The organism is Pseudomonas sp. NPDC090592, from assembly GCF_044769185.1.
Classification (GTDB): Bacteria; Pseudomonadota; Gammaproteobacteria; order Pseudomonadales; family Pseudomonadaceae; genus Aquipseudomonas.
Genome location: NZ_JBIVXJ010000012.1, coordinates 1 through 57671, shown reverse-complemented (window position 1 = coordinate 57671; position 57671 = coordinate 1). Strand labels below are relative to the sequence as shown.

Sequence of the window (57671 nt, the reverse complement as noted above, 5' to 3'; positions counted from 1 at the left end):
ATTTCGCGAATCGCCGAATCGTCCGTGCGCAGGTGTTCGGCGACCTGAGTCAGGCCGAAGAAGTCGAAGAACAGCGGCGTTTGCAGAATCAGCATGTCGTAGCCCGGCTGAACCTTCAGGCCCTTGTGCATGGCGGCCTGCAACAGTGGCGTGGGCTGGTTTTTCATGAGGATGTCGCAGACCTGCGTGCCAGGCTGTAGCGAGGCCACCGGCAGCGGCAGCGGGTCATCGCGTTTCAGGCCCAGCGGTGAGGCATTGATGACCAGGTCGAAGCCTGCCGGGTCGTTGCTTTGGGCGGCCACCGCCGGCACGTCGAAGTGCTCGCGGATGGCGGCGGTCACCTGCAGCGCCTTGGCCTCATCCGGGTCGAACACGGCAATCTCGGCCGAGCCGCCAGCGGCCAGCGAGGTGGCGATGGCCGAACCGGCTCCACCCGCGCCGATGATCAGCACGCGCTTGCCCGCATAGGGCATCTGGTAGCGTTCGAGCGAACTGACGAAGCCCAGGCCGTCGAACAAGGCGCCTTCCAGGCTGCCATCGGCATTACGCCGAATGGCGTTCACCGCATTGGCGGTGTTGGCGATCTTGCTGCGTTTGTCTACCAGGCCGGCGGCGTCGGTCTTGTGCGGGATCGACAGCACCATGCCGGCAGTGGTTTTGGAGCGGAACAGCGCCCGCACCGTGTCGACCAGGTCTTGCGGGGCAACCTGCAACGGCACCATGACCGCATCGACGCCGCACAAAGGCAGGACCTTGTTGAAAATTTCCGGCGTGCGGACCTGCTCGATGGGGTCGGCCACCATAAAAAAGACGCGAGTGTTCCCAGTAGTCATTGAAGACTCCTCAAAAAAGCGGAATAAGGGTGTGCCGGCCCCCAGGCAACCCATGCCTGGGGGCGCTGCGGCAGGTCAGGACGCCGGGAAGCCTTCGCCCCAGGTGTCGCTGAGCATGAAGCCACCGGCCAGCGGGTCGTGCGGGTCGACGCCGTGCTGCTCGATGCTGTAGATCCACGCCCGGCCCTGTACCCGCGGCAACACGGCAGGCTTGCCGGCCACTTCGCTGGTGCCCAGCATCTGCACCTTGAACTCGCTGCCGATGATCGAGTGGGACGTGAGCTGGCTGCCGGTTTCAACCAGCCCGCGCGCGGCCAGGGTGGCCAGGTTGGCCGAGCTGCCGGTACCGCACGGGGAGCGGTCGACGCGCCCGGGCGGCAGCGTGGTGCAGGTCTGGTAGGCGCTGTCGCCAACCCGGTTGCGGAACATCACGTAGGCCACCTTGTCGATCTGCGGATACAGCGGGTGCTGCACGGTGAACTGGCGGTTGATCTGCTCGCGCAGGGCCACGCCCAGGTCGGCCAGTTGCCGGGCATGCTGCGGCTCGATGCTCAGGCCGGTCTGCGCCACGTCCACCAGCGCGTAGTACACGCCACCGAAGGCCAGGTCGGCCTTGATCACGCCGTGCTCGGCGGTCTCGACCTGGATGTCCAGTTGCTCGACGAAGGCCGGCACCATGTCCAGCGACACGCTGAGGCAGCGGCCGTCCTTGCAGGTGGCACGGGCCGTGACCAGGCCGGCCGGAGTATCCAGCACCACGGTGGTTTCCGGCTCCTGCATCGGTACCATGCCCATCTCCAGCAGGGTGGTGACCACGCAGATCGAGTTGCTGCCCGACATGGGGTGGGCCTTGTCCGACTGCAGCACGATGAAGCCGGCATGGGCGTCCGGGTGGGTCGGGGGCAACAGCAGGTTGACCGACATCTGCAGGCAGCCGCGCGGCTCAAGGGTCACCAGCTTGCGCAAGCTGTCGTCGACTTCGTTGATGTAGTTCATCTTGTCGAGCATGGTCTTGCCCGGAACATCCACCACACCGCCGGTAATCACCTTGCCGATTTCGCCTTCGCAGTGCACACCCACGATCTGAAGCGATTTATTCCAACGCATGATGTTCTACCTCTGAAGGGTTTCGCTGAAGCGTTTGTAGTCCGGGTTACCCTGGGACGGGTCGCTGCCAAAGCGGTAGGCACTGAACGGCTTTAGGTCGAGTTGTGGTTCGCGGCCCGCGACCAGGTCGCCGATCAGGCGGCCGGTGGTCGCCCCCAGGGTCAGGCCCAGCTGGCCGTGCCCTACTGCCATGAACACGTTCGGCAGGCGCCGGCAGCGGTCGATGATCGGCTTGGTGTCGGGCAGCAACGGGCGATAGCCGACGCCGAACTCGACGTTGTCGGTGTGCATCTGCGGCAGCAGGCGCTTGGCCTTGGCGAGGATGATCTGCGCACGCTTGAAGTTGGGCTGGGTGCTGTTGCCGCCGAACTCGATGGTGCCGCCGATCTGCAGGCCGCGGGTCATCGGGGTGAAGCAGAAGCCGCCGTCGCCATAGATGACCGAGTGGTTGAACGACACCCCGGCATCGCGCACCAGCGCCTGGTAACCGGCCACGGGCTGCAGCGGCACGTTGACCCCCAGTTGCCCGAAGAACGCCCGCGCCCCGGCGCCGGCCGCGAGTACCAGCTGCCCGGCGGCAATGCGCTCGCCGCTTTCCAGGGTTACCCCGGTGGCGCGCCCGCCCGCTTCGTCCAGCTGCGCGACCTTGGCCCGCACGCGGCGGCCGCCCTGGGCCAGGAAGCGCTCGGTGAGCGCCACCATGAAGCCCTCGGTATCGCTGACGAACCGCCACTGCGGCAGCAGGATGCCGTGGGCGAACTTGCCCGCCAGCAGCGGCTCCAGGTCGCCAATCTCGGCGCCGTTGAGCACCTGGCTGTCAAAGCCCAGCGAGCGGCGGATTTCATTGTGGCCACGCTCGTGCTCCACCCCGGCCTGGCTGTCGAACACCTGCAGGATCGGGCGCTGCACCACCAGGCCGCGGGCTTCCAGGCCTTCGAGCAAGCGGCCGTAGTCGGTCAGCACATGGTGGGTCAGCGAGGCCATGGCCGTGGCGATCTCCTGGATGCGCGCATGGCGTGCGTTGCCCAGAAACCGCAGGAACCACGGCAGCAGCGCTGGCAACGCCGCCGGGCGCAGGGCCAGCGGGCCGGTCTGGTCGAGCAGCCAACCCGGGATCTTTTTCAGGATGCCAGGTTTGGACAGCGGGATGATCTCGCCCAGCGAAAGCTGCCCGCAGCTCCATTTGGCGGTGCTGTCGCCCGGTGCCGCCGGGTCGATCAGGGTCACCTGGTGGCCATCGCGCTGCAGGTACAGCGCGCAGCAGATCCCCACGATGCCACCACCCACCACCAGCGTGGCGCCCTTGTGCGGGGCGGCTCGAGCCGCATCTTGCGAAGGTATTTCAGTGTTCAACTCAAGCACTCCCATGCAACGAAACAGTTCAGTCGACGGCACGATCAGTAGGCGTAGCGGCGCAACATGCGCTGCTCGACCAGCCCGACCAGGCGCGTCAGCGGGAAAGCGATGGCGAAATAGATCAGCCCGGTGACGGTGAGGAACTCGATGGGCCGCGCCGTGCTGTTTGAGATGTTCTGGCCAACGAACATCAGGTCGGCAACCCCCACCGAGGAGATCAGGGCGCTCTCCTTGAACAGGCTGACCACGTTCGACAGCAGAGGTGGCACAGCGCGCAGCAAGGTCTGCGGGAAGATCACGTACAGCGTCTTGACCGAGCGGTTCAGGCCCAGCGCCACGCAGGCGTCATGCTGCTCGCTGGCGATCGACTTGAGTGCGCCGCGGAACGTCTCGCAGGTGATCGCCGCCATGTACAGGGTCAGCGCAATGGCCACCGAGGCGTAGGCCGGGATCGCCAGGCGGAACACCACCGGCAGGCAGAAGAAGATCCAGAACAGCTGGATGAGCAACGGCGTGCCGCGGAAGAACTCGACATACAGCGTCACCGGCCAGGTGATCCAACGTGACGGCGAGCGTTTCAGCAGGCTCAGGATAAAACCGATCAAGCTGCCCAGCAGCGCACAGCCGAAGGTGAAGGCCACCGTCAGCGCGAGGCCTTCGAGCAGCACGTTCCAGAACGGCAGTACCGCGGAAAAATTCAGCTCCATGGTCGCCCCCTTCAACGCTGCATCGCAGCGTCCTGACGACGCTCGATCATGTTGGCCAGTTTCGAAATCGGCAGGGACAGGGCGAAGTACACCAGCGCCACCACCGAATAGGTTTCCAGGGGCCGGTAGGCGTCTGTCGCCAGGCCTTTGGCCACGTACATCAGGTCGGAAATTGCCACGATCGCCACCAGCGCGCTCTGTTGCAGCGAACCGATCCCGTTGGTCAGCAGCACCGGCAACGCCGAGCGCAACGCCTGCGGCAGCACCACGTAGAAGGTTCGGTGGAACGATTTGAGGCCCAGTGCCGTGCACGCATCCAGGTGCTCGCGGGGCACCGCCTGCACTCCGGCGCGGTAGGCCTCGGCGTTGAACGCGGTGAGGTTCAGGCCCAGGGCCAGGATGCCCATGAGCATCGGGTCGATGAACACGTCCACCATCATCGGGATGCAGTAGAAGAACCAGATGATCTGCAGCAGCGCCGGGGTGCAGCGGAAAAACTCGATGAACAGTTGCGCCGGCCAGCGCAGGATCGCCCAGCGGCTCATCACTAACAGGCACAGCACAAAGCCCAGCACCAGGCCCATCAGGTTGGCGGCCAATGCCAGCTGGATGGTCACCTTCAACCCTTCGAGCAGCACGCCGACACTGTTCTGCAAAAACGCAAAATCAAATTCGTAATGCATGGCCTGTTTCACTCCAGATGAAGGACTTTCTCCAGGAATTCCCGGGTCCGTGGCTGCTTGGGCGACTTGAACATCTGTGCTGGCGGGCCCTGCTCGACCACCTTGCCGTTGGCGCAGAACACCACGCGCGTGGCGATGTCGCGGGCAAAGTGCATGTCGTGGGTGACGATGATCATCGCCATCTTCTGCTCAGCCAGCTGCAGCATCACGTTCTGCACCTCGATGACCATTTCCGGGTCCAGCGCCGAGGTCACCTCGTCGAACAGCATCAGCTTGGGCTCGAGCATCAATGCGCGGGCAATGGCCACGCGCTGCTTCTGGCCACCGGACAACTGGCTGGGGTAGGCGTGCAGCTTGCTTTCCAGCCCCAGGCGCGCCAGGTACTTGCGGGCGCGCTCGGTGGCTTCGGCCTTGGTCAGCCCGGCAACCTTCACCGGCGCCAGGATCAGGTTGCTGAGCACCGACAGGTGCGGGAACAGCGTGTAGTGCTGGAACACCATGCCGATCTGCTTCTGCAGGCGGGTGTCGATGCGCGGGCGGTCCTTGCCGGCACCGTTGATGTAGGGCTGGCCCTGGAAGCTGATCTGGCCGCGCTGGATGTCATCCAGGCCCATCATCACCCGCAGCAGCGTGCTCTTGCCGCTGCCGCTGGGGCCGATGATCACCAGGCGGTCGTCGGCGCGCATGTCCAGGTTCAGGCCATCCATGACCACCAGGCTTTCGCCGTACGATTTGTACACTTCACGGAACTGGACGAAGTCGCCAGTCGCCGTCAACGGGGTAACACCCTGGGCGGTAAGAGGTGAGGTAGCCACAGCTTTGATTTCCGTAGAGAACATGGGATTTTCCTCGCAGCGCAACGCGCCTGATGGGCCCGACCGCTTCAGCGCGCCTGCGTCAGCGATGCCTCGATGCTGGCCAGTTCGAAAATTGCCTCGACTTCCACGGCGACATTGCGCGGCAGCGAGCTGCAGCCGACCGCTGCACGTGCATGCCGGCCGCTCTCGCCGAGCACGCTGATGATCAGGTCGGAAGCGCCGTTGAGCACCTTGGGGTGATCGGCAAAACCGGGTACTGCGTTGACGAAGCCGCCGAGGCGCACACAACCGGCCACCTTGGCAAAATCGCCAGCGACGAAGCGGTCCACCTGCACCAGAATGTTCAATGCACACAGTTGTGCAGCCGCCTGGCCCTGCTCCAGCGAAAGATCGCTTCCCAGTTGCCCGACATAGCGGTCGACGCCACCGGCAACGGGCACCTGCCCGGACACATACAGCAGGTTGCCGACCTGGCGAGTCGCAGCGAAATTGGCGCCTGGCTTGGGTGCATCGGGGTACTCGTGCCCCAGCGCTGCCAGTCGTTGCTTCAATGTTTGAGCCATTTGACTACCCTTTCTTGTTGTTCTTGTTTGCGTTCAATGGGCGCGGCAGCTGCCTGCCGCGCCTTGCCCCGACACCCCGTCAGCGCGCCCGGGAGTGCGCCCGGTCGAGCTTGCCGTTGGCGAACACCACGCCGTGGTGAAGCTCGGCGTAGGCCTGGGTGATCTTGCCGTTGGCCAGGTCCTGCTCGATCAGCTCGAAGCTGCGCTTGAGCGGGTCGCCATAGCCGCCGCCACCGGCCTGTTCGTGGCGGATGATCGCGTCACGGCCAAGGTTCATGGTGAACTTGCTCGGCAGCGGCTGCAGTTCGTTGTTGACCCGCAGGTAGTTCGCCGAACAGGCGCCCGGCTTGCCCCCGAACAGCCCGTAAGGGGCATGCACGGCGCGGTCGGAGCGAATCTGCGCGACCACGTCCCTGGACAGGATGCGGTACTCGCGCACCAGGCCCAGGCCACCGCGGTACTCGCCAGCACCACCGGAATCGGTGGCGAAACCGTAGGCTTCCATCACGATGGGGTAGCGTGCCTCCAGCGTCTCGATGGGCATGTTCGACATGTTCTGCGACGGGTTGGTGACCCCTTCGATGCCGTCCTTGTTGTGCCGGCCGCCCCAGGCCCCGTTGATCATGTCGACCAGGATGTACGGCTCGATGGAGTTCTCCACATAGCCGCTCAGGGCGATCACGGTGTTGCCGCCCTCGCCTGCCGCCATCACCTTCTTCGGCGCGATCTGCGCCACCGCGCCCAGCACGCAGTCGACCACGCGGTAGCCGGTCAGGGCCCGCGCAGCCACCGGCGCCGGCATGTTCGGGTTCAGGATCGAACCTTGCGGGGCGGTGATGTCGATGCAGCGGTACACCCCGGCGTTGTTCGGCACATCGGCGTCCAGCGCGCAGCGGATGCTGAGGTAGGTGGCCGATTTGACGAACGACAGCGTCGAGTTGATCGCGCCACGCACTTGTGGCGAAGAGCCGGCAAAGTCGACCGAAAGGCGGTCGCCCTTGACGGTCACGGCGCACTTGATCGGGATCGGGGTTTCGCAGAAACCGTCGTTGTCGATGTGGTCGAGGAACTCGTAGGTGCCGTCCGGCCAGGCTTGAATGGCCTTGCGGGTCAGGCGCTCGCCGTAGTCGAGCAGCTCGTCGAAGTAGTCGCGCAGGCCCTGCTCGCCGTAGCGGTCGAACAGGCGCACCAGCTCGCGCTCACCGATGTTGCAGGTGGCCAGTTGCGCGCCGAGATCGCCCAGCACCAGGTCCGGCAGGCGCACGTTCTTCTTGATGATCTCGAACAGCGTCTCGTTTTCTTCACCGGCGGTGTACAGCTTGGTCGGCGGAATGCGCAGGCCTTCCTGGTAGATCTCGGTGGAGTCGGCAGCGTTGGAGCCCGGTACGCGCCCGCCCACGTCGCAGTGGTGGGCGATCACCACCGAGAAGCCCTGCAGGCGCCCCTTGAAGAAGATCGGCTTGAACATGAAGATGTCCGGCAGGTGCATGCCGCCTTCATAGGGGTCGTTGAGGATGATCACATCGCCCGGCGCCACATTGTCGGCGTACTTGGCGATGATCACATCGATCGCATCAGGCACCGCGCCCAGGTGCAGGGCCACGGTCTTGGCCTGGGCCAGGATGCGGCCGGAGGCGTCGCACATGGTGACCGAATAGTCGAGCACATCACGGATGATCGGCGAGCGTGCGGTGCGCATCACCGCGAAGGCCATATCGTCGACGATGGTGTCGAGGGCGTTCTTGACGACGGCGAACGTGATTGGGTCAACGTTACGTTGTGTCATGGCTATCTATTCCTCAAATATCAGGCCAGGGTGGCGATTACGCTGCCGATCGAGTCGACGGTGGCGCGCCAGCGAGGTGGAATGACGATGGTGGTGTCGGTGCTTTCGAGGATCACCGGGCCGACAACCTCGCCGGTCAACGCTGCACGCGGCAGGATGGGGGTATCGACCCAGCCGCTCTGGCGATCGAAGTAGACCTTGCGGGTACTGGCTTCGGCGGCCTGGACCGTGCCCTTGCGAGTGCGCAGGTCATTGAAGTCGAGGGTCTTGGTCGCGACGCCACGGGCCAGCAGGCGCAGGCTGGCGCACTCGATGGAATCCTTGGAGGCATAGCCGTACATCGCGGTGTAGGCGGCCAGGAAGTCGCTGCGCAGTTGTGCGCGGGCCGACTCGTCCAGCTTGGCCGGCACGCGCACCGGCAGTTCGTAGTCCTGGCCACGGAAACGCATGTCGAGGTCGAAGACGTACTCGATGCGGTCGGCGCTGTAGCCTTCGGCCGCCAGGGCATCCTGGGCCTGGGCGCGCATTTTGGCGACTTGCTGCTCGAGCGCGGCCAGGTCGAGGTTGTCGAGCTGCTGCAGCGACGGGTGCACGAAGTAGCGCTCCACCGCACCGGCCAGCATGCCCATGGCGGTGAACACACCCGGCGCGGCCGGGAACACCACGCGCTTCATGTCCAGGGCGCGGGCCAGGTCACAGGCATGCACCGGGCCCGAGCCACCGAAGGCGGTCAGGGTAAAGTCACGCGGGTCGACGCCGCGTTCGACGGTGACCGCCTTGATGGTGCGCGCCATGTTGACGTTGACCACCTCGCGAATGCCCACCGCGGCCTCCTCGACGCTGATGCCCAGCGGGCCGGCCAACAGGGTCTCGACTGCATCGCGGGCCGCACCGATGTTCAGCTGCATGGTGCCGCTGGCCAGGCTCTGCGGCAGGAAGCCGAGGATTGCGTTGGCGTCGGTCACGGTGGGTTTTTCGCCGCCGATGCCGTAGCACACCGGGCCCGGGAAGGCACCAGCAGACACCGGGCCGACGTTGAGCAGGCCACCAGCATCGAGCCAGGCGATGGAGCCTGCACCACTGCCGACCTCGGCCACGTCGATGGTCGGCACGCGCATCATATAGCCGCCAGCCTTGATGAAGCGGCTTGGGGTGGAGATGCCGGCGCGGAACTCGTACTCGTTGGTACGCGCCAGTTCGCCGTTGTGGATCAGCGACGCCGAGGCGGTGGTGCCGCCCATGTCGAAGACCACCAGGTCCTTGTCGTTACGCGCCTGGCCCAGGCGGCCGGCACCCACCACCCCAGCCGAGCGGCCCGAGGAGATGAAGAACACCGGGGTGTCCTGGGCGATGGCGGCGCTGGACAGGCCGCCATTGGAGTTGCTGACCAGCAGCGGTGCCTTAACGCCGATGCGCTTGAGGCCCGATTCCAGGCGTTGCAGGTAGGTGCGCAGGGCCGGCAGCACGTAGGCGTTGACCACGGTGGTAGAGGTGCGCTCGTACTCGCGCATCTCAGGCAGCACCGAAATCGAGGCGGTTACGCTGATGTCCGGGAAGTGCTGCTGGAAGGCTTCCAGGGCAGCGGCTTCGTTGGCCTTGTTCTTGTACGAGTTGATGAAGCAGATGGCGACCGACTCGACGCCTTCGCTCTGGAAGAAGCGACCGGCCTGCAGCACTTCGTCGACCGGGGTGGCACGCAGCACTTCGCCGGTGGCCAGCACACGCTCGTCGATCTCGTAGCGGTAGCGGCGCTCGACCAGTGGGACGGGCTTGTCCCAGGACAGGTCGAACATGGTGGGTGTACGCACCCGACCGATTTCCAGAACGTCACGGAAGCCCTTGGTGGTGATCAGGCCGCATTTGGCGCCGACCTTCTGCAACATGGTGTTGGAGCCGACCGTGGTGCCGTGCAGCACCTCGGTGACGTCGCTGGTGGCAAGCCCGGCTTGCTCCAGGATGCGTGCCACACCCGTCAGCACGGCCTCTTCGGGGGCGGCCGGGGTGGACGAGACCTTCGTGAAAGTGACCTGCCCTTCGTCATCGAGCAAAACCAGGTCGGTGAACGTGCCGCCAATATCAACGCCAATGCGTGCGCTTGCCATATGAAGTCCATCCGTTCAGTGAGTGCGCGGTATGTCGTATCGCGAAATCTCGACAGGCAGTGGGTTCGGCTGAGCCCGCACCAGCGGGCCGTTCGTGCCTGCCATGTACCGTTTCGTCTGGATCTATTTTGTCGACCTAATGCCGACATGTGTCAACCATGGCTGTCGCAAAATCACATGCGCTTTTGCGTATCTGATTGATTAAATTGAATTAAAAAAATAGAAAATTTCAAAAACGACACGCAAATCACGCCGGTCATTGACACGGAATCGGATCAGGAACAGCATTGTATCGACATTTGGTCGACCAAAATAACGACCATCATGTTCCCAACAGAGATCACCACGAGGGTTTTCAGATGCCGATAGTGAGAGTCGAATTGCTGACCGGGCGGTCGCAGGAACAGAAGAACGAGCTGGCAGCAGCCCTGACGCGGGAAACGTCGAGAATCGCTCGATGCCCTGAAGAGCATGTCCAGGTGATCATCAGCGAATATGATCGCTCGGATTGGGCGGTCGGGGGGGTGATGAACTCGGTGGCCAAGCAACACACCCAGCCGTAAAGCTCAGGATCAGGCAGCGCCGCCGCACAGGAAACAATGTCCGCAAGGGCGCCGCAAGTCCTGTGGGAGCGGCTTTAGCCGCGAAGCAGGCGGCGCGGTGGCTGGCACGGGCTTCGCCCGTGTTCGCGGGTAAACCCGCTCCCACAGTGTTCGCCTCGATTTTTAGAGCCTGTGCAAGACAGTTGCTCCCACAGAGCCCTCTGTTGAATCAGATGTGGCCCGCTACGGCTGAGCCTGCGGGTAGGTCAGGGTCATGCTGGCGGTGATGTTGCGATCCAGGAACTGCATGAACCGCCCTTTGAACTGGGCGGCGTGGCGGTGCGCCAGCTCTTCGGCCAGGTCTGCATCCCTGGCCTCGATGGCATCGACTATCTGCGTGTGGTCGCGGCCGATTTCTTCGGCGGTCATGTGCTCATCGAGGGTCTGGAATTCGAAGTGCAAATGCAGCATGCGCCTGCCCTCCTCCAGCAAACGCCGGTACAGGTCCGCGAAGTAGACGTTGTGGCCAGCCTTGGCGATGGCCATGTGGAAGTCGTAGTTCTTCTCGATCATCGCCTGGCTGGTGCCGGTCTTGACGCAGTTGGCGATAGCCTTTTCGTAGGCCTTCTGGGCGGTACGGATGTCGGCCAGCTCCAGCGGTGAACGGTGCAGGGCCGCCAGCCGGGTGGTCACCCGCTGCAACAGGTCCAGGGCGTCGAGAAACTCCGGGATGCGGCGAAAATCCATCTGCGAGACGATGGTACTGCGGTTGGGCAAGATCGACACCAGGCCATCGGCTGACAGCCGCACCAGGGCCTCGCGGATGGGCGAGCGTGACAGGTCGAAGCGCTCGGACAGGCCGATTTCATCCAGCGCCGTGCCCGGCGCAAGCTTCATCGTGAGGATTTCATCACGCAGGATGGTGTAGACGCGCGAGGCGCCGGTGGCTTTCTGGGTTTGCGGTTCTGTAACTTTGGCCATGTTCCGGGTTCCTAGGGGGCAGGCAACACGTGTAGGCCTGACTGCAAAGCGGCACTATACCTGAGGGCCCAGGCATCGACAAAGATCATGTCGACACCATGCCGACACCAGGCCCTTCAAGCTTTCATGCAGGTTACAACCCCACGCGCCGCCGTTCTACCCCGTCGGTCACGGCTGGAAGTCGTCCAGGCTGAAGCCGGTGGCATAGGGGTCCGAATCGTCGATGTAGTGTTCGCTGCGCCCGGTGATCCAGGCGCGCCCTTCGACGCTTGGGTAAACCGCCTGCAAGCCCGACACCAAGGCTGTCCTGGCTTCGGCGCGGCCGACGAAGTAGCTGCCGATGATGCTTTCGTGCCGGTAGGGCTGGCCAATCTCGAGCAGGCCGCGGGCATGGCGCTGCGCGACCCTGGCCGAGGTGCCGGTGCCACAGGGCGAGCGGTCGATGATCTGATCCCCGGAAATCACCACCCCACGCCCGTGGGCCCCTTCGGCTTGCGCCGGGCCGGTCCACATGCAATGCCTTACGCCGCGAATCAGCGGGAAATCCGGGTGCACCACATCCACGGCCAGGTTGACCTGGTCACGCACCTGGCGCCCCATGTCCAGCAATTGCGTGGCACTGAAGCATTCGGCACCGGGGAAGTTCGGTTGAACCTCGACAATGGGGTAGAAGTTGCCGCCATAGGCCACATCGACGGTCAGTTCACCCAGGGCCGGGATGCTCACCTTCAAATCCTTGTGCAGCAGGAACGAGGCAACGTTGGTGAAGCGCACGCCCGTGACGCGCTGGCCATCATATTCATAGTGGGCGGTCACCTGCCCTGCCGGCACATCGATCACCACCACGCCAGGGGTCTTGGGTTCGACCAGCCCGGCCTCGATGGCGAACGTCACCGAACCGATCGTTGCGTGGCCACACATGGGCAAGCAGCCGGTGGTTTCGATGAACAGCAAACTGAAGTCAGCGTTGGCCGACATGGGTGGATAGAACAGCGTGCCCGACATTTGCCCGTGGCCTTTGGGTTCGAGCATCAATGCCCGGCGCAGCCAGTCGTAATGTTCGACGAAAAACAGGCGGCGCGCGTTCATGTCGGCGCCCTCCAGCACCGGCGCGCCGCTGATGACCATGCGCACCGGCATGCCCCCGGTGTGGCCTTCGATACATTTATAGGTGGAGCTGATCATGGTGTCCCTCGGTGGGTGCGGGGTTCTGGGGCAACGGTGCTTGCGCACACTGCGCAAGCACCGCCGGAATCAATTGCTGGCGGCCAGCGACACATCCACCGCGTGCTTGGTCAGCTTGTCCATGTCGCCCGAGCTGATCTTCTGCTCGATGAAGGCGTCCAGCACCGCAATGTCCGATGCCGGGGTGTTCTTGTTCAGCCCCAGGTTGATGCCCTGCTCAGCCAGCTTGGGCGAAGGCGTGAAGGTCTTGGCCCAGTCCGGGTGCGCCGAGGTCAGCAAGGTGTTGGTCATGCTGTCGTCAGCCAGGAAGTCGGCGCGCTTGGACATCAACGACAAACGGGTTTCGTCGAAACCTGGCAAGCGTACGATCCTGGCTTGCTTGAGCAGCGCGGTAACGGCCTTGTCCTGAGCCGTACCAGACATCACCGCAACGCTCATGCCCGGTTTGTCGACATCCGCCACCGTGTTGACGCCCTCGGCAAGCTTGGGGTTCTTGCTGTTGTAGGCGAAGTTGACGCTGTAACCGATAGCTGGCCTGGAAAAGGTAATGGCCTTGCGTCGCTCCGGGGTGTCGTTGAGCGCCAATGAGATGTCCCACTTCGAGGACTGCAGCCCGGCGACGATGTTGTCCCAACTGGTGTCGACGAACTGCACTTTCACTTTCAACACCTCTTCGCCGAACTGCTTGCACAGGTCGGGAAACAGGCCGGAGTAAGTGCCGGTCTTCGGATCGCGCATTACGTAGGGCGGCGAAGTGGCGGCGCCACAGCGCAGCACCCCTGCATCCCTGACCGCTTTCCAGCTGTCGGACGCATCGGCCGCATTGGCCGAGCCTGCACAAAGGGCTGCCGCTGCCAACGAGACGGCTGTTAGCGTTTTGACCACATGGGTTAACTGGAACATCTCAGAGCCTCTCTATTATTCGAATTGGGAAACCACACAGTTTCAAGGCAGTGTCGTTGACGCTCTGGCTTCGGTTTCTTGCTTTCTCTCCCCGCCCGATGTGTTTGCACCGAGTGCTGGCCGCGACGCCTTAGCCCTGTCGCCGCGCCCGGGGAATCCTTCAAATTGCACGCATATGTTGTCGACCCTTTGCCGACACATGTCAACGACTTTCCGTTAACAAAAATCTAGATATTTTTTATCTAGTTGATTTTCATATATTTATTTTTTCTTTTTGCCAGCGCCTCTCAGATTTATTGACAACAGAAACGCACTGCACAACCATTATGTCGACATCTGATCGACAATTGGCAGCAACGCAAGCGAGGCGCAAATGTCCAACAAGCAATCAGTAATCGTGGTAACAGGCGGTGCGAGCGGCATCGGTGAAGCAACGGTGCGCCGTTTTGCCAGGCAGCCTGGCTGCACCGTGGTGATCGGCGATATCAACGTCGAACGGGCCGAACACCTGGCCGGCGAGTTGCGCGAGGGCGGAGCATCGGTCCATGCCTGCAAGCTCGACGTGTCATCGGAGCAAGCGGTAAAAACGTTCTGCCTTCATGTGCTCGACACCTATGGCGTGCCGGACACCTTGGTCAACTCGGGCGGTTTGCTGCAGAACGCCGTGCACCTGTTCGACCTGGACATCGAGGAATACGACCGGCTGCAGAACGTCAACGTACGCGGCACGTTACTGATCTCCAGGGAGTTGGCCCGGCCGATGTGCGAGGTGGGTAGCGGCAGCATCATCAACCTGTGTTCGCTGACCAGCTTCCGCCCGTCGGCGCAGATCGGCTATGCCGTGGGCAAGGCTGGGCTGCACATGCTGACCCAGGTGATGGCGGCGCAGTGGGGGCCGCACGGCGTGCGGGTGAATGCCGTGGCACCGGGCTACACCCTCACCCCCGCCATGCAGGCCCGCATCGACAGCGGCGAACGCGACCCGAAGGCGGTGGTGGACAAGTCCGCGCTGCGGCGCTTCGTCGACCCGGCGGAAGTGGCAGAGACGATACATTTCCTGTGCTCACCGGGCGCTTCGGCCATCACTGGCGCGATCCTGCCGGTGGACTGTGGCTGGCTGGTGACATCGGCTTATGCAGCCTACGCTTCGCAGCCGGGTTGAGCAGCACGCGGGCGTCCACTATCGACCCATTGCAACCACCGATGAAATACCACCCGCAGCTATCCACTTCTGTGGGAGCGGCTTTAGCCGCGAAGCAGGCGACGCGTTGGCTGGCACCGGCTTTGCCGGTGTTCGCGGCTAAAGCCCCACAGTGTGCGCGGCGCGCCCGCGAAATCAGTTTGTCAGCGCCGGCCTTGGGTCGACAGTTGCCGGTCACGAATGACAGTTTTCGACCCACTGCAGCCGGTGAGCTGAACAGCAATCTTTGTGGGAGCGGGCGTGCCCGCGAAGAATCCAACGCGGAGCCTGGCACCGGCTGCGCCGGTGTTCGCGGGCACGCCCGCTCCCACAAAGTCCGCTGTCAGTCGCAACGGCCGCAACGGGCCGATTGCGGCCAGTCGTAACCGTCTGCTTTCGAACCATTGCTGCCATTGATGAAATCGAGTCTGGTTTAGTCCGGGAGCGAGTAAATGTGCACAAGCCGCGCTCCGCTACGGAAACCGTTCACCGCAGTGGTAGGCAGGTATTCGTCAAGCCGAATCACGCATCCTTGGGGAAAATCGGTTTTTATCGAACGCACCCACTCCTGATGCACGAACGTTGCACCAACGCCTCTACGACGCCACCTCTTAACGATTATTTACATCTCGACATTTCCAGTAGTAGCCTTACGATGTTACATTCATGCGAATGATTCTCAGTATCCAATCTTAATAATTCTTAAGTGATGCCAAGGCCATATGACTGATAAAAATGATGCACGTCTCCAGTGAGGGAACACCGTAATGCGCGTATTGGTAGTCGAAGATGATCCGTCTGTGAGCCATTGGCTAGGCAGCAAGCTGCATGCCAGTGGTCATTCGTGCCGGACTACCGACAACGGCGAGGGCGCCTTGCAAATGATTGGCAATGAGGTATTCGACGTCGTCATCCTGGACAGGATCCTGCCCAGGATGGACGGCATCGAAGTCCTGCGCCAACTCCATGGCCAAAAGCGCCCACCGATTCTGATCCTTTCGGCGAACGATCAGACCAGCGACCGGGTAGAAGGCTTGCGCGCCGGCGCGGACGACTATCTGGGCAAACCGTTTGATTTCAACGAGCTTTTGCTACGCCTTGAATTGCTGGCACGCCGTCACACACCGCGCAACGCACAGGAAGTCGTGCGCATCCATGACCTGTGCATCGACCTGGGTACGCGCCTGGTGCGCCGTGCAGACAAACGCATCGAGCTCACCGACAAGGAATTCAAGCTGCTCCAGGTACTGGCCGAACACGCCGGCCAGGTGGTCACCCGCAGCATGCTTCTGGAAAAGGTCTGGGGTTACAACTTCGACCCGCAAACCAATCTGATCGATGTACATCTGTCCAAGCTGCGTACCAAACTGGAAAAAGGCTTTGAACACGCGCTGATCAAGACCGTCAGGGCCATCGGCTATGTCCTGGGCTGAACTACGCCCACTCCTCGCCACCAGCAGCCTGCGCCAAGCCACCACCATCGCCTTCATCTGTTTGTTGTTCTCGCTGATTTCGATCGTGCTGACCAACCAGTTGCTGGAAGTGGTGATGCGCAGCCACGTGCGCGACATGCTGCTCAACGATGTGCGTGGCCAGCAATTGCAAGGCGGCATGGACAGCGCGGAACAGCTGACCTGGGGGCTGCGTTATCGCCAGCAGCTGGATGTGCGCAAAGAGCGCCAGGCCACAGTGATCGACCATAACGGCAAGCTTCTGTTCGGAAGCCGGGAACTGCTGCCTGGCGTCACCCCACCCTCCAAGGACCGCCTGCACTGGTATCACATCAGTCTGACCAACGAACAGGGCGAGATCGCCGAGGTACTGGGCCTATCGGTAACACTCAACGATGGTGGCCAGTACTACAGCGCTTTCGACCTGCGCCCGATGCTCGAGCGCACGCGCATCATCCCCTTGGCCACTGGCGCCGGTCTGTTGCTGCTGCTGTTGTCGATCCTCATCACGGCCCTGCCTTTCGGCCTGCACAACCTGTACCGCATCAACCGCATTCGCGATGCGCTGGCACGCTATGCCAATGGCGACTACACCGCCATGGCGCCGGCGGTACAGCATGGCGACGAGTTCGATCAGTTGGGTATCGAAATCAACCACGGCCTGCTGCGCATCAACAAGCTCATGGACGAGGTCAAGCATATCACCAGCCATATCGCCCACGAGCTGCGCACGCCGCTCACCCGCCTGCAGAGCCGGCTGCTCACCGCCAGCGAACAGCTTTCCGGGCCCGCCCGCGAGGAGCTGTTGTGCGCGGTGCAGGACAGCGAGCGAATCCAGCACTTGTTCCGCGCCGTCATGCGTATCGCCGAGGTGGAAACCGGGCGCATGGCATGCCACTTCCAAATGGTCGAGGTGCGCGAGCTGCTCGAGGATGTGGCTGAGTACTACCAGCCGCTTGCCGATGAACGCGGTTGCCGCTTCGAACTGGAGATACAGCCTGGCTGCCAGCTGTTCGGTGACCGCGCACTGCTGTTTCAGGCGTTGGCCAACCTGATCGACAACGCCTTGAAATATGCTCCCGCGCAGCAGGCCATCACCCTGGCGGCGCGCGGACGCAATGGCCAGGGCACGCTGCAGGTCCGTGACCGAGGACCGGGCATCAGCCCAGCACAGAGCGAACGGGCGATGGAGCGCTTCCAGCGCCTGGAAGCCAAGGGCAGCACGCAGGGCCATGGCCTGGGATTGACATTGGTCAAGGCCATTGCCGAGCTGCATGGCGGCGAGTTGCGCCTGGGTGACCATCAGCCTGGATTGGCGGCCACCCTGAGCGTACGCAAGCGGGCGCTACCCGGGGGCTAAGGATGCTTCCTTAAGCATTCTTAATGGTTGCCGACTTGCTCGGCAATTGAGAATCAATCGTAATACAGCCGCGCCCCGCCCGGGCCGCCACTCTATTCCAAGCCCCGTTCGGAGAATTGCAATGACCCCTCGCATCCGCGCCTTCCTCAACGACGAAAGCGGCGTCACCGCCATTGAATACGGCATTCTCGCTGCGGCGATGGCGGCCGCTATCGGCATCATCTTTGGCGAAAACGGTGTGTTCATCCAGGCGTTGAAAAACCGCTTCGAAGCCATCGGCAACCAGATCAACGGCAACAAGGGTTCGGCGCAGTAAGCTGCCGTTGTCACCATGAACAGCCAACTGGCCCTCCTCGTTCTGCCTCCGGCGCTGTGCTGGGTGATCGCCTCGGACCTGCTGTATCGGCGCATCCACAACTTGCTGGTAGTAATGCTGATCCTGACCTGGCTCGCCCAGCCGCTGTTCGCCGTGTTCGGCGCAGGCCCTTGGGGCGCGTTGGCTGGCGAACAGGTGCTGCAAATGCTCGGCAGCGCCCTGCTGGGCGCGGTGCTGGTGCTGGCGGTGGGTTTCATGCTGTTCAGCATCGGCCAGGTCGGAGCCGGAGACGTCAAGTTGATGACGGTACTGTGCTTGTGGAACTGCGGCAACCAGATGGCGTTTCTCATCGTTACAGCCCTTGCCGGCGGCATCCTGGCCTTGGCGATGCCGCTACTGGCACCGCTGGAGCACGCCTGCGCGCTGTTGTGGCAGCGCCTTGCCGCACGGCTGCCGACGCTGGGCATAGGCATACCCACTGTGCTCACCGCTGAACGGCCTCAGGGCCTTCCTTATGGCTTAGCCATCGCCACTGGCAGTTTCTACACCCTGTTTGCTTCCATCCACCCCTGAAGACCTGGTTGCCCCATGAAAACCCCTTCCGTCCTTTTGTTGGCAGGCGCCTTGGTGCTTGCCGGCGGCGCTGCGCTGTTGGCCCGCGTTCTGCTGGCACCACCACCCGCGCAGGTGGCTGCCACCCCGCCCGCCGCTGCCGAGAAGGCCGCATTGGCCGTGCTGGTCGCCGCCACCGACCTGCGTCCCGGCCAGTTGATCGACCGTGGCATGCTGCGCTGGCAGGAAGTCCAGTCGCTACCCTCGGCTGAACAATACTTTCAGCGTGACCAAAATGCCCTCGACCTGGGGGCCGGTGCGGTCCTGCGCCAACCTCTGAAAAGCGGCCAGGCATTGACCGCCTCGATGCTGGTGCGCGCCGGCGAGCCAGGTTTCCTGGCTGCCGTCCTGCGGCCAGGCATGCGCGGTTTATCGCTGCCGACATCGGCGGTAGCTGTCAGCCAGGGCCTGGTCAGTGCAGGTGATAGGGTCGATGTGATCCTCTCGCTGAAGGCGAGCAAGAACGAAGACCCGGACGCCAGGCCACCGAAGCTGGCCGCGCAAACCTTGTTGCGCGATGTGCGCGTGCTGGCCATCAACCGCAGCACACGCGAGCTGACCTCGCGCCTGAACGCCGACCTGCCTGCCCCTGCAGCCAACGAAAAGGACAGCCGTTACTTCGAGACCGTTACGCTGGAAGTTACGCCCTCCCAGGCTGAGCGCCTGGCCCTGAGCAAGGAAATCGGCACCCTGCAACTGGCACTGCGCGGCAACCGCGAACCCGGTGACGGCCTGCCCCGCAGCGGCACACGCGAGGTAACTCGCCTGGCCCAGGCCACCGACGTCTTCGAAAAGCCTTCGCCGGGCACATTACCCACCGTGCTGTACCGCGGCGACAAGATCGAATACGTCAAGCCCGCGCAACCCTGAGACCTCGACCTGCCCTGCAGGGCACCGACTTGCCATTCCGGAAGTACAGACGATGAAGTTCCCCCGCTCCCCCCTTTGCCTGGCGCTCACCTGTGCCGTGGGCCTGATTTGCGCGTTACCGGTGCACGCCGAAGTCGTGGTACTCGACCCGCCACTGGACTTGCCACCCCAGTATCCCGAGGCCGAGCAGCCCGAGGACCCGCAAGCCTATGCCGAAGAACAGCAATACCCGGCCCAGCCAGAAGCGCAAATTCAGGCTCCACGCCTGCCAGCGCATCTGACCGAAGTCCGCGAAACCCGCGATGTGCATCTGCTGGTCAAGCAAGGCCGCCTGCTGCAGTTGCCCAAGATTGCCAGCCGTGTGCTCGTCGCCGACCCGAAGATTGCCAGTTTTCAGGCGCCGACCCCAGGCAGCGTGTTCGTCTACGCACAGGCTGCCGGTACCACCACGTTGTACGCCCTGGATGACCAGGAACAGGTGATAGCTGCGATCCGCCTGGTGGCCGACTACGACCTCGACGCCCTGCACAAGCAAGTGATCGCAGAAGTGCCTGGCGCCAAAGTCGAGTTCGGCCCCGCTTCGGCCAAAGGCCTGGTGGTGCGCGGTAGCGTGCGCACGCCGCAGGAGGCGCGCCTGGTAATCAGCGCGGTAGAAAACTACCTCGGCTCGCCATCCAACGGCAGCAATGGCAGCCGAGGCGGTGGCGGCGCGGGAGGTGGCGGCAACGGCGGGGCCGGCGGTAGCAGTGGCAACGATGAAGGCCCGCGAGTCATCAACCAGCTCAAGGTCGAGCTGTCTGCGCAGGTCAACCTCAGCGTGCGCATCGTCGAAGTCTCGCGCAGCCTCAGCTCGCAGCTCGGGCTGAATTGGGAAGCCACGCTCAAGGATGGCAACTACTTCTTCCGCAATGGCTCGAGCCTGTTCGACGCCACCACCGGGGCGTTCAGCGGCGGGTCGGTGACCAACGCCGTGGCAGGCGGTTTCCATCGCAATGGCTCTACCACCGTCGCAGGCTTGCTTACCGCCCTGTCCCAGGATGGCCTGGCCACGGTGCTGGCCGAACCCAACCTCACCGCCATGTCCGGGGAAACCGCAGGCTTTGCCGCCGGTGGCGAGGTACCGATCGTGATCGTGACCAATAACAACATCACCATCGAGTACAAGCAGTACGGGGTGATCATGCGCATGACACCGACGCTGCTATCGCCAAACCGGATCAGCCTGCATGTCGCGCCCGAGGTCAGTGACCTGTCTGACGAAGGCGCTGTGGAGTTGCAGGGCAACCGCATTCCGGCCTTCAAAGTGCGCCGCGCCGACACCACCGTGGAACTGGCCAGCGGCCAGAGCTTCGCCCTGGCCGGCATGCTGCGCAGCAACAGCGCCCAGCAAGTCACCGGCGTGCCAGGCCTGCGCAGCATCCCTGGCGTTGGCCGCCTGTTCGAAACCCACACCTCCAGCCAAGCCGACACCGAGCTGGTGATCATCGCCACCGCCTATGTGGTCGAGCCCACCACGCCCGGTGAGCTGCAAACCCCTGGCCGTGGCATCGCCCAACTCGACGCCCAGCTACCTGCGCAAGCCACTGCCGGCTACCTGTTCTGAGCCAAGGAGAGCGTAAAATGCCCATCGTCAAACCCGTATTCGTCGCCCTGTCGCTGGCCCTGCTGCTCAGTGGCTGCGACCATTTCGTCAATGACCAACGCATTGCCAGCTATGCACCAGGCGCTGCGCAGCCGCCGATCCAGGCCGTACCTTCGGCACTGGTGGCCCAGCTCAAGACCACCCCGGCGGGCGGCCTGGATGCAGCTTCGCTGGCCGACCTCAACACCCTGCTTGCCCGCCAAGGCCGCCTTAGCCAACAAACCCTGACCCTGCGCCCATCGACGCCGAACGGTGAACGGGTCGCCACCCGCTTGAGCGAAGTGCTGCGCCAGCTTGGCGTGCGCCAGGTGCTGGTTGCACCGACCCAATTGCAACGGGGCGGCGACACCGACCTGCAGGTGGTGTCCGAAGCCCTGGTCGCGCAGATCCCCGATTGCACCATCCGCACCCCCGGCGAAGTTGCGGTCAAGCCCTTCAGCGCTGTCGGCGACCTGGGCTGCGCCAACCGCGCCAACATCGCCCGGATGGTCGCCGACCCTCGCGACCTCAACCGCGGCCAGCTGTTGGACGGCGGCGACGGCATCGCCGCGGTCAACGCTGTTGAACGCTACCAACGTCACCAGACGGCGGAGCTGCTGGACATCAACTTCAACAAGAACTGACCAGGGAGCGCCCCGATGAACGACACGACGCGAGCCACCCACCACACCGGTGAAACCCGCCCGGCGCTGGCCCTGTACGCAGCCCAGGCAAGCGATGCACAACTGTTCGGCCAATACCTTCAACGCCTGGGCCTACCGGCCGACCTCGCCCAGTCCGGCGGTTTTGCCGCAGCACTGGCAGGCTGCGAGCTGCACAGCGCGCCCGAGGTATTGGTAGTCGACCTCGATGGCCAGGCGTCGCCCCTGCAGGCGATTGCCGAACTGAGCCAGGTCTGCCCACCCTCCACGCGCCTGGTGGCCCTGGGCAGCGCCCATGACCTGAACCTTTACCGCGCCCTGCTGCATGCGGGTGTACACGACTACCTGTGCAAACCGGTGCCACTCGACCAGTTCGCCAGTACCCTGCGCCGCGCCCGCGACCCACAGGAGCACGGCACCCCGGGCAGCCGCACCGGCCGTACCCTGGCGGTGACCGGCGTGGGCGGCGGGCGCGGCACCAGCACCGTGGTCGCCGCCCTGGGCCGGTTGCTGGCGGTCGAACGCCACAGCAGCAGCGCCGTGGTCGATTTTGACCGTGGCCGTTGCGACCAGGCCTTGCTGCTTGGCCACGAAGGCGATGCCGGGCTGGCGGCCACCCTGGCGGCCGACGAACTGGACTCGCGCCTGCTCGAACGGGCCATCACCCAGGTCGACGAACGCCTCTACCTGCTGGCGCAACAGCCGGACCTGCACGCCCCCGACAGCTTCAGCCAGGAGCACTTGCTCAACCTTGGCGCCGGCTTGTGCCAGCTGTTCAACCAAGTGATCTGGGACCTGCCCAGTGGCCGCTGCCACGGTGCCCTGGACGTGCTCGCACACGCCGACACGCGCATCCTGCTCTGCGACTTCAGTGTGCAGGACGCGCGCAATTGCCTGCGTCTGCTCGGCGAGATCGGCGATGAAAGCAACGGCCAGCGCCTGCTGCTGGTGGCCAACCCACAACGCCCGGGCCACAGCGACGTCGTCGAGCGCGAACAGTTCGAGGACTTCATCGGGCGCAAGGTCGACCTGACCCTGCCCCATGCGGGCAGCACACTGGCCGACAGCCTGCTGGCCGGCCCGCTGCAACTGCACCGCGCGCCAGCCCTGCGCCAGGCACTGCTCGACCTCGCCGACCTCGCCTGCGGGCGCACCCCGGCAGCGCCACCGCTGGCCGCCGGCAATCTGATCCTGCGGTTGCGCCAGGCCCTCGGCCGCACGCGCCGCGCGGCCTGACCCAAGGAATGCGCGCATGATCATCCGCCCAACCCGCAAAGCCCCGGAAACTGCCACCAGCAGCGCCCCCCCGGCGCCTGCCCGCGCCGCCAGCGAAACCCCGCAACGGCCGGCCAGCGCCAAGCCCGCCGACACGCTCGGAACACAGAACCGCCGTTTGATCCGCAACCAGTTGTACGAACAGATCGACCCGCTCAAGGCATCCAGCCTGGGTCGCGATGCCCTGCGCCAGCAAGTCGAAGTCGTGGTGCGGCGTATCTGCGACGACAGCCGGCTGCAGTTGTCCCGCCAGGAAGAACAGGCGGTTTGCGAAGACATGCTCAACGAGATGGTCGGCATCGGCCCCATTCAGCCACTACTGGCTGATGACTCGGTCAACGACATCCTGGTCAACGGTGCCGGCACGGTGTTCGTCGAGCGCTATGGCAAGCTCGAGCTTTCACCGATCACCTTCATCGACGAAGAGCATGTGTTCAATACCGCGCAGCGCATCGCAGCGGCGGTGGGCAGGCGCATCGACGAGGCCAACCCGATGGTCGATGCGCGACTGGCTGATGGCAGCCGGGTCAACGTCATCACCCATCCATTGGCGATCGATGGCACCACCATCTCGATCCGAAAGTTCATGCGCCGCAACATGTCGCTGGAGATTCTCGCCGAACGCAGCGCCCTGTCCGCCGAAATGGTCGAAGTACTCAAGCGCGGCATGCTGGCCAAACTCAACATCGTGGTCTCCGGCGGCACCGGCGCGGGCAAGACTACCTTGCTCAACGCCTTGTCGCAGAACATCAGTGATGCCGATCGGGTGATCACCATCGAAGACGCCGCCGAGCTGCAACTGCAGCAGCGCCATGTGGTACGCCTGGAAACCCGTCCGGTCAGCGCCGAAGGTACCGGCAAGGTCGACCAGCGCGACCTGGTGCGTAACGCCCTGCGCATGCGCCCGGACCGCATCATCCTCGGCGAGGTGCGCGGCGGCGAATGCTTCGACATGCTCCAGGCGATGAACACCGGCCACGACGGGTCGCTGTGTACGGTGCACGCCAACACCCCGCGCGACGCCATCATGCGCCTGGAGAACATGGTGATGATGGCCGGCATGCAGTTGCCGCTGGAAGCCATTCGCCGGCAGATCGCCAGTGCGGTGAACCTGATCGTGCAGGTCGAACGCATGCGCGACGGTGGCCGGCGCATCGTCTCGGTGACCGAGGTGTGCGGCATGGAAAACGACGTGATTCAGACCCAGGAGCTGTATGGTTTCAAGACCACCAGCATCGAGGCCGACGGCCGCCTGACCGGGCAATTCGTCGCCAGCGGCCAGCGCCCGCTGTTCTACACCCAGCACGCGCACCTGTTCGGAGGCCTGTGATGGAGTCGGTTCTCGACCTGTTCACCCTGCTGGTGTTTCTCTTCGTGCTGGTGGCCGTGTACGCCGCCCGCAGCCTCAGCAGCAAGCGCCAGCGCACCTTGGCCCAGGCCGAGCGCCTTAGTGCGCTGAAGGCCGCCCTCGCCCCAGGTGCCCAGACCTTGGGCGGCGACGAGGGCCTGCTACGCGACACCGACGCCCCCGGATTTGCCCGCTGGCCACTGCTGGGCCAGGCGCTGCACCGCCTGTGGACCGACCTGGAAACGCTGGGTTGGCGTAACGGCTTGCGCGCCCGCCTGGGCCTTCTGCTTTTGGCCAGCCTGACGTTCGGTGTGCTGCTGGGCAGGGAAACGCCACTGCCCTGGCTGTATGGCAGCGTGCTCACGGCGCTGGCGTTCACCACGACGGGCCTGGTGCTGTACCGCCAGGCCATGGGCAAGTACCTGCACCAGCTCAAGCTCGACCTGCCCCAGGCGATCGACGCCATCACCCGCGCCGCCCGCGCCGGGGTGCCGGTGAGCAACGCCTTCAGCCTGGTCGCGCAGAACCTCAGCGGCCCGCTGGCACACGAGTTCGTGCAGATCGACAACTGGTTGCGCCTGGGCGTGCCATTGCGCCAGGTCATGCAGGAGTCGGCGAACCGCGTGCCGCTCAACGAGTACCGCTTTTTCGCGGTGATTCTGATCATCAACATGGAAGCTGGCGGACGCCTGGGCGAAACCCTGGATCGGTTGTCGGCCACGCTGCGCGAGCGCCAGGAGTTGTTTCTCAAGATTCAGGCGAAAACGTCCGAGGCCCGCGCCTCGGCCAAGATCGTCGCGGCGCTGGTGCCCTGCGCGCTGGGCTACATGTACTTCAACTCGCCCCGTGATTTTCGCTTCCTGCTCAACGACCCCACCGGCAACAGCGTGCTGTTCTATGCCTTCGGCAGCGTCGCACTCGGACTGCTGATCACCCAACTGATGGTCCGGAGGATCGGATGACCGCACTGCTGGACGATCCCTACTTCCTCAGCGCCCTCGGGTTGCTGTGCTGCGGTCTCGGCGTCGGCCTGATCGGCCTGCAACGCCGTCAGCGGCAACCGGTACTGCGTGAGCGCCTGACCCGTTCTGCCAACGCCGCCCAGGCCCAGGCCGACATTCTCCGCGAGCAGGGCCTGCAGGTGCCTGAACGCCTGCAAGGCGCGGCGCAGGCAACCGCGCGCATTGGCGAGCAACTGGCCGGTGCCGAACGCGACCGGCGCAAGTTGCGCGAGCTGCTGGCCTTGGCCGGGCTGCGCCAGCGCGAGGCTCTGGGACTGCTGGTGGCCGGCAAGTACCTGCTGGGCCTGTGCCTGGCGGCGCTGGTGCTGCTGGCAGGGTTCGACAGTGGCCAGCGCCTGACCCTCAACGGCATGACCGCTGCGCTGATTGCGCTGTTCGTCGGCACCCTGCTGCCGGAACTCTGGCTCAAGGCACGTGCGGCGCGGCGCGGTGGGCGCCTGGAACGCAGCCTGCCCGACGCACTTGACCTGATGGTGATCTGCGCCGAAGCCGGCCTGCCACTGGGGCGCATCCTGCAGGTGGTGGCCAAGGAGCTTGCGCTGTCGGCTGCAGAGATGGCCGAGGAGTTGCGCTACACCTGCGCCGAACTGCAACTGGTCAGCGACCGCGCCAAAGCCTTGCAGAACTTTGCCGACCGCACCGGGGTCGCCGGCATCGACAGCATGGTCTCGACACTGATCCAGGCCGAGCGCTACGGCACTCCGCTTTCACATGCCCTACGGACCATTTCCGACGAAAGCCGCAAGACCCTGGTGCTCACCCTCGAAGAACGCGCCGGCAAGCTGCCCGCGCAGTTGAGCGTGCCGCTGATGACCCTGATCCTGCCGCCCATCATCGCCATGATGGGGGCTCCGGCGCTGGTGCGCATCGTGCGACTGCTGACCCAATGAATCGTTTACTTTCACAGGTATCTGCCATGCCCCGTTCCCTCATCGCCCTGTCACTTCTCGCCATGTTCGGCATCAGCGGTTGCAGCAGCTTCGGCACGGCCCTGCACGCCAGCGCCGACGCCCCAACTGGCCACGAAGCCGGCGAAGCACTCAAGCTGGCCCGTGTGCTGCGCGACAATGGCCGCCTTTCGGGGGCTATCGAGGTGTACCAGCGCCTCGACGAACGCCAACCGCTCAAGGGCGCCTACCTGGTGGAATACGCCAGCGTCGCTGCTGCTGTGCGCCCGGCCAGGGACGCTTATGCACTGTTCGACCGCGCCCGGCGTGAAGCCGGTGCCGGGCTGCACGGGCTTTCGGCCACCGAACGGCAGGCCCTGTGCGGTGGCCTGGGCCGCGCCGCGCTTGAACTGGGTAATGCTGCACGCGCCGAGAGCGACCTGCAATGTGCGCTGACGGTGCAAGGCGACGCTCACCAGCGCGCGCAACTGCTCAACATGCTCGGCGTGGCTCAGGCCCAGCAAGGCCGGCACGCAGCCTCCCGGGCATCGTTCGACCAAGCTCTGGCGCTGGACCCCGGCTACAGTGCTGCAACCAACAACCTGGCTTTGAGTTGGCTGGCCGAAGGCCAACGCGGCAAGGCCATCGGCCTGCTCAACAACGCGCGCAATGGCGGTGAGGTGAGCCTGCAACTGAACCTGGCGTTGGCCTATGTGCTCGACGGCCATGACGATACTGCCCGGCGTATCCTCGAAGAGCGCCTGGCGCCGGACTATGCCTCCGGCGTGCTGGAGCGCTTCCAGGCCACACGCCAACGTATCGAGAGCGGCGCCCCGATCGACAGCGAGCTGCTCGCTGCCAGCCAGCAGCCCCTGCAACTGGCCAACCAGGACTGACCCACGATGAAAGCAGCCCTGCAGCGCCTGCGCCGCCGCCAGGATGGCGTCACCGCGGTGGAGACCGCCTTCATTTTGCCGGTGCTGTTGTTCGGCCTGATGATGCTGTTCGAACTTGCCCACATGGCCATGGTGATCGCTGCCGGCAACCTGGCCCTGGAACATGCCATGCAGCGTTTTCGCGCCACCCCTGACTACTACCAGCTCAGCCCGGCGGCGCTGGAGGCGCAGGTGGTGCAGCGCATGACCGAGCGCAGCTTCAACCTGTTCGAACCCAGCGAGCTGAAGGTCGACGTGCTGCCGTTCGAGAGCCTGCGCACCTTCGGCGTGTCGCGCTATGGCCCGAGCGAGGATGACGACGCCACTGACGACAGCGCCGCCAGCCAGGAGAAGCAAGCCGCCGACCTGGTGAGTTCACCGCCGATCCTGAGTGTCACGGTAGACCTCAAGCAAAGCTACATGACCACCTTCCCGGCACTGTTCGGCCTGGGTGATGGCTACCAGTACCAATACCGCCACCTGCTTGGCAACCTGCCCAACCCGCTCGTAAGCGAGGACAGCCAATGACCTTTGCGCGCAGTCAACGCGGCAGTGCTGCAGTGGAAACTGCCCTGATCCTGCCGATCATCATCGGTATCGGCCTGTTGGGCGCGGACCTCTATACCCTCCATCAGGCGCGCAGTTACCTGGAGCAGTCGGCACATACCATCGCTGCCACCCTGGCCGTGCAGAGCAAGCTCGACGTCAACGGCCTGCAAGCCTTGGTCGACGATGCCACCCGCATGACCGCGCGCGGCAACACCAGCCTCGACCCAGTGCCTTACGAACTGATCATCAGCAAGGTCGAAGAGAACCGCAGCCTGATCTGGCGGCCACTGCACCGCGGTACCGCCAGCGGCGTCTGTACCCCCAATAGCACAGGCGCGGTGTTCACCGGGGAGCTGCCGCAAGTTCCTCGTGCCGCAGAGGACGATGGCGATACCAGCGCCAGCGACAGCGCAGCGGTGGTGGTGCAGCTATGCGCCCACGTCGACCGGTTGATGTTGACCACCCTGGCCCTGGCCGACCGTACGCTTCAGGTACAGGCCGTCAGCCGCCTGCAGCAAGGCACGCCGACCCTGGACAAGGCGCTGACCCAAGAGCTGGTGCCGCAAGGGCAGGACAACTGAACACCTGGGTTAAGCAATCTTAATGGTGCGGCGATTGCCGATAACAAGAAGCATTCTTATCTTTGCAGCGCTGTGCGAGTCGGCTCCCCAGCGCTGGGCCGCGCACCAGCAATCACCCGCAACACCAGGAAACCGAGCCTTATGTTTGCAACCCTGCACCTGCGTCACAGGCTGCGCCAGTTCGCCAGGCAGCAGCACGGCGCCGTCGCCCCGTTCGCGATCCTGCTGATCGGTGGCGCACTGCTGACCACCGCCTTTGTCATCGAACAGAGCCGCGCGCTGGAAAACACCGCACAACTCAAGCGCGCCACTGACGCTGCGGCCATGGCCGTGGGCAACCAGCGGCTGCTCGACGACCGGCTGACCGATGCACAGATGCAGAGCCTGGCGGCGCAGTTTGTGCGCGCCAACCTGGGCACCGACCGCGAGCTGATCGACCAGGTCGACGCTGGCGCAGTGAGTGTCCAGCAACAGCGCGGCCAGGACGGGAAGCTTGATATTACCGTGGCGGCCAGCTTCCTCGCCCAAGCCCGGATGCTTGGCGCCAAGAGCCAGCAGTTGCGGGTAAGTTCGACGGCCGAGGTGGTCAACCGCCCGGTTGAGATCGCCTTCGTCGTGCCCAACACCGACACCGAAGGCACTGCCGACCTTGGCGCCCTGCGACGCATGACCAAGAACTTCGCCACACAAGTGATTGGCACCCGCCCGGATGCCAAGACCTGGATCTCGCTGGTGCCGTACAGCCAGATCGTCAATGTGTACGATGCGAATGACAGCAATCGCCTGCGCCGCTGGGCTACCCCGGAAGCACTCACGCCGATCGAGCTGCGCTCACTGTTTCGCACCGGCTACAGCGGCCTGGCCGACCAGCGCATGCCCGACCGCAGGGCCAAGCTGCTGTGCCTGTACCGTGGCCTGGGCCAAGGGCAGAACTATTTCTGGGACCAGACGCCAAGTGGTCAATTCAAGATTTACTACCGTCACGATCTGGCGGAGAACGGCAGCCCGGGCGCCTCGCCCATTTCCTGGGTCGGCCCCAATCCTGACTTCGGCCAGCCCACGGGCGCCAACGACACCCGCTGGCTAGTCGCCGACAAAGGCTGCCCGGCCGCCCCGGTACTGCCGCTGACCCGTGACATCAACGCCATCGAGAGCCGCGCCGAGCAGTACGCCACCCGCTTCAACGTCAACTACGCCATTGCCATGGGTTGGGCCGCCATGACCCTGTCGCCGCGCATGCGCGGCAGCAATGGGTGGGGTAACAACGAGCTACCCCTGGACTTCAACGCCGATGGCCAAGGCGACAACACCAAGATCATCGTCATGCTGGGCAACACCAAAGGTGACTGGTTCGACACCGACGCGCGCAATGCCGAAGTCGGCAAACCCATCGACGGCGACGGCGCAACCGGCACCTCGGGCGCGGTACGGCTGGCGGCGGAGCGCTTCGTGCTGTTGTGCCAGAGCTTTAGAGCCCGTGGCCTGAAGTTCCACTTCATTGGCGTACGTCCGGGCGACCCCGACGATTTTGGCCGCGGCCTGTTCGGTCGGGTCGCCGTCCCTGGCCTGCAACTGTGCGCCGCCAATGGCAGCCTGACCTTCGCCAATGCCGAAAACTTCGCCGACGGCGAGGCGCAGATCCAGGCCCTGCTGGACAAGATCGCGCAACGCATCAAACACGAGCGCTTCGTGCGCCTGATCGACTGACAAGGACCCGCCATGAGTGCTCCTCGCCCCCGCAATCGCAAGCCCCTCAACAGCCTGGCCCTGGCGCTCGAACCGCGCATGATGTTCGATGCCGCGGCAGTGACTACCGCCGTGCAGGCCGCCGAGCAGGCCGACGCCCAGCAAACCGCCAGCGGCGACCATGCCCCGAGCCTCAGTGCCGAACCTGCCCAGGCCAGCCACAGCGTGACCGAGCAAGCCAACACCAGCGCGCCGCTGTTCGCCAATGCCCAGGCCGACAGCAACGATGCGGGCCAGGGCTTCGGCACCCTGCGTATCACCATCGACAGCACTGGCAGCCACGAGGCGCTGGTGGTAGATGGCACGCAGATCCTGCTGCAGCCAGCCTCGGGCGTGGAAACCGCTGGCAACCATTTCAGCTATGTCGTCACTACCCAAGGCGGTAGCACCAGCATCGACATCGCCTTGGCATCGACCGACCGCACCAGCGCCGCTGACCTCAAGACCCTGGTCGAAGGCATCCAGTACCGCACCCTCGATGGCACCCTGGACAACGGCGTACGCACCGTGACCTTGGCGCAAATCAGTGATCAGGGCGAAACCAACAACACCAGCGAACCTGCCATCAGCGCAACGCTGACACTGGTCAGCGCGGTCAACCGCGCGCCGCAACTGCAATCCGATGCGCCCCTCGACCTCGCCCAAGGTATCGCCGGTGCGCAGCAGCAGGCGCTGTACAGCAGCGATGGCCACTACCTGTACAGCGCCGCCAGCGACGGCCGCCTGCAGGTCTATCAGGCCGACGAACAAGGCAACCTGCGCGCACTGCAAAGCGTCGACGCCCCGCAAGGGCTTGGCACCCTGAACGCCCTGGTGATGAGCGGCGACGGCAAATTCATGTACACCGCTGGCAGCGATAACCAGATCCGCACCTACCACGTCGCCGACGACGGCACGTTGAGCCTGATCCAGTCGGTGCAGTTGGGCAGCGTCACTGGCATGGCGATGTCTACCGACGGTACGCGGATGTACGTCACCACCCAGTGGAACGGCCTTGAGGTGTACCAGCGCGACCCCGTGCTGGGTGCGGTCGGCAGCACCCGCTTGCAGATGCTCGACCAGAACAACTTCAACAACGCCCCCCCTGACCGCCTCTTCGTCAAGGGTGATTACGTCTATGTCACCGCCGATGCACAATATATAGGTCGCGACAGCCTGACCGTGCTCAAGCGTGACAGCGACGGGTCATTGGCAGTGGTCGACCTGGGGTCTGGCTTTCTCACCGAGGGTCAGTTCACCGGTCTGACCCTGCACAGCCTGGCGATCAGCGATAGTGGTCTGATTTATGTGGGTGACCGCAAGGATGGCGTGATTCAGGTATTCCAGTTGAGCGACAACGGCCTGGTCAAAGTCAGCAGTGTGGCCCTGGCCAATGTCAACGCCCTGGCCATCAGCCGCGACGGTCAGCGCCTGTACGCAAGCACCGACGCCGGCCAGGTCACCCAGTACCAGATGGGTAGCGGCGGCACCCTGACGGCCACCGGCAGCCTCGACGCCGCGGGTGCGCAAAGCCTGGTGGTCAGCCCGGATGGCCAGTCCCTGGTGGTATTGGGCACCAGCATCAACCGCTTCAGCGCAGTGCGCAGTTACATGAGTGGTAGTGACCTGGCCATCGGCCAGGGACTCACACTCAGCGACAGCAACGCCGATGCCCTGGCCGCAGGGCTTGGCGACTACACCGGCATCAGCGTGAGTATCGCCCGGGTAGGCGGCGCCGCTGCCAATGACCAGTTCGCCTTCGCCGCCGGCAACGGGTTCAGCGTGGACGGCGAGCGCCTGCTCTACAACGGCGCCGACGTCGGCCGCTTTGTCCAGGATGGCGGTAAGCTGTCCTTGAGTTTCAGCGCTGCGCTGACCAGCGACCAGGCCAACAGCGTGCTGCACCAGGTGATCTACCGCAATGCCAGCGACACTGGCGCCGTGCAGTTGCAAGTGATGGCCAACGATGGCCAACTCGACAGCAAGGCCCAGGTAGTGGCGCTGTTGATCGGCATCAACAGCGCGCCGACGCTGGCGACAACGCCTGTCGTCAACCCGCTTTACGACACCCCCGGCACCCAGGTGTCGCTATTCACCGCCACCCAGGTCAACACTGGCGAGGCAGGCCAGAGCATCACAGGTTTGCGCCTGGAGCTGGCAGGCTTCGACCAGGCCAGCGACGAATACTTGCTGCTGGGCGGAACGCGCATTGCCCTGGAACAGGCGTCCAGTGGCGACCTGGCCAATGGCATGCACTACACCTACAGCCGCGATGGCGCCACGGCCACGCTGGTGCTGACCAGCGCTACCGGTATCAGTAGCGCGGCGTTGCAGACGCTGGTCGACGGCATTGCCTACCGCAACGAGCACGCCAGCGCAGTCAGCGGTGAGCGCAGCATCACCCTGGCCAGCGTTACCGACAGCGGCGGCACCGGCGGCGGCGGGGTCGACACCACAGCGCTGGCGATCACCGCGCAACTCACGCTGCAGACCGGTAGCGCCCCGCAACTGAGTGACAGTTTCACCCCCGATGGCACCTTGGTCTACCTCGATGGCAAGCTCGAAGGCTACGACGATTACGTGGTCAGCCTGCGCTTGAGCGACGACGGCAAGACGCTGGTAGTGGCCGGCAACAGCGGCAGCAACGCCAGCGGCAGCGGCTATGTGCGGGTGTTCGCCCGCGACCCCGGCAACGGCAGCCTGACGCTGCTGCAAACTTTCACCCAAGGCGAAAACGACGACCCCGCCACCGCTGCCATCGAAGTCGACGGCCTGACCAAAACCAGCGCGGTAGGCATTTCGGCAGACGGCACCTCGGTCTATGTCGCAGGCTTCATCGGCGGCCAGGATGCCGGTACCCTGGTGCTGTTCAGCCGCGACGCCAACACCGGCGAGTTGAGCTACCAAGGTGTACAAGCACGCCAGGGCGAAGCGGCGGTGCTGGGCCTCGATGGCCAGGTGAGCCAGATCAGCCTGTCGGCCGACGGCAAGTTCCTGTACACCGTGAACGGTGCCAACGTCGCCGACACCAGCACCGGCAAGGCTACCTTGGGCATCTATGCGCGCGACCCGGCCACTGGTGCCCTGAGCTGGGTGGGCAGCTACGCCGATAGCACCAGCATGCCCCGGCCTAGTGGCATCGTGCTGTCGCCCGATGGCGGTACGGTGTACATCAGCAACGTCTCCAGCCGCACCCTGACCGTGCTCAGCCGCGACAGCGCCACCGGCACCCTGACCCTGCTGCAAAGCCTGACCCCCGACAGCATCGCCAGCGACCCAGCGAGCGCCGCCCTGCCGGACAGCAACGGTTTTCTCAACGCCAACGACATCATCATCTCCGCTGATGGCCATTCCGTTTACATCAGCAGCAACGACCCGGCCTACATCAGCAGCTTCAGCCGCGATGCCGCCACCGGCAAACTCACGTTCACCGGTGCCATCGGCACCGCTGGGCTGACCACCAGCAACTTCCTGCGCGAGATGGCCGTCAGTGCAGATGGCAAGACCGTCTATGCCACTACCTTCGGTGCGCAAAAGCTGATGGTGTTCAGCCGCGATACGGCCACCGGCGCCCTTACCTTCAGCCACAACGTCACCCTGGGCATGAGCGCCAACCGGGTGATCGTAAGCGCCGACGGGCGCAACCTGTATACCGGTGCGGTGCTGGTCAGCAGCGGCCTTGGTGTGCTCAATGCCCAGCACACGGTGGCGTGGAACGAAGGCGCGGCCAATCCATTCGCCGCAGGCCTTTCAGTCAGCGACGTCGACTACGAGGCCGCAGGCAGCTACCAAGGCCTGGTGATCACGGTAAGCCGCACTGGCGCGGCCAGCGCCAGTGACAGCTTCACCTTCCTCAACGGCAATGGCCTGACCCGCGACGGCCAGCGCCTGCTGCTAAATGGCCAACCGGTGGCGACCCTGGTGACCAACGCCGGTAGCCTGACCGTGACCTTTACCGGCGCGATCGATGGGCAGACAGTCAATGCCGTGCTTCATCAACTGAACTACAGTGCAGGCCCATCGGCAACCGACACCCAGGTCGGCCTCACAGTCACCTTCGACGACGGCCTCAAGCAATCGAGCCGCGACATCGTTTTGCAGATCAACCACAGCCCGACCAACAGCACGCCCCTGCCAGCTTTGGGCAGCATCGAGGTCGAGCAACCGTACCAGGCCACCCTGCCCCTGGCCGGGTTTGGCGACGTCGACGGCGACAGCCTGAGCTTTTCCCTGCAAGGGCTGCCCGCCGGGCTGCAGTTCGACACTAACACCGGCGTGATCAGCGGCACGCCCGCCGCTGGCAGCGTTGGCCAGTACGCCTTGCAGTTGGTGGTTACCGATGCCCGCGGCGCGCAAACCGTGGTGCAGTTGCAACTGGAAGTGCAGGCAGCGCCGGACCAACGCCCGCAACTGGCAGCCGACACCACCGACCTGGAACAGGTTGGCAGCGCTGAGAACCACGATGCTGACGGTACCAACCTGCTTGGTTCGCCCCGCGACACCCTGTTGAGCAGCGACGGCAAGTTCCTGTATGTGATCGCTGACGCCAGCGACGGCAGCGGTAGCAGCAAGGCTGCGATCAGCGTGTTCAGCCGCTCAGCCGATGGCCAGCTGACCCTGATGCAGACGGTGAGCCATGATGATATCGCCCTCGCCGGGCCGGAAAAACTCTTGATCTCCAGCGACCAGCGCTGGGTGTACGTGATCACCTCTGGCGACAATGGCGTAAAAGTCTTTGGCCGCGATGCCGCCAATGGCGAGTTGACCCTGGCCAGCCAGTTCGCCCTCAGCGGCCCGGACGCGAACCTGGCAGTGGTAGACGATATCGCCCAGCAGGGTGATAGCCTGTACCTGGCGACCAGCGCCGGGCTGTATGTACTGCGCCAAGCCCAGGACGGCAGCCTCGAACAGGTTGCCGCCTACACCGACTTCAACGGCCTGCAAGGCGTGCACCGCCTGTTGCTGAGCAGCGACGGCCAGTACCTGTTAGCCAGTGGCATGGGCAGCAACACGTTGCTGGCCACCCTGCGCATCGCCAGCGACGGCTCGCTCAGCCAGGTTGCCACCCTGCAGGCAGACGCCGAGGCGCATAACCTGGTGGCCATTGCCCAGAGCGCCGACGGCAAATACCTGTACATCCTCGACAAGCAAGACAGCACCCTGCTGCGCAGCATCGCCCTGGGCGCCGATGGCAGCCTGCAACTGCTTGCCAGCCAGGCGGTGCAGAATGATGCACTGGACCTGGTAGTGGCACACAACGGCAGCGCTGTGTTCGTCACCGGTGGCGAACACCTGGAAAGCTTCGCCCGCACCAGCGACGGCCTGCTGGCCAGCACGGCCCATGGGTTCAGCCTTGCCGAATGGGGCACCAGCCAGCTGACCGGCCTGAGCCTCAGCGCCGACGGCCAGTACCTGTACCTGGCAGGCGACGTCAACGGTGCCAAGGTGGTAAGCCTGCAGGTCAAGGTCACCGGCCTACAGGTAACCGAAGGGGACGCCGCCACCTTGCTGCTGCCCAGTGGCGTATTGAGCGACCGGCAACTGGACGAGCGCGGCGACTATCAAGGCGCGAGCCTGGTCATCGACCGCCAGGGTGGCGCGCGCGCCGATGACGTGTTCGGCTTTGTCGACGGCAGCGGCCTGAGCCTGCGCGAAGGCCAGATCTACAAGGGCGACACCGTGATCGCCAGCTTCAGCCAACAGGCCGGCGTACTCAGTGTCGTGTTCACTGCCCCGCTCAGCCAGGCCGATGCCCAGGCGATCCTGCGCCAGATCGACTACCGCAATGGTAGCCAGGACCCCACCCGCGATGGCACCCGCCAACAGTTGCGCATCGCCCTGAACGACGGTGAAGGCAACGTAACCCGGTTGAACGTGGACCTGACCCTGACCGGTGTGAACGACCCTGCCGTGCTGGAAACGCAACCGCTGAACCCGACCCTGTCGGGCCTGGGTGACCCGGTGGGGCTGTTCACCGGCACGCGAATAGATACCATCGAAAGTGGGCAGGACATCGCCCGGGTGGTCATAACCCTGGACGCGACCAATGCCCACGACGTGATCCGCGTATTGGGGTACAAGATCAACCTCGATCAGGCCGTCGACTCTTCGCCAACCCTGCCCGACGGGTTGCAATACCAGGTAAGCCAAGACGGTAGCAGCACTACCCTGACCTTGTACGTCAACCGCTCCGCCGCCGAAACCGCGGCGCTGATCGACAGCCTTGCCTACTACAACAGCGGCGCAGAGCTCAGCGGCACACGCACCCTGACCCTGGCCATCGTCGAAGCTGCCCAGGCAGACTACGTCAACCTCACCACGACCCTGGCCGAGACGATCCAGGTCACCTTGCAGCGCAACGCTGCCGACAACAGCGCGCCGCAACTGGCCAATACCGGCGCCGCGCAACTGTACAACGAAGCGGGTACTGCAATTTTCATTGCCCCACAGGCCAGCGCCAGCGACGCACAGTACGACGTACTCAACAATGGTTTGGGCAACTACCAGGGCGCAACCCTCTCGGTCACCCTGGACGGGGCCAAGGCCGGCGACACCCTGACCCTGCGCGACGGCAACGACCTGACCCTGGTCGATGGCGTGTTGCTCAAGGCTGGCGTCGCCATTGGCAGCGTCACTCAGCGCGATGGCAGCCTGATCATCCATTTCAGCGATGACGCTGGCAGCATTCCGACACGGGCAGACATCAACCATGCCCTTAATCAGATAACCTTCGCCAGCAGCAACCGGGCACCGGCCGCCGAGCTGCATTTCAACGTCACCCTCAACGATGGCCACCTGACCTCCAGCGCCCTGCAAGTGGACGTGCACGTGCTGCTGGTCAATGACGCGCCAATGATCGACAGCGACCCGTTACTGTCATTGGGCGCCTTCACCCTCACCCACGAAAATGCCAGCCTTGCAGGACTTGCCGACGTGAAAACCGCCACGCTCAGCGGTGATGGCCGGTCGCTCTACGTGGCCGACAGCCGTGGCGTACTCGCCCTGTTCTCGCTGGCCGCCGATGGCAGCCTGAAAGCCGTAGCCAGCCTGCCCGCCGTCGAGGGCGTGACATTCACCCGCCTGGCCGCGAGCGCCGATGGCCAGAACCTGTACGCCTTGGCCAACGAAGGCTATGAACTGCGCACGTACCTGCGCAACGCCGATGGCAGTGTGTCGCTTTTGCAAAGCACCGACTCCCCTGGCGAGCTGAGTGGCATGAACCAGGTGCTGGTGAGCGAGGACGGCAAGCAGGTGTATATCGCCGGAAACGGCCTGGCGGTTATGCAACGCGGCGCGGACGGCGCCCTCACCCTGTCCAGTGAAGTGCTTGGCGATGCTTTCGCAGCCCCCTACCTGTGGATGCCCGATCGGATTTCGCAGCACGGCGATCTGTTGATCGTGACGACCCGCTACCAGTACCACCCGGTGGTACTGGTTTATCAGCGTGAGGCCCAAGGTGGGCTGACCCTGATCACCTACACCGACATGCGCAACAGCGAGGATACCGGCTTCGTCGGCCTGGTAACGGCGCAGCTGAGTAACGACGGCAGTACGCTCTACCTGGCCAGCGAAAACGGTGTGACGCGCCTTGATCTGGATGTAGCGAACCAGCGCCTGAGCGTGCGCGACACTTTGAGTGTGGCTGGGATCAGTGACATGGCGTTGAGCGCCGATGGCCGTAGCCTTTATCTGCTGCTTGAAGACGGCAGTGTGCAGCGGTATGCGAGCAGCGAGGGGTTGCAATTGGTCGATCAGCAGGCTTCTGCACTGCTCAAGGAGGGCGGCCGCATCCAGTTGGGCAGCGACGGCCAGGTGCTGCTGGTGGGCCAGGGAGTCGTCCAGTTCGACACTGCCGCCGTCGGCCAACCGACATTCACGGTGGGGGGCGAAGCGGTAGCCCTGGCCCCGACCTTGCGCCTGAGCGACGCCGAATTGGACGCTGCCAATGATGGCGTGGGCAACTACCAAGGTGCCAGCCTGACCTTGCAACGCCAAGGCGCTGCGGTGGCCACCGACCAGTTCGGCTTGCTCGCCGGCAATGGCTTCAGCCTGGTGGATGGCCAGGTGTTGCTGGACGGCAATGTGGTGGCGCAACTCCACAGCGCGGCAGGTGTCCTGAAATTGACGATAGACGCTGCCCTGACGCGCGCTCAGGCCAATGCCCTGCTGCATCGGCTGTCGTATAGCAGCAGCGCTTCCCAGGCCGGCGAGGTGCGCTTGGCATTGACGCTCAATGACGGGGCGCTGGACAGTGCTGCCGTGGTGACTACCTTGGCCATTGAAAATGCGCGTGAACCGGTCGACCCCGTTGAGCCGGTGGAACCAGTCGATCCTGTAGACCCTGTAGACCCTGTAGATCCCGTAGATCCCGTAGATCCTGTTGATCCTGGCAAGCCGGTGGACCCAATCGACCCCACTGTACCTGTATCGCCTGTTGATCCGGTCGACACGGTGGCGCCTGTCATTCTCATGCCAGGTCTGCCTGAATGGCCTGGGGAGCACCGCGACGAACAGAGCGCAGCCCAGTCGCCGACCATCCGGCCCACGAGCGCAGCCAGCGTGCTGCGCGAGGTCGCCGAGGGCCAGGCAGCGTTCGACAGCCGCAGCCAGGAAATCGCCGATCTGCCCGACCCGGATGAAGTGCCAGAGCAGCGAGCGCATCAGCCGCTTGCTCAGTTGGGCAACGATCTGCACGTGAGCGCGGTGACAGTTGGCGCCGACAGTGCCCTTGTTACGCTACCCCGCGGCCTGGTGGCCAGCCGAGGCGGCCAGACACAGGCCAGCCTGCGCCTGGCCAACGGTTTGCCGCTGCCAGCCTGGATCCGCTTCGATCCGCAACGCGGCGAGATCCGCATGGACAGCCGCCAGTTGCAGCGCTATGGCCAGATCGACCTGCAACTGCGTGGGCAGGACAGTCAGGGGCGCCAGACCACCGTGAAGCTGCACATACACGCAGAGCCCGGCCAGCCCCAGGCGCAAGCGCAGCCATTGCCAGGCAACCAGGGACTAGAGGCTCAATTGCAAGGTCGGGTCAGCGGCGGCTGGATGAGCCAGGCCCAGGCACTGCTGGTGACCGTATTCGGTGAACGCTGAGCACCGCATGCCCATAACCTGGAGCAGCCCCGGCAGGCCGCTCCAGGCGTTGCACCAGCGCCACAACCTGCGCTCATTAAGCAATCTTAATGAACCGGACATTGCCCCGTATTGGGAATAATTCTTATCTTCTCCGCCGCCGCGACTCGGCTGCGCTGCGGCTCACCGCTTACCAAATCCTCAAGGGAATACACGTGATCAAGAAGCATCTGCCAGGCGCGTCAAAGCGTGCGCCGTTGAAATTCGCCGTGGGCTTCATGGCCATGGGCCTGAGCGCCTGCTCGATCACCCCCGAGCCGCTCACCCTGGAGCAACAGCTGGCCCAGGCCAGTGCGGACCGTAGCCGCATGTTCGACAACCAGGAGCCGGTCAGTCAGGCGATCGACCTGAATCAGGCCATGGCGCGCGCAGTGAAATACAACCTGCAGCAGCGCCTGGCCTTGATGGAGCGGGCACTGGAAGACAACCTGCTCGATCAACAGAGCTATGACCTGCTGCCCAAGCTGGCCGCCCGCGCTGGCTGGCGTGGCCGCGACAACCAGCTGGCCTCCTCCAGCGAGTCGCTGCGCACCGGCAACCAGTCGCTGGAACCTTCCACCAGTCAGGACCGCAATGTGCGTAGCGCCGACCTGCAGCTGTCGTGGAACGTGCTGGACTTCGGCATTGGCTACTTCGGCGCCAAGGCCCAGGCCAACAAAGTGCTGGCCGCCGAGGAGCGCCGCCGCCGGGTGATTGCCGACATCATCCAGCAGGTGCGCAGTGCCTACTGGGAGGCCGCTACCGCCCAACACCTGCAGCCGCAAGTACAGCGCGCCCTGGCTGATGCGCGCCAGGCCCTTGGCCAGGCCCGGGAAACCGAACGCCAGCGTTTGCTGGCCCCGGTCGACGCCCTGCGTTATCAGAAAGGCTTGCTGGAAACGGTCCGCCAGCTGGAAACGGTCGACAGTGAGCTGGCCACCGCCAAAGCACGCCTGGCCGGTTTGATGAACCTGCCGCCGGCTACCGACTTCCAGTTGGTGGAGCCTGATCAGAGCGAGCTGCAAGCCCCGCACCTGGCCTACCCACTGGCCGACCTGGAAGCCATGGCGATGGTGCGCCGCCCCGAGGTACGCGAAGAGAGCTACCAGGCCCGCAATGCCGTGCTGGAAACCCGCGCCGCACTGCTGCGCCTGATGCCAGGGGCTTCGCTGTTCGTGGGTGGTAACTACGACAGCAACAGCTACACCGCGAACAAGAACTGGGCCGATGCCGGCGTGCAGGTCAGCTGGAACCTGATGAACGTGCTGGCCTACCCGTCCGTGGTGCGCACCGGCGAAGCCCGCGAGGCCCTGGCCGACATGCGCCGCCAGGCCCTGCGCATGGCGGTGCTGACCCAGGTCAACGTGGCCTGGCAGCAATACCATCAGGCCAGCCGTTTGTTCGAGCGCTCCGAGGAGCTGCAGCGGGTGCAGGCAGGTATTCTGACCCAGACCGAGAACGCGCTGCGCAGCGACGCCCAGACAGTGCTCGAGCAGGTTCGCACCGCAACCGAGACCGTGCTTGCCACCCGCAGCCGCGACCGCAGCTTCGCCCAATTGCAAACTGCCTACGGCGCAATCTACCAAGCGGCAGGCCTCGACCCGCTGCCAGAACGCCTGGCCGGTGACAGCGTCGCCGAGCTGGCTCGAGCGATTGGCCGCAACAGCGTGGCCCTGGCCCAAGGCCAGATCCAGCCACCGTTGATGGCCCGTTACCAGGTTGCAGCGCCCGCTCGCCCGGCAGCCTCACGCTTCGCCGCCGCGCAAGTCGACTTGTGGAGCAGCGTAGGCTCGCTGCAGAGCACCGAACTGGTGGAGGTCAACCATGCGCCGGTCCGTCGCTGAAGCATGCCTGCTGGCGCTGCTGGCCAGCGCGCCCGCCATGGCCGACGAACTGCCGCCGCTGACAGCGCCACCTGCCGCGCTTGCCGAGCCAGACCTGCGGGTGCAGCTCAATGCCAGCCGGCGCACGGTAGTGTCCAGCGAGCTGGCGGGCAAGATCGTCGAGCTGAAGGTCAAGGAAGGCGACAGCTTCCAGAAGGGCCAGCGCCTGGTTGGCTTCGATTGCGCCATTCACCGTGCCCGCCTGGGCCACTCCGCTGCCGCCCAGGAGGCAGCAAACAAGAAGCTTGGGGTGGCCAGAAAGCTTGACCATTTGCAATCGATCAGCGTCTCCGACCTGAGCCAGGCCCAGGCCGAGCTGAACATGGCACGGGCGCAGAACGGTGTGAACCAGGTCATGGTGCAGCACTGCAACATCGACGCGCCATTCTCCGGCCGCGTCGCAGAACGCAAGGTACAGCCCGGCGAGTACGTGGCCGAGGGCAAGGAATTGCTGGCCCTTTATGACGACAGTGCCTTCGAGGTAGAACTGATTGTGCCGTCGAACTGGATGGTCTGGCTCAAACCTGGCTACGCCTTTACGGTGCACCTGGACGAAACCGGCGCCGACTACCCGGCCAAGGTCGAGCGCCTGGGCTCGGTGATCGACCCGCTGAGCCAGTCGATCAAGGTCTTCGGTCGCATTGACGCCCAGGCCGGGCAACTGCTGCCGGGCATGAGCGGCAACGCGCGGATCGCCCCACCTGCCAGTGCCGGCGCATGAACGCAGCGCTGAACGACTCGACCCTGGCCGGGCTGGTGCAACTCGAACGCCAGGCCAGGGCCGCTGACAGTGTCACCGCCCTGGGCTTTGTCATGGTCAACGAAACCCGGCACTTGCTAGCGTACCGCCAAGCCATGCTGTGGGACGCCCATGCCCAGCGCCTGGCGTGCCTTTCGGGGTTGGCCACGGTAGAGGCGGACGCACCGTTCAACCATTGGCTGACCGGCTTGTGCCAAGGCTGGCAGCGTACCCAGGCCGGGGCGCAGGCGGTGGCCCTGAATGCCAGCGGCCTGCCTCGAGAAGATCAAGCGCAGTGGGCCGAGTACTTGCCGCCATGGCTGGTCTGGCTGCCGTTGCACGACCGTCGCGAACGGCTGCTGGGCGCCTTGCTGCTGGCGCGCGATCAGCCATTGAGCGTTGCCGACAGCAGCCTGCTGACACTGCTGCAGGATGCCTACGGGCATGCCTGGGCGAGCTTTGAGCGTACACGCCTGCCCGGCTTGCAGGGCCTGCGCCACAAACGCCGCTACTGGCTGGCCGGAGCCGCTGGGCTACTGCTGCTGGGCTTGTTGCCGTTGCGCCAGGCCGCCCTGGCGCCTGCCGAGATCGTCGCCTTGCACCCCAGCGTCCTGCGCGCGCCGCTGCAAGGCGTGGTGGAGCGCATTCTGGTTGAGCCCAATCAGCCGGTCAAAGCCGGCCAGGCGCTTGTGCAGCTCGATGCCCGTGAATTGCAGAGCCGGCTGGAGTCCTCGCGTCAGGCGCTGGCGATTGCCGAAGGCGAATTGCGCCAGGGGCAGCAACAGGCGCTGAGCGACGCCAGGAGCAAGGCCGGCCTGGCGGTACTGCAAGGGCGCCGGGATCAGGCCTTGGCAGATGTGAGCTTCATGGAGCAGAGCCTGGCCCGTACGCGCATGGTTGCGCCCCACGACGGCGTGGTGCTTTACGATGACCCGGCCCAATGGCAAGGTCGACCGGTCAACCTCGGTGAGCAGATCTTGCAGGTATCGGACCCACGGCAGACGCAACTGGAAGTTCGCCTGCCGGTCAAGGATGCGATTGAACTGCACAGCGGCGCGGATGTGCTGATGTTCCTCAATACCGACCCAGCCTCCCCCCTGCAGGCCCGCCTCGAGCACTTTGGCTACCGCGCCAGTGACACTGGCGACGGTAGCATGGCGTACCGACTCAAGGCGCTGTTCAGTCACGATGATCCGCGAATTCGCATAGGCCTCAAAGGCACAGCAAAAGTCTACGGTGAACGTACCACCCTGTTCACCTACCTGCTGCGTCGCCCCTTGGCGACAATGCGCATCTGGTTGGCGCTATGACCAGCCTGGGCGTTCTGCGTGATGAATTGCGCCTGCATCCAGGGCCCACCGATAGCCTGGGCGCGCCGAGCTGGACGCTGGAAGACCCTGCCAGTGGGCAGTTCTACCGGCTGGGATGGGCCGAGGTGGAAATGCTTGGCCGTTGGCCATTGGGCGAGCCCATCGCCATTGCCCGTGAGATCAGCGACAGTACCACGCTGCAGTTGGAAGCGGAGGATGTGCTGCAACTGCAGGCCTTTCTGCGCCAGCACCAGTTGCTGCAATGCCTGGGTGCCGACGACCAGCGCCGCCTGGGCGAACGGCTCGCCGCCGGGCGCACGGGCTGGGGTCGCTGGCTGCTGAAGAACTACCTGTTCGTGCGCGTACCGTTATGGCGCCCGGATGCCTTCCTGCAGCGTACTCTGCCTTGGGTGGCACCTTTTTTCACGCTCAAGTTCCTCGCGCTGACCCTGGGTGCAGGCCTGCTCGGGGTGGCCTTGGTACTGCGCCAATGGGACACCTTTACCCACACCTTCCTGCATTTTTTCAGCCTGGGTGGTGCAGCCCTGGCCGCCTTGACCCTGATGCTGGCCAAGCTGCTGCACGAGCTGGGCCATGCCTACACCTGCAAACGCTACGGCGCTCGGGTGGCGACCATGGGCGTGGCACTGCTGGTCATGTGGCCGGTGCTCTATACCGACACTTCCGGCGCCTGGCGCCTGCGCCAACGGCGCCAACGGCTGGCCATTGGCGCGGCAGGCATGGCCGCGGAGCTTGCACTGGCCTGCTGGGCCACGCTGCTGTGGAGCTTCCTGCAGGACGGCATGTTGCGCAGCGCAGTGTTCATGCTCGCCAGCACCACCTGGATACTCACGCTGGCGGTCAATTTGAGCCCGTTCATGCGCTTCGATGGCTACTTCCTGCTCTCGGATCTGTTGGGCGTACCCAACCTGCAGCAGCGCGCTTTCGCCTTGACCCGCTGGCGCCTGCGTGAATGGCTGTTCGGCTTCGGTGACACACCGCCGGAACATTTCCCCGCTCGCCTGCGCAGGCTTTTGATCGCCTATTCGGTCGGCACCTGGGTGTATCGCCTGTTTCTGTTCCTGGGCATCGCCCTGCTGGTCTATCACTTCGCGTTCAAGCTGCTGGGGCTGCTGCTGTTCGCCGTGGAAATCGGCTATTTCATCCTCCTGCCACTGGTCAATGAAGCGCGCCAGTGGCACGCTCGTCGCAAGGACTTGCGTATGAACCGCAACACACGGATCACCCTGTTCGCCTGCCTGCTGGCCCTGGTGCTGCTGGCAGTGCCGTGGCGCAGCAGCATCGAGGCTCCAGCGCTGCTGAAAGCTGCCAGTGAGCGCAACCTCTACGTACCGGTCGGTGGCCGCCTGGCGCAGATTCTGGTCCAGCCTGGCGACAGCGTGAGCGCCGGTCAGGCGCTGTTCGAGCTGCAGGCCCCAGACCTGCAGCAGGAACTGCAGAGTGTCCAGCGACGGGTGTTGATTCTGCAGTGGCAGAACAGCTTCCAGTTGCTCAGCCGCGAAACTGCCGCCAGCATCGGCGTGGTGCGCCAAGAGCTGGCAGCTGCCCAGCGCCGGCTGGCGTTGCTGCAACAGCAATGGAGCGAGTTGACCATCCGCGCGCCTTTTGCGGGACAGTTGCGCGAGCGCGCAGAACCCTTGCAGGCAGGCCAATGGCTGCCGGCCGGTGAATGGCTGGGCACGCTGGTAGATGCACGCGGCGCTCGGTTGGAGGCGTTTGTCGAGGAACATGACCTGCAACGCCTGGGCAGCACCAGCACAGGCTGGTTCTATCCCGAAAACGTCAGCCTGGACGCACGGCCTGCCCGGCTGCTTCACGTGGCCCGCACCGCTGCCCGGCAGCTGGACGCGGCCGCCGAACTGGCATCACCTTACGACGGCAGCATCGCCGCGACGCTCGACACGCACGGCATTCCACAGCCTCAGCAGGCCTTGTACCGAGCCGAACTGGACATTACCGACACGTTGCCGGCGCCTGCGATGGTGTTACGGGGCACGGTGGTCATGCAGGGTCAACGCCAAAGCCTGTTAGCGAGCGGTTGGCGCAATCTGGTGGCAGTACTGATACGCGAATCGGCTTTCTGAGCATGGCTGGGTGATTAAGTGATCTTAATGATGTGCCGGTGGCAACCTCTTCGCTGCAATGCACATCATGGGCACTCACACTTTGCCCAGGCTGCCCAATGAACGCACCCGCTATTGCCCTTCCCGAAACCAGCCGCTGCAAGCGCCTGAAGGCTGCCAGCCGCCGTGAACACGATGGTGTCGATGAGCGGGTGATGGCCGCCCGGCCATTCGACGACCGCGACCGCTATGGCAATTTCCTGCGCGTGCAGCATCGTTTCCACGGCAGCTTGCTGTCGCTGTACCAGGACGAGCAACTCAACCGCTTGCTACCCGGGTTGATCGAGTTGTCGCGATTCGCTGCCGTCGAGGACGACCTGCGCGATCTTGGCCTGCCGGTACCCGCTGCACCCCGTCAAGTCTGCGCGGATAAAGCGCAGGCACTGGGCTGGCTGTATTGCAGCGAAGGCTCCAATCTGGGTGCAGCCTTCCTGTTCAAGCAGAGTCAGCGCCTGGGCCTGGACGGGACCCTCGGTGCTCGACACCTCGCACCACACCTGGATGGCCGCGCATCGCACTGGCGCGAATTCGTCAACAAGCTCGATGCCATATCGCTGCCCTGCGATCAGGAGCAAGCGGTGATCGCCGGCAGCCTTGCGGCATTCGACAGTTACAGGGGCCACCTGGCTGCCGTCTTTGGCGAATGAGCCTGAGCAAAGGGTTCAGTCCGGCTTTAACTCGTCACATCAGGCCTGATCGTTCACCACCGATTGTTTATGCTTCTGCCTGAAAAGGTGCAGAAGCGGCTCGGTATAGCCATTGGGTTGATCCAGCCCTTCAAAGACCAGAGCGCATGCTGCGGTAAACGCCAGTGAAGATCCAAAGTTCGGAGCGATCGGGCGATACAGAGGGTCGTTTGAATTCTGTGCATCCACGACAGCGGCCATACGCTCGAGTGCAGCGATCACCTGGGCTCGCCCGATCACACCATGCTTCAACCAGTTGGCTATATGCTGGCTGGAAATTCGCAGGGTAGCGCGGTCCTCCATCAGCCCGATGTCGTGTATGTCGGGCACCTTGGAGCAGCCAATTCCCTGATCCACCCAACGGACCACATAGCCGATCAATCCCTGTGCGTTATTGTCCAGTTCCTCGGTAATGGCTTGATGGTCCCAATCCGCCATCCGTCCTAGCGGGACTTCCAACAGCTCGTCCTGCAGCCGGGCAACCTCGTCGTGGTTTGCTTGCTCGAGGATGCGCTCCTGCACCTGCGCAACGTTGACCTGATGATAATGCATGGCATGCAAGGTGGCCGCCGTGGGCGAAGGCACCCATGCAGTGCTTGCGCCAGCTGACGGCTGGGCTATTTTCTGTTCGAGCATGGCTCGCATCAAGTCCGGCATTGCCCACATGCCCTTGCCGATCTGTGCACGCCCCTGAAGCCCGCATGCAAGTCCGGTGAGCACGTTGTTGCGCTCGTAGGCTTGCAACCAACGGCTCGACTTCATGTCACCCTTGCGCAACATGGGGCCCGCTTCCATCAGGCTGTGCATCTCGTCGCCGGTGCGATCGAGAAAGCCGGTGTTGATGAACACCAGGCGGTCGGTGGCCTGGCCTATACAAGCTTTCAGGTTGAGCGTGGTGCGGCGCTCCTCATCCATGATGCCCATTTTCAGCGTGCAGGCGGCGAGCCCCAACATCTGCTCGACACGCAGGAAAAGCTGTGCCGTGAAGGCGACCTCTTCCGGGCCGTGCATCTTCGGTTTGACGATGTAAATGCTGCCATTACGGGAGTTGCGGCGATGTTCCAGGTCATGCATGGCCGCCAGGCTGGTGACCACGGCATCGAGTATGCCTTCGGGGACTTCGTTGCCATGCCTGTCGAGCAGTGCCGGTGTGCTCATCAAATGGCCAACATTGCGCACCAGCATCAACGCGGTACCAGGCAGGTTCAAACAGCAGCCGTCGGGCGCTGTCCAGTTACGAACAGGGTTGAGCTTGCGGGTCAGGCTACGGCCATTCTTTTCCAGTGTTTCACTCAGGTTACCTTTCATCAGGCCGAGCCAGTTGCGATACACCACGACCTTGTCCGCAGCATCGACGGCAGCGACCGAGTCCTCACAATCCATGATGGTGGTCAGCGCAGCCTCCAGCACCACATCGTTGATCTGCGCCGGGTCATCGCTGCCGATCGGCGTGTCGCCATCAATCTGGATCTCGATGTGCAATCCGTTGTTCACAAACAGCAAGGCGCTGGGTGCAGCCGCTGCGCCCTGATAGCCCAGCCATTGCCGGGGGTGTTTCAGCGTGGTGACAGCGCCATCGGCCAAGCCGACCTGTAGCTGACCGTCCACCAGCCGGTACCCCGTCGACCCCACATGGCTGCCCGCCGCCAAGGGCAGTGTGCGATCGAGAAATTCACGGGTGAATGCCACCACCTGCCTGGCGTGAATCCGGTTGAATCCACTCTGGCTGTTCGCACTGGCGGCCTGGGGAATCACATCCGTGCCGTACAAGGCATCGTATAACGAGCCCCAGCGAGCGTTGGCAGCATTGAGCGCGTAGCGCGCGTTCATGACCGGCACGACCAACTGGGGACCTGCCTGTACCGCGATCTCATCATCAACATTGGCAGTGCTGACCGCGACCCCGGCCGGGACCGGCTGCAAATATCCAATGTCTTGCAGAAAAGCGCGGTAAGCAGCCTTGTCCAGCACCGGGCCCGGGTGTTCACGGTGCCAGGCGTCCAGTTGCGACTGCAAAGAATCGCGCCTGAGCAGAAGCGCTGCATTCAACGGCGCAAGATCGTGCACCAGGCGATCGAAAGCCTGCCAGAAATGCTCACGCTCGATGCCGGTACCTGGCATGGCCTCGTCTTCGATGAAACGTAACAACTGCGGTGCAACAGCCAACCCACCTCGATGCTGATAATCGGTCATGTAGCTCCTCACTTGCGCCAGTTTGCAGCGCTGTTGTTGTTCTGTTGGAGCCAACAGTGTTAACCGTTTTGTATTTTGAATTCAATATCCATTTTTTACCTGCTGCACCAATCGCTCTACGGACTCACGCATGCGTGCAGGTTTTACCCCTGGGTCAACGCACAAGCGGCCACAGGGAGCACGCCTCAGAACCTGAGCTAGCAGCTGCGCCACCTCCTGCATTTTCCCAGTGCCCATGCCCTGTCGGGTAATGAACTGAGTGCCCAGGCGCAAGGCGCTGTGGCCCGGCCGCGAGGGATCAACGCAGGTACCGATGAGAATCCCGTGCGTTTGCAGCGCCAGCATCGTGTCGCGCGGGTCGACATCGGCAGCTAACGGCAACAGCAGCTGGTGGGTATGGGTTTCGCCCGCTTCGGCCCCGATCACTGGCAAGCCTGCGGCCTTTAGCGCCCCATGCAACGCCGCGCTATTGCTGACGATAGCGCTGGCATACACACCACCGTCGGCCAACGCTTCTTCGAGAGTAAGCAGCAGCGAAGGCAAGCGACCGGCGTCGTAGTTGGCAAGCATCCGGGCATCAAGCATGCCGCGTAAGGTTTGCCCATCCTGCGCGGAGCGCCCAAGTACGAGACCTTGAGGACGCCCGGGCAACGTCTTGTAGGTGGAACTGCTGATCAGGTCGACCCCGGTATCGAAGGGATTGGGGTAGACGCCACCCGCGATCAGGCCGAGTACGTGAGATGCATCGAACAGGGTCTTGGCACCCGCCGCCTTCGCCGCACGCACCACAGGTGCAATGTCGTCGGCCTTGAGCATCACACTGCGCCCCAGAACCACCAGTTTGGGTTTCGTGCTTTCGATCAGCTCAACGGTGCGGGTAGTATCGAGTTGGCAATCTGCTGTATCGAACGGCAAATCCTCGACTTGCAAACCTGCCAGTTGTGGCGTGCCTGCCCGGCGCTGGCTCAGATGCCCCCCGTGCTCGGCAGCTGGCGCCAGTATGCGATCCCCCGGCCGGCAGAAGGCGTGGTAGATCGCCAGGTTGGCCAACGTGCAGCTGGGCAGCCGCACTTCTGCCCACGCAGCGTTGAACAGGCGCATTGCCGTGTGGCTCGCGCGCATCTCCAGTTCACTGACCAGGTCGGTTTCCGGCTGCTCCTTGAAAAAGGGCGGCCCCATCGCCGGGTACGCACTCAGAGCAGGGCTGTAGGCATTCACTGCGGCAGAGCTGGGCAGGTTCGCCCCGGCATAGAGCATCAAGCGCCGAGACTGTAACTCTGGCAAGCGACCGGCACAGGCGTTCAACAGATCATGAGAGTCAGGGGTCATGGTTGATTCAAGCTCCCTGCTGACTAATCGACTCAGGTTGCTCAGCTTCCTCACGCACCATCAGCAAGATCGCATCGCGTTTTTCCAGCAGGTGATGACGCAGGATATGGCTCAGGCGCTTGCCATCACGCGCCTCCAGGGCAACGATCATTTCTTCATGATCGTGCAACGCCCGTTCCCACTTGGGTGTTTGATGGTTGGAGCGAAAGCGCAGGGCATGAATACGTCGGTTCAACGACAGATACACCTGACGCAAAGCCGAGTTGCGCGCCGCCAGGTTGATCATGTCGTGAATACTGCGGTTTCGGTGGTAGTACCCGGGCAGGTCGTTCTGATTCTTGCTGACCACCATGGCGTAGTGCAGGGCCTTGATCTCATCCACCTCCTGGTCAGTGATGCGTTCGCATGCCAACTCGCCGGCGAATGCCTCGATGCCGCTCATCAATTCGAACGTTTCCCGGATCTCATCCTCGGACATGCGCGACACGCTGGCGCCACGGTTCGGGCTGATCTCGATGAGGCCTTCCATCGCCAGCACCTTCAAAGCCTCCCGCAGCGGAGTCCGTGAGATACCCAGTGTGTCGCACAACTCGCGTTCGTTCAGTTTTTTACCAGGGGCAAGAACACCTTCGGTAATAAACCCCCGCAGATGCTCAACAACCGTGTCGTGAAGCCGTTGGCGTTCGACTTTGGGCATGAGCCTGGGCAGATCCGGCATGCTCTGCTCGCTGTTATTTTGCATTCAATCTCCTCACGGTAAGCGGTTGAAATCAGGCTGTTATTTGAATTACACCCCTATTTACAGGGATTCTAGCCCAGATTTCTGCATTGACAGGGGCAACGGCCGTGCTAACGTATTTTGCATTCAAAATACAAAAGCAAAAAGGAGTCACCCATGCTGAAGCTCGATTTTCACCCCGCTGGCCGCCATTTCCTGCAGATCCCCGGTCCTAGCCCGGTTCCGGATCGCATCCTGCGCGCCATGAGCTACCCGACCATCGACCACCGCGGGCCTGAGTTCGGCGAACTCGGGCTCAAGGTGCTCGATGGCATCAAGAAAATTTTCAAGACCGTGCATCCCGTGGTCATCTACCCCGCATCGGGTACGGGCGCCTGGGAAGCCGCACTGTGCAACACCCTCAGTGCCGGGGATGAAGTGCTGATGTTCGAAACCGGCCACTTCGCCACCTTGTGGCAGAAAATGGCCACCAGCCTTGGCCTTAAGCCTCAGTTCATCGGGCGTCCGGGTATCGAAGGCTGGCGCGGCGGCGTCGATGCCTCGATGATCGAAAGCCACCTTCGTGCCGACAGCGCCCACCGCATCAAGGCCGTGTGCGTGGTGCACAACGAAACCAGTACCGGCGTTACCTCCGACATCGCCGCCGTGCGCAAAGCGATCGACGCGGCGGGTCACCCTGCCCTGCTGCTGGTGGACACCATCTCCGGGCTCGCGTCGGCGGACTACCGTCATGACGAGTGGGGCGTGGATGTCACGGTATCCGGTTCGCAGAAAGGCCTGATGCTACCGCCGGGGATCAGCTTCAACGCGTTGTCCCCGAAAGCCATCGAAGCGAGCAAGCAGGCGAAGCTGCCACGCAGTTTCTGGGGCTGGGACGAAATCGTCGAGATGAACAAGACCGGCTACTGGCCCTACACGCCGAACACCAACCTGTTGTATGGGTTGGCGGAGGCCCTGGACATGATTCTCGGTGAGGGGCTGGATAACGTGTTCAGCCGCCATCAACGCCTGGCTCAGGCCTGCCGTACAGCGGTGAGTGCATGGGGCCTGGAGATCCAGTGCGCCGACCCGAGTGTGTACAGCCCCGTGCTGACGGGCGTGATGACCCCTGAGGGCATCGATGCCGACAGCGTGCGCAAGGTGATCTACGAGCGCTTCGACATGTCGCTGGGGACGGGACTGGGCAAGATGAAAGGCCGCATGTTCCGCATCGGCCACCTGGGTGACTGCAATGACTTGACGCTGATGGCAACGCTGACGGGCTGCGAAATGGGCCTGCAACTGGCAGGCGTCAAGCTGCAGTCCAGCGGTGTACTGGCAGCCATGGATTACCTGGGAGGGCAATCGGTGCCGCTGCGCCGCGAGTGATGTGACGCGCGCTGCGGCTCCGCCGCAGCGCGTTGAATCGACTGACTATCCCGAAACCTCGCGTTGTCGGCGAGAACAATAAGAAAGTGGAGATAGAACATGAAGTTTTTACGTCTGCGCCCCACCACGGTGGTGCTGTTCATGCTATGCGCCATGTACTTCATCACCTACCTGGACCGCGTCAATGTCAGTACCGCCGCTGTCGGTTTCGGCCCAGAGTTCAATTTGAGCAAAACCGAAATCGGCATCGTCTTTTCTGCTTTCGCCTATCCCTACCTGGTCTTTCAAATCATCGGCGGCTGGGTCAGCGACCGCTTCGGTGCCAAACGCACGCTGGTGTTCTGCGGACTGGTCTGGGCTGCCGCCACGGTCATGACCGGCCTCGCCGGGGGTTTCGTTTCCCTCATCATCGCCCGGGTATTGCTCGGGCTGGGTGAAGGGGCCACCTTCCCTGCCGCGACCGCGGCCATGTCGCGCTGGGTTCCCAAGGAAAAACGCGGGTTCGCCCAAGGCATCACCCATGCATTCGCCAGGTTGGGTAACGCCCTGGCACCAGCCGCCATGATCGCGATCATGGCGGCGTACGGCTGGCGTGAGTCGTTTTACGTGTGTGCAGTCATCAGCTTCGTCTGGGTCGGTCTTTGGGCGCTGGTGTTTACCGATCTGCCAAAGAACCATCCACGCATTTCGCAACAGGAGCTGGACTCGCTGCCGGCGCCCAAGGCCAAGAACAAGCATCCGCTGCCTTGGGGGCGCCTGTTCAAGCGCATGGCGCCGGTGACCATTGTCTACTTCTGTTACGGCTGGACATTATGGTTGCTGCTGAGCTGGGTACCCATGTACTTCATGAACCTGGGGCTGGACCTCAAAGGCACCGCAATCTTCGCCTCTGCGGTGTTTTTTGGCGGCGTGGTCGGCGACACGCTGGGCGGTATCGTCAGCGACCGGATCTATGCAAGAACCAAGAACCTGAACAAGGCTCGCAGCCGCATGGTCGCCATCTGCCTGAGCCTCACCCTGCTCTCGCTGGTGCCGCTGATGTTCACCACCAACCTGCATGTTTCCCTGGCGTGCCTGGCCATCGGTTTCTTCTTCTCGGAAATGACCATTGGCCCGATGTGGGCCATCCCCATGGACATTGCACCGGATCACTCCGGGACGGCCAGTGGCATGATGAACACCGGCTCGGCCATGGCCGCGATCATCAGCCCGGTGGCAGCGGGCATGCTGATCGATGAGTTCAATAACTGGCAGTTGCCATTCCTGGTCAGCATCATTCTGCTGGCAATCGGTGTGCTGCTGTCCTTCCGCATGAAACCGCAGAACAAATTCGAGTACACAACGCCACCCGTGGCTGCAGCCAACGAGCCGCAGCCCTCTCCAGCCATCAGCAAGTAAATGCATGGACCCGCGCGTGAACGCGCGGGTTTCTGACCAAGGAGCCTATCTTGAATACAGCAGTCAATTCTTCGCGCCTGGCGCAACTCATCGTCGAGGCCCAGCGCAAAGGCAATGCGCTGGGCGATCTCCAAGAGGATCTCTACCCAAAGGACTTCACCGGTGCCTATCTGACGCAACAAGCCATCTTCGACCTGCGAGGCATACAGCCCGGCGGCTGGAAGGTGGGGTCCAAGTCTGCAACTGGCCCGATCCAGGGGTCACCCCTGCCGCTGGAATGCATCCATACCCAAACCCGGTCATTCGATCGCAACGCCTACGCCCCGGCAGGTCTCGAACTGGAGATCGCCTTTCGCTTCAACCGGGCATTCGAGCCTCGCGACCATGACTACAGTGACGAGGAGGTGCTCGCCGGTATCGGGGAAATGGCCGCCGCCATCGAGATCGTCTCCAGCCGCTTCGCTGCCTGGCCAAAAGTCGAGCCGCTGACACAGTTGGCCGACCTGCTCAACCATGGCGCGCTGGTAGTGGGCGCATTCGTGCCGTACCAGGAAGGGTTCCCGTTTGCGCAGCCTGCTTTGGCATTCTCGTTCAATGGCAAGAGCATCGTGCCTGGCGCCGTCGCCAACCCGGCCGGCGATCCGCGCAGGTTGCTGCCGTGGCTCGTCAACCACCACACACGCCAGGGGCATGCGCTGCCCAAAGACTTCGTGATCACCACAGGCTCGTTCACCGGCATGCATTTCGCTGACGGGCCTGGTGAACTGCGGGGCCAGATCGAGGGGCTGCCGCCGGTTGCGCTGTCGCTGACCTGACAACTCCAAAAGGCATCTGTGACTAAGAGAAAGCCAGGGAAACCTGGTTTTTTCGTATCCCGAGACTTACAAAAAAACCCCGCATTAGCGGGGTTCCTGTGATTGCCTCGAACCGGCATCAGGCAGGTTCATAGGCTCGATACCGAGGGTGCCAGAACATCGCCTCGATCGATTCCCGGATCGTTTGCTCGTCCATCTCCTGCGCTACGCCGTCCTCGCACGCGGCCAGCGCTACGGCCAACGCGATTACTTTGCTGACTTCCTGCACGTCGCTCATTGCCGGCAGCATCTCGCCAGCCTTGGCCGAGGCTGCCAACGCCCTGGCCGAACTCATCAACATCCGCTCGGTAACGCGCGTTGCGCGACTGACAATAGTGCCCAGGCCGATGCCCGGGAAAATGTAGGAGTTGTTGCATTGGGCGATCTTGAACGACCGGCCAGCCCACTCGACAGGCTGGAATGGGCTGCCGGTAGCGATCAGTGCGTTGCCCTCTGTCCACTCTAGAATGTCAGCAGGGTGAGCCTCTATTTGCGAGGTGGGATTGGACAACGGCATCACTATAGGTCGCTTGCAAGCTCGATACAGGGTTTGGATGATGGGCTGTGTGAACAGCCCTGCCTTGCCGGACACTCCAATCAACACAGTGGGCCGTGCATTGGCCACGACCTCGTGCAGATCTGGCCACGTGTCAGCATAGGTCCAGTCCGTCAATGCATCGGTTGCATGGGCCAAGCGTGCCTGGAACGGATAGAGGCCCTCCTGACGATCGGTGAGCAGCCCTTTGCTGTTGAGCAGATAGACCTGGCGACGAGCCTGGGCGTCGGTAATCCCCTCCTCGACCATCGCCTGGATGATTTGCTCGGCAATGCCGCACCCGGCAGAGCCTGCGCCTACGAACGCGATGGTTTGTTCACACAGCTTCTCACCCTTGATTCGGCAGGCTGCCAGCAAGGTCCCTACGGTGACGGCGGCGGTACCCTGGATATCGTCGTTGAAGCAACACAGCCTGTCGCGATACCGCTCCAGCAGCGGCATGGCATTGGCCAAGGCGAAATCTTCGAACTGCAGCAGCACGCCAGGCCAACGCTTTTGCACCGCAGTGACAAATGCTTCGAGAAAATCGTCGTAAGCCTGACCTCGCACCCTCGGTTGCTTGAGCCCGAGGTACTCGGGATCGTCGATCAATGCTGGGTTCTGTGTGCCCACATCAAGCACAACAGGCAGGGTGTAGGCAGGGCTGATACCTCCGCAGGCCGTATACAGCGACAGCTTGCCAATCGGGATGCCCATGCCACCAATGCCCTGATCGCCCAAGCCCAGAATACGCTCGCAATCGCTGACCACGATGACCTTGACATTGTCCTTGGTCACATTCGCGAGGATCTGATCGATACGATCCTGCTGCTCCAGCGAGATGAAGACACCGCGATGGCTGCGGTAGATTCTGGAAAAGTCCTGGCAAGCCTTGCCGACTGTCGGGGTGTAGATGATCGGCAACATCTCCTCGAGGTGCGTCTCCACCAGCTGGTAGAAAAGCGTTTCGTTGCGGTCCTGCACGGAGCGCAGGTAGACGTGCTTGTCCAAGGCCGTGGGCGCCTCGCTGAACTGGCGATAAGCCCTGGCTACCTGTTCCTCGAGGGTTTCGACCCGGGCAGGGAGCAAGCCTTGTAACTGAAACAGTTCGCGCTCTCGCTCGGTAAACGCCGTGCCCTTGTTCAAGAGCGGTGTTTCGAGCAGTGCGGGCCCATGAAATTTCACAGACAGCGGACGACGATTCAACGACATGGATAGCCTCTCTCGCTTTTGTATTTTGAATTCAATATACCCCGCAACTGAGGAAAAGCAATCCACCCGGCCCGCTAAGTAGTGTGATTCCAGTATCCCGGTGCGCTGTAAATCTCTTTGAGGAAGTCGATAAAGCAGCGGGTTTTGGCCGGAAGCTCACGTTGCCGGGGCCAAACGGCTTGAATGTCATAGTCGGGTAAAGCGTATTCATCCAGCACCGTCACCAATGCCCCCGAATCCAGCTCTGCCTGGATTTCCCACGTGGAGCGCCAGCCTATGCCAACGCCCTGCTGCATCCAGGACGCAAGAAGCTCGCCATCGTTGCAAGCGAGGTTGCCACGGACCTTCATGGCGACCAATCGCCCTTCCTTCATGAACGTCCAACCTCGCTGCTGCCCGCCCTGCAGGGTGAACGCGAGGCAGTTGTGGTTCGCCAGGTCTTCAAGGGTCTGGGGTCTACCGTGCCTGGCGAAATACGCGGGGGTACCGCAAACGACTCGGCGGTTGGGTGACAGTTTGACTGCGACGTAGTTGGGGTCGCGTACTTCGCCAATCCGGATACTGAGGTCGTAACCCTCACTGACCAGGTCGACAACGCTGTCGGTCAGGTTGAAAGCCAGGCTGACGTTAGGAAAACGGCGCTGGAATTCCAAGGCATGGGGCGCGACATGCACGCGCCCAAAGGCTGCAGGTGCCGAAATTTGCAGACTGCCCTTCACCAGCGAGGCGCTGTTGCAGATCGCCGCCTCAAGGTCATCGAACTCCAGCAGCAACTGCCTGGCCCTCTCCAGCAACTGCTCGCCGGTCGCGGTCAATGTCAGCCCGCGGGTGGAGCGGTGCATCAGCTTTACACCGAGCCTTTTCTCCAGGCTGTCGAGCCTGCGGCCGAGAATGGCCGGCGTCACCCCCTCACTCAATGAAGCAGCGGCGAAGCTGCCTTTCTGTGCCACTTGAACAAAGCTCTGCAGCTCGACATATCGCCCCATTCCATACCTCAGGTATCGACAGAAAGTAAATTTGTGGCCTTCAACAAGCCCTGCTTTTGAACCACCCTGCTACTCAATAGCAAAAATATCGACCACGGGACAGGAGATCATCATGGCGCGAATCAGAGCGATCGAGGCAGCTGTGCAGGTACTGCGCTGCGAAGGTGTAGACGTTGCCTTCGGTATACCGGGTGCTGCGATCAACCCCTTCTATGCCGCAATGAAGTCAGTCGGTGGCATCGATCACGTCCTCGCTCGTCACGTCGAAGGTGCCTCGCACATGGCCGAGGGCTACACCCGTGCCAACCCGGGCAACATCGGCGTGTGCATCGGCACTTCCGGCCCAGCCGGCACCGACATGGTCACCGGCCTGTACAGTGCCTCGGCCGACTCCATCCCGATCCTCTGCATCACTGGCCAGGCACCCCGTGCCCGCCTGCACAAGGAAGACTTCCAGGCCGTCGACATCACCAGCATCGTCAAGCCGGTGACCAAATGGGCGACCACTGTTCTGGAACCCGGCCAGGTGCCCTATGCCTTCCAGAAGGCCTTCTACGAAATGCGCACCGGCCGCCCAGGCCCGGTACTGATCGACCTGCCGTTCGACGTACAGATGGCCGAAATCGAATTCGACATCGACGCCTACGAGCCGCTGGCCGTCAACAAGCCTTCCGCCACCCGCGTGCAGGCCGAGAAAGCCCTGGCCCTGCTCAATGAAGCCGAGCGCCCACTGCTGGTGGCCGGTGGCGGCATCATCAATGCCGACGCCAGCGACAAGCTGGTCGAATTCGCCGAACTGACCGGCGTGCCGGTGATTCCTACCCTGATGGGCTGGGGTACCATCCCGGACGACCACGCACAGATGGTCGGCATGGTCGGCCTGCAGACCTCGCACCGCTACGGCAACGCCACCCTGCTGAAATCCGACCTGGTGTTCGGTATCGGTAACCGCTGGGCCAACCGCCACACCGGCTCGGTCGACGTCTACACCGAAGGCCGCAAGTTCGTGCACGTCGACATCGAACCGACCCAGATCGGCCGTGTGTTCACCCCGGACCTGGGTATCGTTTCCGACGCAGGCAAGGCGCTGGACGTGTTCCTGGAAGTGGCCCGCGAGTGGAAAGCCGCCGGCAAGCTGCAGTGCCGCAAGGCCTGGCTGGAAGACTGCCAGCAGCGTAAAGCCAGCCTGCAGCGCAAGACCCACTTCGACAACGTGCCGGTCAA

Annotated in this window: 44 protein-coding genes (1 of these 44 running past the window's edge); 27 read left to right on the top strand and 17 right to left on the bottom strand. The window is 63.4% G+C overall.

What is annotated here, in order from left to right; genetic code table 11:
- From ACIQUI_RS13035 to ACIQUI_RS12995, 9 genes are all read right to left on the bottom strand, one after another.
- Positions 1 to 833: the 5' portion of a shikimate dehydrogenase family protein gene (locus ACIQUI_RS13035; protein ID WP_403198970.1), read on the bottom strand. Its footprint begins 43 nt before the window's first position; only the first 833 of its 876 coding nucleotides appear in the window; it begins with the start codon at positions 831 to 833; the stop codon falls past the left edge of the window.
- A gap of 75 nt (positions 834 to 908) precedes the next feature.
- Entirely contained in the window at positions 909 to 1940 is a 1032-nt protein-coding gene (locus tag ACIQUI_RS13030; RefSeq protein WP_403198968.1) for a proline racemase family protein, read from the bottom strand.
- 6 nt (positions 1941 to 1946) lie between these two features.
- Positions 1947 to 3293 carry an NAD(P)/FAD-dependent oxidoreductase gene (locus tag ACIQUI_RS13025; RefSeq protein ID WP_403198965.1) on the bottom strand — a complete coding sequence of 449 codons (1347 nt, stop codon included), beginning with the start codon at positions 3291 to 3293 and terminating at the stop codon, positions 1947 to 1949.
- Between the two features lie 44 nt (positions 3294 to 3337).
- Positions 3338 to 4003 (bottom strand): amino acid ABC transporter permease, encoded by a 666-nt coding sequence (locus tag ACIQUI_RS13020; protein ID WP_403198962.1) that lies wholly within the window; start codon positions 4001 to 4003, stop codon positions 3338 to 3340.
- Positions 4004 to 4014: 11 nt separating this feature from the next.
- Positions 4015 to 4686: an amino acid ABC transporter permease gene (locus tag ACIQUI_RS13015; RefSeq protein ID WP_403198959.1), complete on the bottom strand. Its 672-nt coding sequence runs from the start codon at positions 4684 to 4686 to the stop codon at positions 4015 to 4017.
- An 8-nt stretch (positions 4687 to 4694) separates the two neighbouring features.
- Complete coding sequence (locus tag ACIQUI_RS13010) at positions 4695 to 5525, bottom strand: amino acid ABC transporter ATP-binding protein (RefSeq protein ID WP_403198957.1); 831 nt, start codon at positions 5523 to 5525, stop codon at positions 4695 to 4697.
- Positions 5526 to 5569: 44 nt separating this feature from the next.
- Positions 5570 to 6067: a RidA family protein gene (locus ACIQUI_RS13005; protein WP_403198955.1), complete on the bottom strand. Its 498-nt coding sequence runs from the start codon at positions 6065 to 6067 to the stop codon at positions 5570 to 5572.
- A gap of 79 nt (positions 6068 to 6146) precedes the next feature.
- On the bottom strand, positions 6147 to 7853 hold the full coding sequence (locus ACIQUI_RS13000; protein ID WP_403198952.1) for a hydantoinase B/oxoprolinase family protein: 1707 nt from the start codon (positions 7851 to 7853) through the stop codon (positions 6147 to 6149).
- Between the two features lie 20 nt (positions 7854 to 7873).
- Positions 7874 to 9955, bottom strand: a complete 2082-nt coding sequence (locus ACIQUI_RS12995; protein WP_403198950.1) for a hydantoinase/oxoprolinase family protein — start codon at positions 9953 to 9955, stop codon at positions 7874 to 7876.
- Between the two features lie 359 nt (positions 9956 to 10314).
- On the opposite strand from ACIQUI_RS12995, the gene ACIQUI_RS12990 reads away from it, so the two are divergent.
- Positions 10315 to 10518, top strand: coding sequence for a 2-hydroxymuconate tautomerase (locus ACIQUI_RS12990; RefSeq protein ID WP_403198948.1), 204 nt, complete (start codon positions 10315 to 10317; stop codon positions 10516 to 10518).
- Between the two features lie 222 nt (positions 10519 to 10740).
- Here the strand turns inward: ACIQUI_RS12990 and ACIQUI_RS12985 are convergent, their stop codons facing one another.
- From ACIQUI_RS12985 to ACIQUI_RS12975, 3 genes are all read right to left on the bottom strand, one after another.
- Positions 10741 to 11478, bottom strand: coding sequence for a GntR family transcriptional regulator (locus ACIQUI_RS12985; protein ID WP_403198945.1), 738 nt, complete (start codon positions 11476 to 11478; stop codon positions 10741 to 10743).
- Positions 11479 to 11646: 168 nt separating this feature from the next.
- Positions 11647 to 12663: a 4-hydroxyproline epimerase gene (locus ACIQUI_RS12980; protein WP_403198942.1), complete on the bottom strand. Its 1017-nt coding sequence runs from the start codon at positions 12661 to 12663 to the stop codon at positions 11647 to 11649.
- Positions 12664 to 12732: 69 nt separating this feature from the next.
- The gene (locus tag ACIQUI_RS12975; RefSeq protein WP_403198939.1) at positions 12733 to 13566 is read right to left on the bottom strand and encodes a substrate-binding periplasmic protein; all 834 of its coding nucleotides are present in this window, start codon (positions 13564 to 13566) and stop codon (positions 12733 to 12735) included.
- 373 nt (positions 13567 to 13939) lie between these two features.
- Here ACIQUI_RS12975 and ACIQUI_RS12970 point away from each other — a divergent pair, with 373 nt between their 5' ends.
- The 22 genes from ACIQUI_RS12970 to ACIQUI_RS12865 all read left to right on the top strand — a co-directional run bounded on the left by ACIQUI_RS12970 (position 13940) and on the right by ACIQUI_RS12865 (position 45794).
- Complete coding sequence (locus ACIQUI_RS12970; protein ID WP_403198937.1) at positions 13940 to 14728, top strand: SDR family NAD(P)-dependent oxidoreductase; 789 nt, start codon at positions 13940 to 13942, stop codon at positions 14726 to 14728.
- 785 nt (positions 14729 to 15513) lie between these two features.
- Positions 15514 to 16179 carry a response regulator transcription factor gene (locus tag ACIQUI_RS12965; protein WP_403198934.1) on the top strand — a complete coding sequence of 222 codons (666 nt, stop codon included), beginning with the start codon at positions 15514 to 15516 and terminating at the stop codon, positions 16177 to 16179.
- Positions 16166 to 17557 (top strand): sensor histidine kinase, encoded by a 1392-nt coding sequence (locus ACIQUI_RS12960; RefSeq protein ID WP_403198931.1) that lies wholly within the window; start codon positions 16166 to 16168, stop codon positions 17555 to 17557. The genes ACIQUI_RS12965 and ACIQUI_RS12960 overlap by 14 nt, the downstream gene beginning before the upstream one ends.
- 121 nt (positions 17558 to 17678) lie before the next feature.
- The gene (locus ACIQUI_RS12955) at positions 17679 to 17873 is read left to right on the top strand and encodes a Flp family type IVb pilin (protein ID WP_403198927.1); all 195 of its coding nucleotides are present in this window, start codon (positions 17679 to 17681) and stop codon (positions 17871 to 17873) included.
- 15 nt (positions 17874 to 17888) lie between these two features.
- Positions 17889 to 18446, top strand: a complete 558-nt coding sequence (locus tag ACIQUI_RS12950) for a prepilin peptidase (protein WP_403198925.1) — start codon at positions 17889 to 17891, stop codon at positions 18444 to 18446.
- Between the two features lie 15 nt (positions 18447 to 18461).
- Positions 18462 to 19355 (top strand): Flp pilus assembly protein CpaB, encoded by an 894-nt coding sequence (cpaB, locus tag ACIQUI_RS12945; protein WP_403198922.1) that lies wholly within the window; start codon positions 18462 to 18464, stop codon positions 19353 to 19355.
- 52 nt (positions 19356 to 19407) lie between these two features.
- On the top strand, positions 19408 to 20958 hold the full coding sequence (locus ACIQUI_RS12940; protein WP_403198918.1) for a type II and III secretion system protein family protein: 1551 nt from the start codon (positions 19408 to 19410) through the stop codon (positions 20956 to 20958).
- A gap of 17 nt (positions 20959 to 20975) precedes the next feature.
- Entirely contained in the window at positions 20976 to 21620 is a 645-nt protein-coding gene (locus tag ACIQUI_RS12935; protein ID WP_403198915.1) for a CpaD family pilus assembly lipoprotein, read from the top strand.
- A 15-nt stretch (positions 21621 to 21635) separates the two neighbouring features.
- Positions 21636 to 22874: a CpaE family protein gene (locus tag ACIQUI_RS12930; protein WP_403198913.1), complete on the top strand. Its 1239-nt coding sequence runs from the start codon at positions 21636 to 21638 to the stop codon at positions 22872 to 22874.
- A 16-nt stretch (positions 22875 to 22890) separates the two neighbouring features.
- On the top strand, positions 22891 to 24243 hold the full coding sequence (locus tag ACIQUI_RS12925) for a CpaF family protein (RefSeq protein ID WP_403198911.1): 1353 nt from the start codon (positions 22891 to 22893) through the stop codon (positions 24241 to 24243).
- On the top strand, positions 24243 to 25223 hold the full coding sequence (locus ACIQUI_RS12920; protein ID WP_403198908.1) for a type II secretion system F family protein: 981 nt from the start codon (positions 24243 to 24245) through the stop codon (positions 25221 to 25223). The genes ACIQUI_RS12925 and ACIQUI_RS12920 overlap by 1 nt, the downstream gene beginning before the upstream one ends.
- A complete protein-coding gene (locus ACIQUI_RS12915; RefSeq protein WP_403198906.1) occupies positions 25220 to 26173 on the top strand; it encodes a type II secretion system F family protein in 954 nt (317 codons plus the stop codon). Before ACIQUI_RS12920 ends, ACIQUI_RS12915 begins: the two co-directional genes overlap by 4 nt.
- Positions 26174 to 26199: 26 nt before the next feature.
- The gene (locus tag ACIQUI_RS12910) at positions 26200 to 27066 is read left to right on the top strand and encodes a tetratricopeptide repeat protein (RefSeq protein ID WP_403198904.1); all 867 of its coding nucleotides are present in this window, start codon (positions 26200 to 26202) and stop codon (positions 27064 to 27066) included.
- A 6-nt stretch (positions 27067 to 27072) separates the two neighbouring features.
- On the top strand, positions 27073 to 27633 hold the full coding sequence (locus ACIQUI_RS12905) for a TadE/TadG family type IV pilus assembly protein (RefSeq protein WP_403198901.1): 561 nt from the start codon (positions 27073 to 27075) through the stop codon (positions 27631 to 27633).
- Positions 27630 to 28235, top strand: coding sequence for a TadE/TadG family type IV pilus assembly protein (locus ACIQUI_RS12900; RefSeq protein ID WP_403198898.1), 606 nt, complete (start codon positions 27630 to 27632; stop codon positions 28233 to 28235). The genes ACIQUI_RS12905 and ACIQUI_RS12900 overlap by 4 nt, the downstream gene beginning before the upstream one ends.
- Positions 28236 to 28376: 141 nt before the next feature.
- On the top strand, positions 28377 to 29942 hold the full coding sequence (locus ACIQUI_RS12895) for a TadE/TadG family type IV pilus assembly protein (protein ID WP_403198896.1): 1566 nt from the start codon (positions 28377 to 28379) through the stop codon (positions 29940 to 29942).
- A 12-nt stretch (positions 29943 to 29954) separates the two neighbouring features.
- The gene (locus ACIQUI_RS12890) at positions 29955 to 39053 is read left to right on the top strand and encodes a beta-propeller fold lactonase family protein (protein ID WP_403198893.1); all 9099 of its coding nucleotides are present in this window, start codon (positions 29955 to 29957) and stop codon (positions 39051 to 39053) included.
- A 194-nt stretch (positions 39054 to 39247) separates the two neighbouring features.
- Positions 39248 to 40915, top strand: coding sequence for a TolC family protein (locus tag ACIQUI_RS12885; RefSeq protein WP_403198891.1), 1668 nt, complete (start codon positions 39248 to 39250; stop codon positions 40913 to 40915).
- Positions 40896 to 41675, top strand: coding sequence for an efflux RND transporter periplasmic adaptor subunit (locus tag ACIQUI_RS12880; RefSeq protein WP_403198889.1), 780 nt, complete (start codon positions 40896 to 40898; stop codon positions 41673 to 41675). The genes ACIQUI_RS12885 and ACIQUI_RS12880 overlap by 20 nt, the downstream gene beginning before the upstream one ends.
- The gene (locus ACIQUI_RS12875) at positions 41672 to 43003 is read left to right on the top strand and encodes an efflux RND transporter periplasmic adaptor subunit (protein WP_403198885.1); all 1332 of its coding nucleotides are present in this window, start codon (positions 41672 to 41674) and stop codon (positions 43001 to 43003) included. The genes ACIQUI_RS12880 and ACIQUI_RS12875 overlap by 4 nt, the downstream gene beginning before the upstream one ends.
- A complete protein-coding gene (locus ACIQUI_RS12870) occupies positions 43000 to 45108 on the top strand; it encodes an HlyD family efflux transporter periplasmic adaptor subunit (protein ID WP_403198882.1) in 2109 nt (702 codons plus the stop codon). The genes ACIQUI_RS12875 and ACIQUI_RS12870 overlap by 4 nt, the downstream gene beginning before the upstream one ends.
- Positions 45109 to 45206: 98 nt before the next feature.
- Positions 45207 to 45794 (top strand): biliverdin-producing heme oxygenase, encoded by a 588-nt coding sequence (locus tag ACIQUI_RS12865; protein ID WP_403198879.1) that lies wholly within the window; start codon positions 45207 to 45209, stop codon positions 45792 to 45794.
- Positions 45795 to 45833: 39 nt separating this feature from the next.
- Here the strand turns inward: ACIQUI_RS12865 and ACIQUI_RS12860 are convergent, their stop codons facing one another.
- The 3 genes from ACIQUI_RS12860 to ACIQUI_RS12850 all read right to left on the bottom strand — a co-directional run bounded on the left by ACIQUI_RS12860 (position 45834) and on the right by ACIQUI_RS12850 (position 50097).
- Positions 45834 to 48026 (bottom strand): malate synthase G, encoded by a 2193-nt coding sequence (locus tag ACIQUI_RS12860; protein ID WP_403198876.1) that lies wholly within the window; start codon positions 48024 to 48026, stop codon positions 45834 to 45836.
- A gap of 81 nt (positions 48027 to 48107) precedes the next feature.
- Positions 48108 to 49355: a glycine hydroxymethyltransferase gene (locus ACIQUI_RS12855; protein WP_403198873.1), complete on the bottom strand. Its 1248-nt coding sequence runs from the start codon at positions 49353 to 49355 to the stop codon at positions 48108 to 48110.
- Positions 49356 to 49362: 7 nt separating this feature from the next.
- Entirely contained in the window at positions 49363 to 50097 is a 735-nt protein-coding gene (locus ACIQUI_RS12850; RefSeq protein ID WP_403198870.1) for a GntR family transcriptional regulator, read from the bottom strand.
- Between the two features lie 153 nt (positions 50098 to 50250).
- On the opposite strand from ACIQUI_RS12850, the gene ACIQUI_RS12845 reads away from it, so the two are divergent.
- The 3 genes from ACIQUI_RS12845 (at position 50251) to ACIQUI_RS12835 (ending at position 53675) form a co-directional block, all read left to right on the top strand.
- Positions 50251 to 51462: a pyridoxal-phosphate-dependent aminotransferase family protein gene (locus tag ACIQUI_RS12845; RefSeq protein WP_403198867.1), complete on the top strand. Its 1212-nt coding sequence runs from the start codon at positions 50251 to 50253 to the stop codon at positions 51460 to 51462.
- Positions 51463 to 51561: 99 nt separating this feature from the next.
- On the top strand, positions 51562 to 52860 hold the full coding sequence (locus tag ACIQUI_RS12840; RefSeq protein WP_403198864.1) for an MFS transporter: 1299 nt from the start codon (positions 51562 to 51564) through the stop codon (positions 52858 to 52860).
- Positions 52861 to 52910: 50 nt separating this feature from the next.
- Positions 52911 to 53675 carry a 2-keto-4-pentenoate hydratase gene (locus tag ACIQUI_RS12835; RefSeq protein WP_403198861.1) on the top strand — a complete coding sequence of 255 codons (765 nt, stop codon included), beginning with the start codon at positions 52911 to 52913 and terminating at the stop codon, positions 53673 to 53675.
- 118 nt (positions 53676 to 53793) lie between these two features.
- Here the strand turns inward: ACIQUI_RS12835 and ACIQUI_RS12830 are convergent, their stop codons facing one another.
- Together ACIQUI_RS12830 and ACIQUI_RS12825 are read right to left on the bottom strand one after the other, a co-directional pair.
- A complete protein-coding gene (locus ACIQUI_RS12830; RefSeq protein WP_403198858.1) occupies positions 53794 to 55461 on the bottom strand; it encodes an NAD-dependent malic enzyme in 1668 nt (555 codons plus the stop codon).
- A 74-nt stretch (positions 55462 to 55535) separates the two neighbouring features.
- Positions 55536 to 56447, bottom strand: a complete 912-nt coding sequence (locus tag ACIQUI_RS12825) for a LysR family transcriptional regulator (RefSeq protein ID WP_403198856.1) — start codon at positions 56445 to 56447, stop codon at positions 55536 to 55538.
- Between the two features lie 112 nt (positions 56448 to 56559).
- On the opposite strand from ACIQUI_RS12825, the gene gcl reads away from it, so the two are divergent.
- On the top strand, positions 56560 to 57671 hold a 1112-nt coding region (gene gcl / locus ACIQUI_RS12820), incomplete at its 3' end, for a glyoxylate carboligase (protein ID WP_403198854.1).

What these genes read in the sequence shown, in the direction of transcription:
- ACIQUI_RS13030 (WP_403198968.1), bottom strand. Translation starts at nt 1,940, where the DNA reads ATGCGTTGGAATAAATCGCTTCAGATCGTGGGTGTGCACTGCGAAGGC.
- ACIQUI_RS13020 (WP_403198962.1), bottom strand. Translation starts at nt 4,003, where the DNA reads ATGGAGCTGAATTTTTCCGCGGTACTGCCGTTCTGGAACGTGCTGCTC.
- ACIQUI_RS13015 (WP_403198959.1), bottom strand. Translation starts at nt 4,686, where the DNA reads ATGCATTACGAATTTGATTTTGCGTTTTTGCAGAACAGTGTCGGCGTG.
- ACIQUI_RS13010 (WP_403198957.1), bottom strand. Translation starts at nt 5,525, where the DNA reads ATGTTCTCTACGGAAATCAAAGCTGTGGCTACCTCACCTCTTACCGCC.
- ACIQUI_RS13005 (WP_403198955.1), bottom strand. Translation starts at nt 6,067, where the DNA reads ATGGCTCAAACATTGAAGCAACGACTGGCAGCGCTGGGGCACGAGTAC.
- ACIQUI_RS13000 (WP_403198952.1), bottom strand. Translation starts at nt 7,853, where the DNA reads ATGACACAACGTAACGTTGACCCAATCACGTTCGCCGTCGTCAAGAAC.
- ACIQUI_RS12995 (WP_403198950.1), bottom strand. Translation starts at nt 9,955, where the DNA reads ATGGCAAGCGCACGCATTGGCGTTGATATTGGCGGCACGTTCACCGAC.
- ACIQUI_RS12990 (WP_403198948.1), top strand. Translation starts at nt 10,315, where the DNA reads ATGCCGATAGTGAGAGTCGAATTGCTGACCGGGCGGTCGCAGGAACAG.
- ACIQUI_RS12985 (WP_403198945.1), bottom strand. Translation starts at nt 11,478, where the DNA reads ATGGCCAAAGTTACAGAACCGCAAACCCAGAAAGCCACCGGCGCCTCG.
- ACIQUI_RS12980 (WP_403198942.1), bottom strand. Translation starts at nt 12,663, where the DNA reads ATGATCAGCTCCACCTATAAATGTATCGAAGGCCACACCGGGGGCATG.
- ACIQUI_RS12975 (WP_403198939.1), bottom strand. Translation starts at nt 13,566, where the DNA reads ATGTTCCAGTTAACCCATGTGGTCAAAACGCTAACAGCCGTCTCGTTG.
- ACIQUI_RS12970 (WP_403198937.1), top strand. Translation starts at nt 13,940, where the DNA reads ATGTCCAACAAGCAATCAGTAATCGTGGTAACAGGCGGTGCGAGCGGC.
- ACIQUI_RS12965 (WP_403198934.1), top strand. Translation starts at nt 15,514, where the DNA reads ATGCGCGTATTGGTAGTCGAAGATGATCCGTCTGTGAGCCATTGGCTA.
- ACIQUI_RS12960 (WP_403198931.1), top strand. Translation starts at nt 16,166, where the DNA reads ATGTCCTGGGCTGAACTACGCCCACTCCTCGCCACCAGCAGCCTGCGC.
- ACIQUI_RS12955 (WP_403198927.1), top strand. Translation starts at nt 17,679, where the DNA reads ATGACCCCTCGCATCCGCGCCTTCCTCAACGACGAAAGCGGCGTCACC.
- ACIQUI_RS12950 (WP_403198925.1), top strand. Translation starts at nt 17,889, where the DNA reads ATGAACAGCCAACTGGCCCTCCTCGTTCTGCCTCCGGCGCTGTGCTGG.
- cpaB (WP_403198922.1), top strand. Translation starts at nt 18,462, where the DNA reads ATGAAAACCCCTTCCGTCCTTTTGTTGGCAGGCGCCTTGGTGCTTGCC.
- ACIQUI_RS12940 (WP_403198918.1), top strand. Translation starts at nt 19,408, where the DNA reads ATGAAGTTCCCCCGCTCCCCCCTTTGCCTGGCGCTCACCTGTGCCGTG.
- ACIQUI_RS12935 (WP_403198915.1), top strand. Translation starts at nt 20,976, where the DNA reads ATGCCCATCGTCAAACCCGTATTCGTCGCCCTGTCGCTGGCCCTGCTG.
- ACIQUI_RS12930 (WP_403198913.1), top strand. Translation starts at nt 21,636, where the DNA reads ATGAACGACACGACGCGAGCCACCCACCACACCGGTGAAACCCGCCCG.
- ACIQUI_RS12925 (WP_403198911.1), top strand. Translation starts at nt 22,891, where the DNA reads ATGATCATCCGCCCAACCCGCAAAGCCCCGGAAACTGCCACCAGCAGC.
- ACIQUI_RS12920 (WP_403198908.1), top strand. Translation starts at nt 24,243, where the DNA reads ATGGAGTCGGTTCTCGACCTGTTCACCCTGCTGGTGTTTCTCTTCGTG.
- ACIQUI_RS12915 (WP_403198906.1), top strand. Translation starts at nt 25,220, where the DNA reads ATGACCGCACTGCTGGACGATCCCTACTTCCTCAGCGCCCTCGGGTTG.
- ACIQUI_RS12910 (WP_403198904.1), top strand. Translation starts at nt 26,200, where the DNA reads ATGCCCCGTTCCCTCATCGCCCTGTCACTTCTCGCCATGTTCGGCATC.
- ACIQUI_RS12905 (WP_403198901.1), top strand. Translation starts at nt 27,073, where the DNA reads ATGAAAGCAGCCCTGCAGCGCCTGCGCCGCCGCCAGGATGGCGTCACC.
- ACIQUI_RS12900 (WP_403198898.1), top strand. Translation starts at nt 27,630, where the DNA reads ATGACCTTTGCGCGCAGTCAACGCGGCAGTGCTGCAGTGGAAACTGCC.
- ACIQUI_RS12895 (WP_403198896.1), top strand. Translation starts at nt 28,377, where the DNA reads ATGTTTGCAACCCTGCACCTGCGTCACAGGCTGCGCCAGTTCGCCAGG.
- ACIQUI_RS12890 (WP_403198893.1), top strand. Translation starts at nt 29,955, where the DNA reads ATGAGTGCTCCTCGCCCCCGCAATCGCAAGCCCCTCAACAGCCTGGCC.
- ACIQUI_RS12880 (WP_403198889.1), top strand. Translation starts at nt 40,896, where the DNA reads ATGCGCCGGTCCGTCGCTGAAGCATGCCTGCTGGCGCTGCTGGCCAGC.
- ACIQUI_RS12875 (WP_403198885.1), top strand. Translation starts at nt 41,672, where the DNA reads ATGAACGCAGCGCTGAACGACTCGACCCTGGCCGGGCTGGTGCAACTC.
- ACIQUI_RS12870 (WP_403198882.1), top strand. Translation starts at nt 43,000, where the DNA reads ATGACCAGCCTGGGCGTTCTGCGTGATGAATTGCGCCTGCATCCAGGG.
- ACIQUI_RS12865 (WP_403198879.1), top strand. Translation starts at nt 45,207, where the DNA reads ATGAACGCACCCGCTATTGCCCTTCCCGAAACCAGCCGCTGCAAGCGC.
- ACIQUI_RS12860 (WP_403198876.1), bottom strand. Translation starts at nt 48,026, where the DNA reads ATGACCGATTATCAGCATCGAGGTGGGTTGGCTGTTGCACCGCAGTTG.
- ACIQUI_RS12855 (WP_403198873.1), bottom strand. Translation starts at nt 49,355, where the DNA reads ATGACCCCTGACTCTCATGATCTGTTGAACGCCTGTGCCGGTCGCTTG.
- ACIQUI_RS12850 (WP_403198870.1), bottom strand. Translation starts at nt 50,097, where the DNA reads ATGCAAAATAACAGCGAGCAGAGCATGCCGGATCTGCCCAGGCTCATG.
- ACIQUI_RS12845 (WP_403198867.1), top strand. Translation starts at nt 50,251, where the DNA reads ATGCTGAAGCTCGATTTTCACCCCGCTGGCCGCCATTTCCTGCAGATC.
- ACIQUI_RS12840 (WP_403198864.1), top strand. Translation starts at nt 51,562, where the DNA reads ATGAAGTTTTTACGTCTGCGCCCCACCACGGTGGTGCTGTTCATGCTA.
- ACIQUI_RS12830 (WP_403198858.1), bottom strand. Translation starts at nt 55,461, where the DNA reads ATGTCGTTGAATCGTCGTCCGCTGTCTGTGAAATTTCATGGGCCCGCA.
- ACIQUI_RS12825 (WP_403198856.1), bottom strand. Translation starts at nt 56,447, where the DNA reads ATGGGGCGATATGTCGAGCTGCAGAGCTTTGTTCAAGTGGCACAGAAA.